Source organism: Stenotrophomonas sp. 01N47 (genome assembly GCF_056399165.1).
On the sequence record NZ_JBFTQU010000004.1, the window covers coordinates 114997 to 169747 of the forward strand.

Here is a 54751-nt window from a genome sequence, read left to right on the forward strand (position 1 = left end):
CGCGCGGCGGCTACGGGCTCGGCGCTGTTGGCGCTGGCAGCCGACGACGAACCCGACGCAGCCGATCTGGCCAGCTTGCGCCTGCCGATGCGGCGGGTGCTGGCCCATCACCTGGGCGCGCGCGGGTTGAAGTCGTGGGAGATGCTGGAGCAGCTGACACCCCGGCGGTGAGGGGTCTTCGGCAGGGCTTGCAGCCCTGCACCTGCCGAATCAACGTCAACGTCAACGTCAACGGCAAAAGCTGGCTATCCGTGGGTAGGCGGGGTGGGTCCGGTTTCGGGGGACGCCGTAAACCCATCCCTGGGGGCTTGGCCGCGGCATCCATGCCGCGGACACCCCCGCAACCGGACCCACCCCGCCTTCGACAGATCTCCGCAATCTGTCGGGATGGCATGGCCTGCTCTTGGTAGGTGTCGACCTTGGTCGACACGTAGATCCACGCCATGCGTGGATGCTCTTCGTTCAAGTGTCGAAATATTCGATTTCGATGGAGATTCATCCACGCATGGCGTGGATCTACCAGGTCGCGGAAATCTGTCAGAGGCGGGGCGGTGTCGGAGTGCGGGGTGTCAGCCGCATGGATGCGGCTGCCAAGCCCCCATGGACGGGTTCACGGCGTCCCCGCACTCCGACACCGCCCCGCCATCCCACGGGATGCCCGCTTTTGACGTTGAATTTGACGTTAGCTTCGGCGGGTGCAGGGCGCAGCCCTGCCGACCAACCCTCAGTGCAGCAGCGCAGCCACCGCCGCGCGGAACCCCGCCTGTGCCTGCCCCGATTCGGGCGTGTGATGCAGCTGCCGTACCGCACGTGCCAGTCGCGCTGCACCCACGAACCCGCAGCTGGCCTGCAACCGGTGCAGCTGGCTGCGCAGCTGGCGCTCGTCATGCTGGTCCACCGCCTGTTCGACCGCATCGCGCACGCCCGGCAGTTCGGCCAGGAACAGCTCGCGCAGGGCGATCAGGTGGTTGCGCTGGCCATTGAGCGCGGCCAGGGCGGCGGTTTCGTCCCAGTCCTCCAGGGCCAGCTCGACCGCCGCCGGCGGCACCGTGGAACCGGCGGGGCTGTTGACCAGCGCGCGACGGACCGCCTTCAGCAGTTGGTCACGGCCCAGCGGTTTGACCAGGGTGTCGCTGAAACCGGCCTCTCGCAGGCGTGCGTGAATGGCAGCATCGCCGTCGGCGGTATGCGCCAGCGCCGGGGTGTCCGGGTGCGAGCGGCGCAGCTGGTGCAACAGCTGGGCACCGTTGCCATCAGGCAGGTTGACGTCGATCAGCCACAGATCGTGGGCACCGGGCTCGGCGCGCGCCAGGGCGCTGGCCAGTGAGTCGGCGGTGTCCACATCCGCTGGTAACGTTTCCAACGCCGCTTTGAAAAAACCACGGCTGATGATGTCGTCCTCGACAAGCAGGAAGCGGGGTCGACTGGCCCGCGGGGTCATCTGCATCAGGGCTGCCTCCATGTCAGCTGGGGTCAATCATCAAGCACGGCGGCGGCGGGCGCAAGCGGCCAGCGGCCCCGCTGGTCAGGATCTGCGACAATACGCCCCCACTTTTGCCCGCAGCCTGTTGCCACGTGGCCCGATCCCGCTCCCGTATCGACCGTACTCCCTTCCAGACCGAGATCCTCGACCTCAGCCATGATGGTCGCGGAGTTGCCCGCCGTGAAGGCGAGGGCGGCAAGGTCACCTTCATCAGCGGCGCCCTGCCGGGCGAAGTGGTGATGGCCGAACAGACCGCCCGCAGCCGCCACTTCGATGAGGCGCGCACGGTGGAAGTGCTGCAGGCCTCGCCGCAGCGGGTGACCCCCAAGTGCCCGCACTTTGGCACCTGCGCCGGCTGCGTGCTGCAGCACCTGGACGAAGACCAGCAGATCGTCGCCAAGCAGCGCGTGCTGATGGACAACCTGGAGCGCATCGGCCATGTGAAGCCGGGCACCGTGCTGCCGCCGCTGGTGGGTGACAGCTGGGGCTACCGCCGCAAGGGCCGGTTCTCGGTGCGCCGGGTCGAGAAGAAGGACAAGACCCTGGTCGGCTTCCGCGAGCAGGACCCGCGCTTCGTCGCGGACCTGCAGCAGTGCCTGACCGTGATCCCGGAAATCGGCACCAAGGTGGAGGTGCTGTCGACCTTCATCGAATCCCTGGATGGCAAGCGCGACATCCCGCAGATCGAGTTCATCGCCGGTGACCAGGCCGTGGTGCTGACCGTGCGCCACCTGCAGCCGCTGAGTGATGCCGATCGGGCCGCCTGGGCGGCCTTTGGCCAACAGCACGGCTTTGTCATCTACCTGCAGTCGGGCGGCGTGGATACCGTGCAGCCGCTGGACGGGCAGGGCGTGGCGCTTTCGTTCCGGCTGGCGCCGTGGGATGTCGAACTGGCGTTCCGTCCGCTGGATTTCATCCAGGTCAATGCCAAGCTCAACGAGAAGATGATCGCCCACGCGCTGGACCTGCTTGAACCGGGTGCTGACGAGCGGGTGCTGGACCTGTTCTGTGGCCTGGGCAACTTCACCCTGCCGCTGGCGCGCAAGGTGCGCGAAGTGGTGGGCGTGGAAGGTGATGCCGGGCTGGTGGCGCGTGCGCGTGAGAACGCCGAGCGCAACGGGCTGGCCAACGCGCAGTTCTACAGCGCCGACCTCACCCAGGACCAGCGCAGCACGGCGTGGATGCGCCAAGGCTTTGACAAGCTGCTGCTGGATCCGCCGCGTTCGGGCGCCATCGAAGTGCTGCAGCAGCTGCCGTTGAAGCAGTTCAAGCGCATCGTCTATGTCAGCTGCCATCCGGGCTCGCTGGCCCGCGATGCCGGCTACCTGGTCAACGAACAGGGCTTCACCCTGGTCAGCGCCGGTGCGATGGACATGTTCCCGCATACCGCGCACGTGGAAAGCATCGCGGTGTTCGAAAAGCGCTGATGCCTGCAGCGCCGGGGGCTGCCCGGCGTGTGCCTTGCCGCTTGCAGGCAGGCAATGCGGTCAGTCGGCCGGGGCGTTCTGCCACTGGCCGTCCACGCGCAAGAAGGCCATGGACTGCTCGCCGTGCTCGCTGCTGTCGCCCGCGCGCACGGTGCATTCGATGGCGGCCCTGTCGCTGGCGACCTCGCAGTTCCTCACTTCCTGCACCTGCAGGGTGCTGGCGGCCTGTTCGAAGCGTGCGCGCAGGGCGGGGTCGGCCTGCTGCTGCGCTTGCCCGGCGATCCGTTCGCGCAACAGCGCCTGCACCCTTTCCCGGGGCGGCGCCGGTACGGGCACATTGCGCTGGTCAGGCAGGGTCCACACGCCGTCCACCAGCGCCAGCCGCAGCAGCTGCGGTCGCGATTTGATGCCTGCGCTGGCGGTGGCGATGCAATCGACGGCGTCGCCGGCCTCGGCGGGTGCACAGCTGTCCAGGGTTTGCAGACGGGGCCGGAAGGTCTCGGCAACCAGGCGGCTGCTGTCGCTGGCGGGGCGATCGGCAATGGCCTGATCAAACATCCCGTCCATTGCGGCCTGTGCCTGCTGCAGCGAAGGTACGACCGCCGATCCGGCGCTGGCAACGGCGCACGGCAGCAGCGCCGACAGGGCAAGACAGCGACGAAGGCGATGGGAAAGCATCATGAGCGACCATTCCGTGGTTGGGGGCCGCGCAGTGTAGTCGTGCCCGTCGCCGCGCCGATAGGCAGCGTCTGGCGTGAGCCGCATACTGTGCCCATGGGCATCGAAATCGAACGCAAATTCCTCGTCACCCATGATGGGTGGCGCACCGCCGCGCACCGGGTCATCCCGATGGCGCAGGGCTACATCAACGATCTGGGCGCGCTCGACCGCGGCACCCAGAACGCCTCGGTGCGGGTCCGCATCGAAGGCGACAAGGCCGCGCTGAACCTGAAGTCGCGCACCTTGGGCCATACCCGGCAGGAGTTCGACTACCCGATTCCGGTGCAGGATGCGCGCGACCTGCTGGCGCTGTGCGTCGGCGGCCTGATCGACAAGCGCCGGCATCTGGTCGAGTACGCCGGCCTGACCTGGGAAGTGGATGAGTTCCTCGGCGACAACGCCGGCCTGGTGGTCGCTGAAGTCGAGCTGGACAGCGCCGACCAGGCCATCGACCTGCCGGACTGGATCGGCGCCGAAGTGACCGACGACGCCCGCTACTACAACGTCGCTCTGGCCAGCCGCCCCTATTCACAGTGGTGAAACCATCCGTCCCCTTTTTTCGAGGGTGTCGGCCCCCATGTCGGGGGGATGAGAATCGACATCTACTCCGACGTGGTCTGCCCCTGGTGCTGGATCGGCAAGCATCGCTTCCAGCAGGGTGTGCAGTTGCTGGGCGCCGATGCGCCCGAACTTGAGATCCACTGGCAGCCGTTCCAGCTTGACCCGGATGCGGACGCCACCCCGGTGCCGCTGCGCGAGGCCTATGTGCGCAAGTTCGGCGGTGCCGAGCGCACCGAGCAGATTCTGGGCCAGACCCAGACCACTGCGCGGGCCGAGGGCCTGCCGATGGACTTCAGCCAGGGCCAGGTGCGGGTAACCACGCTGCCGGCGCATCGCCTGTTGTGGCTGGCTGGCCAGCACGGCGTGCAGGAGGCGGTCGGCGAGGCGCTGTTCCGCGCCCATTTCGAGCATGGACAGAATCTGGCCGACCCGGCGGTGCTGGTCGAGGCCGGCGCTGCGGGCGGTCTGGGCGCAGACGAGATCCAGCAGATGCTGGCCGGCGATCGTGGCCTGGCCGAGGTGGAAGCGGGCCTGGCACAGGCCCACGCACTGGGTATCTCCTCGGTGCCCACCTTCGTCATCGACGGCCGCTGGGCGGTTTCCGGAGCCCAGCCCCCGGAAGCCTTCGCCAACGCGCTGCGCCAGATCGCCGCCGAGCAGGCGGCGGGGCAGGGCGCGGAGGGTGCCCCGGAAGGCGGCGACGACGCCTGCGGCGCGGACGGCTGCAAGGTCTGACCGACCCGCGACAGGGGACGGATGGGATCAAGTCGCATCCGGCACTGAGGGGTCGATTGCGCCTTGATCCCTTCCGTCCCCTTTTTTGACCACTGCGCCTGTTGGCCGGTTCTGCGACAATGCGGCACTGCGCCATGCGGGCGCCCGTTGTGGAGATCGACCATGCTGCTGATCGGCGTTGCCGGTACTGAACTGACCGCCCAGGAACGCGAGTGGCTGCAGCACGATGCTGTGGCCGGGGTGGTGCTGTTCAAGCGCAACTTCGCTTCACGGCAGCAGGTGACCGAACTGTCCGCGGCGATCCGCGCCGCCGCACCGCGTCCGCAGTTGATCTGCGTGGACCAGGAAGGCGGTCGCGTGCAGCGCTTCCGCGAGGGCTTCAGCGAACTGCCGCCGCTGCAGGACATCGGTGCCCAGTTCGCCAGGGATCCGGACGCTGCGCTGGCATTGGCCGAGCAGCACGCCTGGCTGATGGCCAGTGAAGTCCGTGCCAGCGGCGTGGACCTGAGTTTCGCCCCGGTGGTCGATCTTGGTCGTGGCAATCGCGCCATCGGCAACCGTGCCTTCAGTGATGACCCGCAGGTCGTGGCCGCGTTCACCGCCGCCTACGTGCGCGGCATGCACGCGGTCGGCATGGCCGCCACCCTCAAGCATTTCCCCGGCCATGGCACCGTGCTGGAAGACACCCATGTGGATACCGCGATCGATCCGCGTGCGCTGGATGAACTGCGCGCACAGGATCTGGTCCCGTTCGCGGCCGGTATCGCCGCCGGCGCCGATGCGGTGATGATGGCGCACGTGATCTACCCGCAGGTCGCACCGGAACCCGCTGGTTACTCGCCGCGCTGGATCCAGCAGATCCTGCGTGGTGAGCTCGGCTTCCGCGGTGTGGTGTTCTCCGATGACATCGGCATGGCCGCCTCGCACAGCGCCGGTGGCGTGCCGGCTCGCGTGCACGCACACCTGGATGCCGGCTGCGATGTGGTGCTGGTCTGCCACCCGGAGCTGGTCGATGAAGCCCTGCACGCGGTGCAGGGACGCTCCCTCAATACCGCTGCGCTGCTGGGCCTGCTCGGCCGCGGCGCGCTTGGCTGGGATGGCCTGCTGGCCGATGCCCGCCATGGCGACACCCAATCCCGTCTGCTGCAAACCCTTGGAAGAACCGTCTGATGCCGAACCTCACCATTTCCCAGGCCCTGGCCCAAGCCGACCTGCTGGTCGACCGTCCCACCATCGACAAGGCCATTGCCGGCATCGCCGACGCCATTGCGCGCGACTACCAGGGCGAGGTGCCGCTGTTCCTGTCGATCATGCACGGTGCGCTGCCGTTCGCAGGCCAGCTGGCACTGGAGCTGGGCGCGCGTGGCCAGGACGTGCAGTTCGATTACCTGCACGCCACCCGCTACCGCGGTGAGACCACCGGCGGTGACCTGGTGTGGAAGCACAAGCCGGCCACGGCGCTGTTCGGCCGCCGCGTGCTGCTGGTCGATGACATCCTCGACGAGGGTTACACCCTGCAGGGTGTGCGCACCTGGTGCCTGGAGCAGGGCGCGACCGACGTGCGCATTGCTGCGATGACCGTGAAGAAGCACGATCGCGCGCTGCCGGACGTCACCGCCGACTACGCAGGCATCGAGCTGCCGGATCGCTACGTGTTCGGTTTCGGCATGGACGTCAACGAAACCCTGCGCTGCGTGCCGGCCATCTACGCGATGAAGGAATAACAACGCGGCCGCTTGCGGCCTGCGTTTCCTGCCGCCGGCATCCTCGGGTGCCGGCGTTCTTTTTTCTCTGGAGTGCTTTCCATGCAACAGATCGCCCTGGCCGTGATTGGCGGCACCGGTGTCTACAACCTGGCCAAGCTTGACGACGTGCAGACCCACGAAGTCTCGACCCGTTTCGGACAGCCGTCCGGCCCGGTGCGGGTCGGGACATTGCTCGGTCATCGCGTGGCCTTCCTTGCACGCCATGGTGAAGGCCATTCGCTGCCGCCGCACAAGATCAACTACCGGGCCAACCTGGCCGCGCTGCAGCAGATCGGCGCGCAGCGGGTGCTGGCGCTGAACACGGTGGGTGGCATCGGTGACGATTTCGGTCCGCGCGTGCTGGCCTGCCCGGATCAGGTAATCGATTACACCTGGGGCCGCATCAGCACGATCTGCGAAGAAGAGGGCACCGACGTGGTGCACGTCGACTTTGGCCATCCGTATACGCCGATGCTGCGCAGCAAGATCCTGGCGGCGGCGAAGGTGACCGGTGTGAAGGTCCACGATGGCGGCTGCTATGGCGCGACCCAGGGACCGCGGCTGGAAACCATCGCCGAGATCGCGCGCATGCGCCGCGATGGCTGCGATCTGGTCGGCATGACCGGCATGCCCGAAGCGGCGCTGGCGCGTGAGCTGGGGCTGGATTACGCCTGCCTGGCGATCGTTGCCAACTGGGCCGCTGGGTGCGGTGATGGTGAGGAGATCACCATGGCCGAAGTGCTCGCCAATGTGCAGGCCGCCAGCAACGGACTTCCGGAACTGGTCGGCGAATTGGCGCGGGGGTGATTGTCTTCGCGTAACAAGCTTTGCATACTCAGCTTGTGCGCGGGTTCAGCGTACACCACCCATTCATTGCATAAGGTCACGCATCACCATGCCGAACGGTACCGTCAAGTGGTTCAACGACGCCAAGGGATTTGGCTTCATCTCGCCGGAGGACGGCAGCGCCGACGTCTTCGCGCACTTCTCCGCGATCAACTCCAAGGGCTTCCGCAGTCTGCAGGAAGGCCAGAAGGTCACCTACGACGTGACCCAGGGCCCGAAGGGCGCCCAGGCCTCGAACATCGTTCCGGCCGAGTGATCCACTCGATAGTGCGTTGAAAACCCCGCTTCGGCGGGGTTTTTTTTTGCTGGCCGTGAAGATGCTCTTGCGGCGGGAGCGCCTGTCCTTGCGTGCGAATGTCCCCCGGCGCCGGCCTGCGGCCATCGCCTCCTCCTTTACTTCGCACGCAAGGACAGGCGCTCCCGTTGCGGAATCGCGCGCGCCGGCAGATGCCATGAAAGCTGAGCGCCGCCACCACTGTCGGCTCTCCTGCGAAGTAAAGGAGGAGGCAGCCGCGCAGAGGCTGCCGGGGGACATTCGCAGGAGAGCCGACAGTGGTGGCGGAGCCCGGCACATCTGCTCGGAAGAGGGGGCAGCTGATGTACCGCCCCTGCGCCGATGGCACAATGCGGGCATGACGGAACGACTGCGCATCGCCGTGATTGGATACGGCACCGCTGGCCAGGCATTGGCCATCCTGCTCACCCGTGATGGCCACGAGGTGGAGATCTTCGAACGCGTGCCGACCCCCGGGCCGGTGGGTGCGGGATTCCTGCTGCAGCCCAGCGGACTGCAGGTGCTGTGGCAGATGGGCCTGCTCGATGCGGTGCGTGGCTACGCCATGCCGGTGCGCCGGCTGTATGGCGATACGCCGTGCGAGCGCGCGGTGATGGACATGGGCTATGACGGCCTGGATGCGCGCCTGCACGGCATGGGCATGCAGCGCGGGGCGTTGTTCTCGGTGCTGGACCAGGCGCGTGAAGGCGCCGGCGAGCTGCACGTGGGCACGACCATCGTCGAGGTCGATCACCAGCAGGGGCGGCTGCACGACAGCGACGGTCGCACGCACGGACCGTTCGATCTGGTGGTTGCCGCCGACGGCGCCGCCTCCACGCTGCGCAACGCCGTCGACGGTGGTGCGGCGCTGGACCGGGTGTACCCGTGGGGCGCGCTGTGGTGCCTGTTGCCGGCCGAAGACTGGCCGCACATGCAGCAGCTGCGGCAGCGCTACGTCGCCGCGCGGAAGATGATCGGCCTGCTGCCGGTGGGCACCCGACCCGGTGACGACACGCCTCGCCTGAGCTTCTTCTGGAGCCTGCCGCGTGCGGATTTCGACCGCTGGCAGGGCGACGGCATGGCGCCCTGGCTGGAAGAACTGCATGCGCTGTGGCCACAGGCGGGCGCGCGCTTCGCCCATCTGCGTGACGCCGGTCAACTGGCGCGCGCGGTGTACCGCGATGCCGTGATGAAGCGTTGGCATCAGGGGCGGCTGGTGCTGGCAGGCGATGCCGCACATGCGATGAGCCCGCAGCTGGGGCAGGGCGTGAACATGGCGCTGCTGGACGCACTGGCACTGCGCGACGCCTTGCGCACCCACGGCGGTGGCGAACCGGCATTGCAGGCCTACCAGGCGCAACGACGTGCGCATGTGGCGGTCTATCAGCGCTGGAGCCGCTGGCTGACGCCGCTGTTCCAGTCCGATCGTGATGCGTGGGCAAAGGCGCGCGATGTACTGCTGGGACCGATGGGACGACTGCCTGGCGGGCGCGGGCACATGCTGCGCGTGCTCAGCGGCACCCAGCACGGGTGGCTGGGCGCGTTGCCGCTCGATCCGGCATTCATCCAGGCGCTTGCCGCTGCGCCCCTGCCGCTACAGGGCGTGGAAATGCCAGCCACCGCGTGAAGCCTATCGTTACGGCATTTAACGATTGCCTCACCCCGTTTATGCGACAAGAGATGAGCACGCGGCAGCCGCGTCGCCCGCTTTCCTTTTCGTGATCGATCATCGCGTGGCCCGGGTGGCGCCGCCGTCGCTGCCTGCTGCGGCCCGGATGCGCCGCACGATGCACGAGGAGGATGCCATGTTGTTCGCGGTCGAGAAGCTGGAATCGGAAATCTGCAAGCTGCGCGGTCTGCTGCGGATGCTGCACGAGGACCAGCCCGACGTACTGGAAGATGTGTTCGAGTTTCATGTCGGCAGTCTGATCAGCCACGCATCACCGGAAAGCCATGGCCATATCCGCGCCTGCGCACAGGAAATGCTGATGGCGATACAGGCACTGCCGCGCCACGCCAACGAGGCGCCGCAGGATTTCAGCCTGATGCGCGGAATCGCCGCCCGCCCGTCGTAATTCCGCGCAGGTCTCGACGCGTCAGCGAACCGGCAGCGGCACCACGCTGTCTTCCACACAGGCGAGCAGCTGTTCGCCCGGCGCCAGTACAGGCACCACACCGGCGGTGAATGCCGAGAATGCCGGCAGGATGGTGACGCCCTGGCGCAGCCAGAACGCGGGGAAGCGCCGACGCAGTGCCGGCAACGCAACCTGCGGATGCACATGGCCCGCCAGCACGTGCGCGGAGGCATCGGCCAGCGGCTCGTGCCGCAGCAGGAACGGTCCCAATTGAGCGTCGTCATGCATCTGCACCTGCAGCGCCGCCTTCGGCAGATCACGGTCGTGATTGCCGCGCACCACGTGGATCTCCAGCGCCGCGTGCTGCTCTCGCCAACCGAGCCATTGCTGATACCAGGCCGCGCGATGCGCCGGGCCATGCAGGACGTCGCCCAGGATCCATAGTTGCTGGCACTGGTGCATGGTCACCATGTCCTGCAGGCGCTGCAGGTCATCGCCGGTACCGCCGGCCGGCAGGGCGATTCCCGCGCGCCGGAACACGTCCGCCTTGCCAAGGTGCAGGTCGGCGATCAACAACGTGCGACGCGCCGGCCACAGCAGCGCCCGGCCGCCCAGCAGCAGCATCGACTCGCCACCCAGCTGCAGCGGCAGATCAGCGGCCATGGCGGCGTTCCAGTTGCTGCGCGGCACGCTGCACGCGCGTGCGCCAGTCTTCATTGCTGAACTGCCCACGCAGGCGTTCGGCCCACAAGGGAAATGCCAGCGGGGTCAGTGATGAGGGCCGCTGCAGGGACAACGAACGTGTGGCGATGCGTGCCAGCACCTGCTGCAACCCGGGCAGGTCGAGGCTGTCGTGCAGTACTTCCTGCTCGGCCAATGCCAGCAGCAGATGCTCCGGGTCGTGCTCGCGCAGCACGTCATGCAGCAGTCCGGCGGAGGCCTGCAGCTGGCGCAGCGAGCGTGGCATGCCACCCGGCAGGCTGGGTACCAGCAGGCCCGCCACGCGCGCGATGCCGCGGAACTGGCGGCGCGCCAGCTCGCCCAGGTTCACCGCTTCGCGCAGGTCCTGCAGCAGATCGCCAGCATCCAGCATTGCCCGCCAGTCCTGTTCCTGCAGATCCACCGGCGTGGCCGGAGCGAGCACCAGGCCATGGTCATTCACTGCATAGCCGATGCTGTTGCGTTGCCGACGGGTGCAGCGAAGGGCCAGCAGCGCGGCCAGTGCTTCGTGCACATGGCGGCCCGCAAAGGGATAGACGAACAGGAACTGGCCTTCGCGTCGGCGCACGTCTTCCACCAGCAGGTGGTCGGGCGATGGCGCCGCAGACAGCTGCGACTGCAATGCCAGCAGCGGCGCAAGCCACCGCGACTCCGCGCTCTGGTCGGCGCCTGACAGCACCTTTTCCAGTTCGCGGCCCAGCGGCATCGACAGTGGCAGTTGACCGCCCTGCCAGCGCGGTACCACGCCATCACCACCACCGCGCGCCACGCGCACGAATGCGGTCATGTCGCGCAGCTGCACCAGCTCCAGCAGCCGCCCCGCAAACTGGAAACGGTCGCCGCGGCGCAGGCGGCTGGCGAACTGCTCTTCCACCGCGCCCAGGCTGCCGCCACGCAGGAACTGTACGCGCACGCTGCCGTCGCTGCTGATGGTGCCGATCGACAGCCGATGGCGCAGCGCCTGGCGGCGATCGGGCATGCGGTACACGCCGTCGGCATCGCGTACCACCTTGTGGAACTCCGGGTACCGGGACAATGCACGTCCGCCCTGCACGATGAAATCAATCACCGCATTCCACTGTGCGTCCTCCAGCGCGGCGAAGGCATGCGTGCCACGGACCTGTTCCAGCAGTGCATCGGCGTTGAAGCCGCCCGCCAGCGCGCGGCTGACGGCGTGCTGGGCCAATACGTCCAGCGACAACGTGGGAGGACGTCGCGCTTCGATCACCCCGTCATGCAACGCGTGCCGGGCCGCCGCGTACTCGGCCAGTTCCAGCGCATGGCTGGGAATGCACAGTATCTGGCCGCTGGCACCGGGCCGATGGCGTGCACGCCCGGCGCGCTGGCGCAGGCGCGCCACGCCTTTCGGGCTGCCCAGCTGCAGCACCTGGTCCACTTCCGGAAAGTCCACGCCCAGATCAAGGCTGGAGGTGGCCACCACGCACCGCAACGTGCCCGCACGTAGTCCGTCTTCAACCTGCTGTCGCAGCGCAGGATCCAACGAGCCGTGGTGCAGGGCGAGCGTGCCGGCATCTTCCGGCCACACGGCTGCGAGGGCCTGGTGCCACAGTTCCGCTTGCGCACGGGTATTGGTGAAGAGCAGGCTGCTGCGTGCACGGAACAGCGCGTCGAGCACGCGCGGAAGCTGGGAAAGGCCAAGATGGCCGGCCCATGGAAAGCGTTCGCCGGGTTCGGGCAGCAGGCTGCGGATCGTCACCGGCCGCTGCCGTGCACCTTCCACGATCGTTGCCTGTGGACGATGTGGCAGCAGTACGTCGCGCGCCTGTGGCAGGTTGCCCAATGTGGCCGACAACCCCCACAGCTGCGCCGCGGGGGCCGCCTCACGCAGCAGCGCCAGGTTCAACTGCAGCAGCACGCCGCGCTTGTTGCCCAGCAGTTCGTGCCATTCGTCCACCACCACGCAGCGCAGTTGGCGCATGCGCTCAAGGGTGTCGGGATAGCTGAGCAGCAGCGCCAGCGACTCCGGCGTGGTGACCAGCACGTCGATGCGACCTTCGCGGGCCAGGCGCCTGTCGCGGTTGCTGGCATCGCCGCTGCGCAGCCCCACGCGCCAGCCCAGGCCAAGGCCGTCGATCGGCGCCTGCAGCGCGCGTGCGGTATCGCTGGCCAGCGCACGCAGCGGCGTTACCCACAGCACCTGCAGCGGGCGTACCGCGCTGGCGCGACGCGGTGCGGGGGGCGGGTCGAGCATCGCCTGCAGCAGGGGGCCGCCGAACATGGCAAGGGTCTTGCCGCTACCGGTGGGCGTGTGCAGCAGGCCCGATTCGCCCGCCAGATAGTGACGCCACATCGCGCGCTGGAAGGGCAGGGGGCGCCAGCCGCGACTGCCGAACCACTCGTGCAGGCGCTGCAGCGCATCGCTGCGCTTCATCGCGCCAGCGCCTGCAACTGGGCCAGGTGGTCGGCTTCGGCAGCCGGCTTGTCGTGGCGCCAGCGCAGGATGCGTGGAAAGCGTACGGCGATGCCGGACTTGTGGCGCGCGCTGCGGTTGACCGCTTCGAAACCAAGTTCGAACACCTGTTCGGCACTTACGCTGCGCACCGGGCCGAAGCGTTCACGCGTGTGTGCACGTATCCAGCGGTCGAGGGCGAGGATTTCCTTGTCGTCCAGACCGGAATAGGCCTTGGCTACTGGAACCAGTGTCTCGCCGTCCCAGACGCCGAAGGTGTAGTCGGTATACAGCGTGCTGCGCCGACCATGGCCTGCCTGCGCGTACAGCAACACCGCATCGATCGTGAGCGGTTCGACCTTCCACTTCCACCAGTCGCCACGGCGACGCCCGGACTGGTAGACCGAATCACGACGCTTGAGCATCAGCCCTTCCACGCCACGCTCGCGCGATGCTTCGCGCAGCTGCGCGGCATGCTGCCAATCGTCGGCGTCTACCTCGGGCGACAGCTGAATTCGCGGATCGCCGAGCGCACCGACCACCTCGGCCAATTGCACGCGTCGCTGCTGCAGCGGCAGCGCACGCAGGTCCTCACCGTCGCGCTCAAGCAGATCGTAGGCCAGCACGCGTACCGGCGTGTTGCGCAGGGTCGCCGCTCCCGGTTTGCGGCGCTGGATGCGGGTCTGCAGGGCGGTGAATGCACGCGGCAGATTGTCGGCGTCGTCCCATGCCAGCAGCTCGCCATCGAGTACGCAGCCATCGGGCAGAGACGCTGCCGCCTGTTCGATCTCCGGGAAGCGACCGTCCAGCCGTTCTTCGCCGCGCGACCACAACGCCACCTCGCCCTGGCGCCGCAGCAACTGCAGGCGGATGCCATCCCACTTCCATTCCAGCAGCCAGTGGCTGATGTCGCCCAGCCGCTCGGTGGGCTCGCCTTCCAGCGGCGAAGCGAGGAAGAACGGGTAGGGCTGCTGACGATCGGTCGGCAGTTCTTCGGCAGACAGCAAGGTGGTAAGCAGGCCGGGGGAGGGCACCCAGTCGCCGAGCATGCGCTGGGCGATGCGGGCGATATCCAGCCCGGACCACTCGGCCAACGCCTGCTGCACCACGCGCTGCGACACACCAACGCGCAGCGCGCCGGTCAGCAGCTTGTTGAAGACCAGGCGTTCGGCCGATGCCAGCTGTCGCCAGCCGTCGACTACGGCGGCACGACGCACCGGCTCCGGCTGGTTGGCAACGGCAAGCAGGTGGTGTTCGATCCAGTCGGCCAGAGGCCGATCCTCGGCTTCGGTGGCTGGATCATCCAGCAGCAGGGTAAGCGTTTCAGCAAGGTCGCCGACCTGCGCGTAGCTGTCCTCGACCAGCCAGGGCGGCAGACCGGATTCTTCAGCGATCCACGTCCGCAATTCGCCGCTGCCCGCAATTTTCCGGCGCGCGCCGCCCACCTTGCCACCGCTGAGCAGGTACAGCGCCCACGCTGCGTCGTGCGGACGTGCGTGCTGGAAGTAGTCGATCAGCGCCGCGCGCTTGTCCAGCGTCGCCGTGCTGCGATCCAGTCGCTGGTACAGCGCGGCGAAGGCCTTCATTCCTCGCCTCCGAAATCGGTGCGGAACGCTTCGGCGGCGACGCCGCGTTCGCGCAGGTACGGAATCAACGCATCGGTGTTGCCGTGGGTGGCAATGACCCGCTGCGCGCCGGTCTGGGTGATGGTCTGCAGCAGCGCTGGCCAATCGGCATGGTCGGAGATCACGAAGCCACGGTCGACGTTGCGGCGGCGGCGGTTGCCGCGCAACTGCATCCAGCCCGAGGCGAAACCGAGCTGGTGACGGCCAAACCGGCGCAGCCACGGCGTACCGGCGGCTGAGGGCGGGGCCAGGATCAGCTGGCCAGCCGCATCGGACTGACGCCCCTGTTCGGCAACGGTGAGCGTGTCGAGCATCGATATACCGGCCTGGCGGTAGACGGCCACGCCGTTGGCGATGGCGCCATGCAGCCAGGCAGGTTGGTCATCCACCGCACGCAGCTCGGCAAGCACGCGTTGCGCCTTGCCCAGTGCATAGCAGAGCAGTACGGCCGCTTCCCCACGCTGCGCGCACTCACGACGCCAAGCGGCGATCTCGGCCGCCACGGCACGGGTATCGGGCCAGCGGTAGATCGGAAGCGCGAACGTCGCTTCGGTGATGAAGGTATCGCAGGGCACCACTTCGAACGGGGTGCAGGTGGGGTCTGGCTGGCGCTTGTAGTCGCCGGACGCCACCCAGACCTGCTCACCATCGTCGATGCGCACCTGCGACGAGCCGAGTACGTGGCCGGCGGGATGCAGCGATACCTGCACCCGGCCCAGCGCGAACGGCACGCCCTCGGCATGCGCGTGCAGCGGCACATCGCCCAGGCGCCAGCGCAGAATCGGCACGCTGCCGGTGCTGCAGTGGTACTCGCCCATGCCCGGACGCGCATGGTCGCCATGGCCATGGGTGATGACCGCGCGCGGTACCGGCCGCCAGGGATCGATATGGAAATCGCCTGCCGCGCAGTACAGCCCTTCCGGCCGCAGTACTACCAGATCGTCTTTGCCTGCCATGCCGTCACTGTGGCGGTCCGGTCGTGCACGTGGCGAGAATCGGCCTGAACGCGGGGTTGCCGGGCGATACGGCACAATCGGACCGCACACCTCTTGCCGGCGGGGAAAGAACCGATGAGTGGACCGAGCTTCAACAGCAGCGCCCCCTACGAAACCCATGTGGTGCTCAACCAGCCGCCGCCGTTCGCCGGCCGGCAGCTGTGGACCGACGACATCGCATTGATGGAGGCCGTGCAGCGCGAGGGCGCGGCGGCGTTCGCACCGCGGTTGGCGGCGTACGGAGGACTGGCCGGCGACGCGCTGTACCGGCTGGGCTTCGATGCCAACCGCGATCGCCCACGCCTGCGCACCCATGATGCGCAGGGACATCGCATCGACACCGTGGAGTTCCATCCGTCGTATCACCAGTTGATGCAGACGGCGAAGGAGCATGGCGTTGCCGGGCTGTCCTGGCACGAGCCGCAGCCCGGCGCGCATGTCGCGCGCGCTGCGCTGAGCTACCTGCACCACCAGGCCGAGGCCGGCACGAGCTGCCCGTTGACCATGACCCATGCCGCGGTAGCCGTGCTGCGCGGGCAGCCGCATCTGGCCGAGTGGTCGCGCAAGGCCGCCGCACCGGTATACGACCCGCGCGATGTGCCAGTGGCCGACAAGGCCGGCATCACCCTGGGCATGGGCATGACCGAGAAGCAGGGCGGTTCGGATGTGCGCGCCAACACCACCCGCGCCGAACCCATCGACGGCGAGCGCTATCGGCTGATCGGCCACAAATGGTTTTTCTCCGCACCGATGTGCGATGGCTTCCTGGTACTTGCGCAGGCGCCGGCCGGATTGACCTGCCTGTTGATGCCACGGCGCCTGGCTGATGGCGATCGCAATGCATTCCGCCTGATGCGCTTGAAGGACAAGCTGGGCGACTGGGCCAACGCCTCCAGCGAAGTGGAGTTCTGTGGCGCACAGGCCTGGCGTGTGGGCGAGGAAGGACGCGGCGTGGTCACCATCATCGGCATGGTGATGATGACCCGGCTGGACTGTATGCTGGGCGCTGCGGCGGAAATGCGCATGGCGCTGGCGCAGGCGCTGCATCACGCGCGGCATCGACGCACCTTCGGCAAGCCACTGATGGACCATCCGCTGATGGGCAACGTGCTGGCCGATCTGGCGCTGGAGTCGGAAGCGGCCACGGTGCTGGCGATGCGCATCGCGCGCGCGGTCGATCGCGCTGACAGCGATCCGGCCGAGGCCGCGCTCGCGCGGCTGGGTACGGCCTTGGGCAAATACTGGATATGCAAGCGTGCGCCTGCGTTCGTCAACGAAGCGCAGGAATGCCTGGGCGGTGCCGGCTACGTGGAGGAATCGATGCTGCCGCGGCTGTACCGGCAGGCGCCGTTGAATTCGATCTGGGAAGGCAGCGGCAACATCCAGTGCCTGGATGTGCTGCGCGCGCTGGCGCGCGAGCCGGAGGTGTTGGCGGCACTGCACGGTGAACTGGAGGCAGTGGCTGATCGTGATGCGCGTTATGCGTCGGCACTGCAGCAGTGGCGCGATGTGGCGGCGCCGCAGGAGGCACAGGCACGGGTGTTCTGCGAACGCACTGCCTTGCTGCTGCAGGCGGCGCTGTTGCTGCGCGCGCGCAGTCCGATGGCCGAAGCGTTCATCCGCAGCCGGCTGCAGGGCGAGCATGGGTTGGCGTTCGGCACGCTGCCGGCGGGGTTGGATGTGGCGGCGATGCTGGCGCGCGCGCTGCCGTAGGTGACGGCCAACGGCGAAGCCCCTCATGGTGGGCGGCGCAGGAGCGCGGCCTTGGACGGTTTCCGTGCGCGCCCAGCACGGAATCAACAGAAGAAGCGAAAAGCAGAAAAGCCGCGGCGATGCCGCGGCTTTTCCGGTAGCGCCGGGCGATGCCCGACGAACGCGAAGGCCTTAGTGCTTGGCTTCTTCCTTGGCGGCAGTGGCCTTGGCGTCGTCTGCGACATCGCGGGCCTTGTCGGCGACCTTCTGCGCGGCATCGGCGGTGGCGTCGCTGGCGTGGGCGGCGGCATCGGTGGCTGCAACCTTGGCCTTGTCGGCGGCGGTGGCGGTCGCGGCTGCGGCGCTGTCCAGCGCCTGCTGGGTATCGGCAGCAGCCTGTTCAGAGGCGGCAGCGGTCTTGTCCGCAGCGTCGCGGGTGGCGGCGGCGGCCTTGTCGACGGCATCGCGTGCGGCGACACCGGCGCTGTCGGCGGCCTGCGCGGCATCCTGCTTGGCCTGTTCGGCTTCCGGGCCCTTGCAGGCAGCCAGTGCGAGCAGCAGGGAGGCGGCCAGCAGGGTAGTGGTCAGCGGACGGATCTTCATGGCGGTCTCCGGTACTGCAATGGATGGGGACGCCAGCCTATTCATACCGTTGTGAAGACCTGGTGGTGACCTGCGCATGGAAATGCGCGCAAAGAAAAAGCCGCTGGCGAGCCAGCGGCTTCTTCAGAACAGCTTGAAGAAAGAAGTTATTACTTCTTGGCTTCTTCAGCAGCGTCCTTGGCCTGCTCAGCGGTAGCTTCGGCAGCCTTGGCGGCGTCCTTGGCTTCGCCAGCAGCGGCGTCGGTGGCAGCGCCAGCAGCCTGGGCAGCGGCGTCGACCGAAGCGTCAGCAGCGGTGGCGGCGGTGTCAGCGGCCTGCTGGGCAGCGTCGGCGGTCTGGGCGCCAGCAGCGGCGGCCTGGTCGGCAGCAGCCTGGGCTTCGGTGGCGGCCTGGTTGGCCGAAGCAGCGGCGTCCTGGGCAGCTTCCTGCTTCGAGCAGGCGGCCAGGGCCAGAGCCAGGGACATCGCGACCAGCAGCTTGTTGATGCTCATTGTGTAAATCCTCGTCGTTAGAATTAGGCAACGCGCATGCTGCGCGCCGACAACATGATGACAAGCCAAGATTGGGTGTCAAGCGATCCCGCATTCATTTTTGCGAAATAGACGTTAAACCCTTTCAGATCAACTCGATGGCGATAGCCGTCGCTTCGCCGCCGCCGATGCACAGGGTGGCAATGCCGCGCTTGCCGCCGCGCGTGCGCAATGCGTTGACCAGGGTGACCACCAGGCGTGCGCCGGAGGCACCGATCGGATGGCCCAGCGCGCAGGCACCGCCATTCACGTTGAGCTTGTCGTGCGGGATGCCCAGTTCGCGCATCGGTGCCATCGCCACCACGGCGAAGGCCTCGTTGATTTCGAACAGATCGACCTGGTCCAGCGACCAGCCGGTCTTCGCCAGCAGGGTGTGGATGGCACCGATCGGGGCGGTGGTGAACCACTCCGGCTCCTGCGAATGGGTGGCATGGCCGACGATGCGCGCCAGCGGCTGCAGGCCGCGTGCAGCAGCATCTTCTTCGGTCAGCAGGACCACGGCGGCGGCGCCATCGGAAATGCTGGAGGAACTGGCGGCGGTCACGCTGCCGTCCTTCTTGAAGGCCGGGCGCAGGGTCGGGATCTTGGCAATGTCCGAACGGCCGGGCTGTTCGTCGCTGGCGACCTCGACCTCACCCTTGCGGGTGGCGACCTTCACCGCAACGATCTCGTCGGCGAAGGCGCCGTTGGCCTGGGCTGCCTGTGCGCGCTTGACCGATTCGATGGAGTAGGCGTCCTGCTCTTCGCGGGTGAACTGGTACTTGTCCACGGCGCATTCGGCGAATTCACCCATGGCCTTGCCGTCATAGGCATTGACCAGGCCGTCATGGGCCATGTGGTCCACGGCCTGGAAGTTGCCGAAACGGTTGCCGGTGCGCGAGTTGGGCAGCAGGTGCGGGGCGTTGGACATCGATTCCATGCCGCCGGCGACCACGACCTTGGCCGAACCGGCCTTGATCAGGTCATGCCCGAGCATGATGGCCTTCATGCCCGAACCGCAGACCTTGTTGAGGGTGGTGGCGCCGACCGACAGCGGAATACCGGCGGCGATCGCTGCCTGGCGGGCAGGGGCCTGGCCGAGATTGGCCGGCAGCACGCAGCCCATCAGGACTTCGGAGACGTCGCTGGCAGGCACGCCCGACTGTTCCAGCGCGGCGGCGATGGCGGCCGCGCCGAGGGTCGGGGTCGGAACGCCGTTGAACTGGCCGAGGAAGGAGCCGATGGCGGTGCGCTTGGCGGCGGCGATGACGATGTTGGACATGGCAATCTCGTTGATGCGTGAGCAATGTTCGGAAAGGAGACGACGGGCGTTGGAAGCGCCGCCGTTTCCCGGCAGACTGCGTGGGGGTCGGCCCAGTATAGAGGGTCGGCGAAGACTGCCGTTGGGCAGTACTGGATGCCTGCCCGGATGGCGGCAGGCCAACGTTCATGGGAAGGAAACGATGGAACGTAAGACGATGGGAAGGTCGGTCCTGGCATCGGCGCTGGCGGTGGCGCTGTCGGCGTGTGGCGGTGGAGGGGGCGGCAGCAACGTGCGCATCGACCCGCCCCCGACCACGCCTCCGGTCACGCCCCCGGTCACCCCGCCTCCCGCGTCCAAGCCGCTGGAACCGGCTGTGGATGCGCATCTGGCACAGACCAACGCGCGTGCCGCACAGGTCACTGGCGCGACCGGCCGCGGCGTGCGCATCGGCATCGTCGATTCGGGCGTGCTGCGCAATGCCGAGGCGCTGAACGGGCGGGTGGTGGCCAACCTCAACTACATCGACCCGAGCCGCAACAATCTCAACGTCGATGACGTGCTTGGCCATGGCACGGCGGTAGCCAGCCTGGCCGCCGGCGCATCGGTGGGTGTCTGGCCCGGGGGCATCGCTCCGGGTGCGGAGATCGTCTCGGCGCGCATCATTTCCGACACCGCGCCCAAGGACGACGGCAGCGGCAAGGGCAATTCCTTCAGCGGCACGTTGGGCGTGGCCGGGGTCCACCAGGACCTGATCAACTACGGCGTGAAGGTGATGAACAATTCCTGGGGCGGCCTGTACTGGACCGACCTTGGCACCACCGCGCAGGTCGCGGGCGAATACCGCCCCTTCATCATCAATCACGGTGGCCTGGTGGTGTTCGCTGCAGGCAACGAAGGGCGCGACCAGCCTAGCAGCGTGGCCGCGCTGCCCAGCCAGCGTGGCTTCGGCGGATCGCTGCCGGCAGCGGATCTGGAAAAAGGCTGGCTGGTAGCTACTGCGATCGATCCGAACAAGCCCGGTGAACGTGCGCCGTGGGCCAATGCCTGTGGCGACGCCGCGCGCTATTGCCTGACCGCTCCCGGCAGCGCGGTGTTTCCGGAGCCGGGTACCGGCAAGTACCTGTGGAACTACGGTACGTCCTTCGCCGCGCCACTGATCTCCGGTGCTGCGGCGCTGGTCTGGCAGCGCTATCCATACTTCGACAACGACCTGGTGCGGCAGACCCTGCTCGGCACCGCCACCGACATCGGTGCGCCGGGCGTCGATCCCATCTACGGCTACGGTATGCTCAACGTCGGCAAGGCGGTGAACGGGCCCGGCCGCTTCGACTGGGGCGATGTCACGGTCAATGTCGACACGGCCTCTTCGGGCTCGATCTGGAGCAACGACATCGCCGGCACTGGCGGCCTGATCAAGCGCGGCGATGGCCGGCTGGAGCTGAGCGGCAACAACAGTTACAGCGGTGCGACCCGCATTGAGCGCGGCACCCTGGCCCTGCGCAGTGGCGCCGTGATCCGTTCCAACGTGAGCGTCTCCGGTTCCGGCGGGGCCTCGATGGCCGGCCTGCAGTTCATGCCCGGTACGCCGCGGGTGATCGGCAACGTCGACAACGGCGCCAGCGTGGTGCTGGTCAACGCCAACACCACCGCGACCATCGAAGGCAATTACAGCCAGCGGCCGGATGCGCAGCTGATCGTCGCACTGGGTGTCAACGCGCTGCAGGTGACCGGCACCGCACGCCTGGCCGGTGGCGTCGTGGTCGATGGCATCGTGTCCGGCTACGTGCCGCAGGTCGGCAGCCGCCAGGGCCTGGTCCATGCCAACGGCGGTATCAACGGCACGTTCACCACGCCGGTGGCCAACACCGGCGCCAACGGCCTGACCCTGCTGCAGGCGCAGTACGGCTATGGCAGCAACGACGCGTGGATGGACCTGACCCAGGTCAACGTTTCGGCAGCCGCATCGGGCCTGGGTGCCCATGCACAGGCATCGGCACTGCGGGTGCAGTCGGCATTCACCGCGCTGGACCGCAATGTGGATCTGCAGGGCTCGGCGTTCGGCGTGGCCGCAGGCGCGCTGCAGCGTACGTCTGGCGGAACCGATGGCCTGTCGGCGAGCCTGGAGAGCCTGTCCGGACAAGCGCATGCGCGCGCTGAAGCGTCGACCTTCGACAGCGTGGACATGTCGCGCCGCGCGGTTGCCGAGCGCTTCGACCGCGTGCAGGCTGCGCCGAAGCTGCGTGGCGCCTGGCAGAGCGCGCTGGGCGAAGCCGGGCAGGGCAGCTTTGCCGGCAACGCCGCCGACAGCCAGGGCTGGATGGCCGGCCAGGACCTGGCACTGGGCAGCAACGGCCTGCTGGGCATGGCCTTTGGCGAAACCCGCAGCAACGGCGGCAGCAACTTCAGTGGCGATCGTGGGCGTGACCGCCAGACGCAGGCGCAGTTGTATGCCGGCTGGAACCTTGGGCGTGGCTATGCGCTGGCCCAGTTCGGCACCGGCCAGTTCACCCGTGAGCTGGACCGACAGTTGCTGCTGGGCGCCGCTGCCTACGGTGTGTCCGCGCGCTACGGCGGGCGTTTCAGCAGTGCCAGCGTCGAAGGCGGCTACCGTTTCGGGCGCATCGGTGCGTCGTTGACCCCGTACCTGGGGGCCAGCAGCACCCGCCTGGATACCCATGGCTTCAGTGAGCAGGGCGGCTTCGGTTTCGGCCTTCGCGGTGAGGCATCACGTGCACAGCGCAGCCAGATGCTGGCGGGCCTGCGGGGTGAACGGCAGTGGGGGCGCTGGATGCTGCGCGGCCATGCCGAATGGCAGCAACGGCTGGACGGCGGTGAGCAGGCCTGGCAGGCAAGTTTCGTCGGCGTTGATGCCTGGGCGCCGTTGGCCGGTGTTGACGCACCGCGTGGCAGTGCCTTGTTCGGCCTGGCGCTGGAATCGTGGTGGGGCCGCAATGGCCGCCTGAGCCTGGGTATCGACCAGCGCGTGGGTGGCGATGATGCACGTCAGGCGGCGCTGCGCTACAGCACCGGCTTCTGATCATGGCGCCGGGCTTGCCCGGCGCGTTCATCCGGCGGTGCCGACCCACGGTCGGCACGCGTCCGGTTGCCGGGGGTGGCGCTCAGCCGCCGCGCAGATTGCCCAGGCGCGGTGTGCTGCGGCCCAGCGGCATCTTCAGCTTGCCGATCGACAGGATGCGCGCTTCTGCGATCCGGTCAGCCGCGCGCTGCGGGGCGATGTTCTCGCGCTGCGACAGCTCGAAGATGCGCGTCAGGTTGTGGTAGATGCTGCGGATCAGCCGCATCGCGCGCTCGCGGTTGTAACCGTCGATTTCCAGCGACACGTTCATCACGCCACCGGCGTTGACCGCGTAGTCCGGCGCATACAGGATGCCGCGCGCATGCAGCTCGTCGCCGATCTCCAGGCTGGACAGCTGGTTGTTGGCGGTGCCACAGATGATCTTCGCCTTGATCCGCGGCAGCGTGTCGGCGTTGATCGCGCCTTCCAGCGCGCACGGCGCGAACACGTCGGCGTTCACTTCGTGGATCTCGTCCGGCTTGACTGCCTCGGCGCCGAAATCGTTGACCGCACGGTCCACCAGCGCGCTGTCCAGATCGGTCACGTACAGCTTGGCGCCACGGTCGCGCAGCAGCTTCACCAGTTCCATGCCGATATGGCCCAGGCCCTGCACCGCGATACTGGTCTTGCCCACTTCCTCATGGCCGAACTTGAAGCGCATCGAGGCCATCAGCGCCTGCAGCGCGCCATAGGCGGTGAACGGGGCCGGATCTCCCGAGCCGCCATGGACCTGGTGCACGCCGGTGACGAACTGGCTCTCCAGGTAGATGTTCTCCATGTCGTTGACGTCGGTGCCGACGTCCTCGGCCGTGATGTAGCGACCGCCCAGCGAATCGACATAGCGGCCGAACGCGCGGAACAGCACTTCGGTCTTGTCGGCCTTGGGGTCGCCGATGATCACCGCCTTGCCGCCACCGACATTGAGACCGGCCAGCGCATTCTTGTAGGTCATCGTGCGGCTCAGCCGCAGCACATCGGCCAGCGCATCGTCGGTGCTGGCGTAGGGGCGCATGCGCACCCCGCCCAGGGCGGGGCCCAGGGTGGTGTTGTGGATGGCGATGATCGCCCGCAGGCCGGCATCCTGGTTGTGGCAGAACACCACCTGTTCGTGGCCGGTGGTTGCGAGGGTTTCGAATAGCATGGGGTCTCCGATGGCGCGATCTGCGGTGAACTGCGGCGAACTGCCAATGAACGGTAGGGTCCGAAAACAAAAAAAGCGACGTCGTCGGTACAGGGGGACGGGTCGCGCGGCGCCATTCTAGTCCATTCGCCCGGGATATGCCGTCGACGCCGGAGGGGTCCGGGTTAAAGAAGATGAAAGTGCGGCCGATGCTGCGACGACGGCAGGTGGCCGGATGTGATGAAGGTGCAGGGGCAGGCCGTGGCAGCAGCAGGACAACGACAGGGTGGGCGGCGATGACCGCAGCGTGGTGGCGATCCGTGCTCCGTTGGCTGTCGCAGCTGACCGGGCAGGCCCCGGCACGTCTGGCCGCAGCCCCCCGCCAGGCCGTGGCCGCTGCGGCGGCCAGTCTGCAAGGTGACGCCTTGCCGGCGGCCGAGGTCGCCGCTCACCTGCAGCGCGGACTGCACGCGCTGGCCCTGTATCCGCGCTTGGCAGGCGAACCGGCGGCGGTCAGCGCATCGGGTCTGGCCGAAGCGGTGGACCGTGCACTGCGGGACCGCGACTGGGCCACCCGGCAGCTGCCGCGACGGCCGCAACTGCTGCCGCAGCTGATCCAGACGGTCAATGACGACGTTGCGTCTGCGCGGGTGATGGCCTCCATCATCGGCCAGGATCCGGTGCTGACCGGCAATCTGCTGCGGATTGCCAACAGCCCGGTCTACAAGGTGCACGAGCGGCCTGTGGAAAGCCTGCAGCGGGCGGTGACCCTGGTCGGTACCGAAGGTGTGCGGCAGATCATCAGCGCAGTGCTGGTGCAGCCGGTGATGCAGGTGCAGTGCGAGGTGTTCCCGCAGTTCAGTTCGATCATCTGGGAGCACGCGCTGCTGGCGTCGCGCGCGGCCGCCGACCACGCCCGCACGGTCACCTTCGGCGATGCCTTCGCTGCGCAATGGCTGGGCCTGGTGCAGGGCCTGGGTGCGGCGCTGGTCATGCGTCAACTGCTGCAGGAAGCACAGGCGCGTGGCGAAGAGGTGGAGCCGGCGCTGGCCCTGCAGTTGCTGCAGCAGTGGTCACTACCGCTGGCACAGCGGGTGGCTGCCGCCTGGGAACTGCCCGAACCGGTGCATCAGGCGCTGGCACCTGACGCTGATGGTCCGCTGGCCGACAGCCTGCGCCTGGCCAGCGCCGCCGCGGCGGCCAGTCTGCTGTGCCGGCACGGGCATGCCAGCCAGGGCCGCATGCTGGCCTTGCTGGAACAGTTGCCGGCAGCGCCGCCGCACGCGCTGCGCTGGATCTGGCGGCGCCTGCATGGGCGCAATGTGGAAACCCTGGACGAAAGCCTGCACGGCGATGGCGAGGGGGCCGCCCCCTGATCGTTACAGCTGGGATTCCAGCGGCAACCAGCTGATCACCCGTGCCGTCCAGCGTTTGCCGAGACTGCTGCCGGGCTCGGCATCGACCCAGTGCGGCGGCGGCTCGCGCTGCAACCAGCGCAGTTCGTCATCAGCGCCCAGTGCCAGCCACCAGCTGTGTTCCGGGCTGGCCAGGCGCAGGTATTCCGAGCGCAGCTGTGCGCCCAGCACCGGGTCGTCGAACAGCACGCCCATCTCGGTGTTGAGATAGGCCGAACGCGGATCGAGGTTGAACGATCCGACGAACCCGCGCCGGTCGTCGACCAGCAATGCCTTGGTGTGCAGGCTGGCGCCGCTGCTGCCGAACAGGCTGCCGTCACCGGCCTGACCGTTCGCCTTCAGTTCGTACAGCTGCACGCCGGCCTTCAGCAGCGGCACCCGGTAGCCCATGTAGCCACCGTGCACGGCAGCCACATCGTTGGCCGCCAGCGAGTTGGTCACCACGCCGACCTGGGCGCCGCGTCCGGCCATCGCCGAAAGTCCGTCCAGCCCTTCGCTGCCGGGCACGAAGTATGGCGAGATCAACAGTGCCTTGTAGCGCGTCGACTGCAGCTGTTGGACCAGCTCGGTGACCAGCCAGTCGTCGTGTGCATCGCCGTGGTGCTTCATCGGTGGATCGGACATCCGTACCTGCCTGCTCCAGTGCAGCGGCTCCGGGCTGGCACGCTGGCGCTGGCGCGACTCGGCCACGCGCTGCAGGTACGGTTGGGCCTGCGCATGCAGCGCGTCCAGATCGGACTGGCGCACCAGCTGGCGCAGTTGCGCATCGGTGTAGGTCGCCAGCGCCGAGATCGGAATCGCCGCGTCGCTGTTCCAGTAGTCGTCGAAGATCTGGTTGGCCTGCTGCACGGCCGGGCCGGCCACCACCAGGTCCAGGTCCTGGAAATTCACATCGCTGCGCGCGCTGAAGTATTCCTCGCCGATGTTGCGGCCACCCACGATCGCGATGCGTCCGTCGGCGATCCAGCTCTTGTTGTGCATGCGGTGGTTCACGCTGAAGGCGCGTTGCACCAGCTCCAGCGTGCGGGCGATGCCGCTGCGGTTGCGGAACGGGTTGTACAGGCGAAGCTCGATGTTGGGATGCGCATCGAGCGCCATCATCAGCGCATCCTTGTCCTTGGCATTCATGTCATCAAGCAGGATGCGCACGCGCACGCCACGTTCGGCAGCGTCGTACAGCGCCTTGGCCATCAAGTGGCCGATCAGGTCGTCGTGCCAGATGTAGTACTGCAGGTCCAGGCTGCGGCCGGCGTGCTCGGTGATCATCGCGCGGGCAGCGAACGCATCCATGCCATCGCTGAGGAAGGCCACGCCCGACTGCCCGGGATGGGCGGCCTGCAGGGGCATCATCTGCCGATCAATGGGCGTCTGCGAAGGTTGCAGTGGCAGTACCTGCGATGCTTCGCCGCGCGCCTGCGGGGCCAGGTGGTCGGCCAGCAGCAGGCCGGACAGGACCAGCAGAAGCAGTGCGGCGATGATGATCGCGGCGACGCGCAGCAGGCGTCGCCATAGGGGTTTGCGCAGACTCATGACGCCGATGGTAGATCCACGTCACGCCTGGAGGTAGATCCACGCCATTCGTGGATGACCTGTCACCGGTAGATCCACGCCATGCGTGGATGAAGCGCCGTGGCTCAGAACCGCTCGTCGCTGCCCAGATAGCGCCACTGGCCCACGGCCAGCGGGCCCAGCGCCACCCGGCCGATGCGCAGGCGGCGTACGGCCACGACCTGCAGGCCGGCAGCCGTCACCGCAGTCCTCAGGCCCTTCGCGGTCAGTCCCTTGCCTGCAAAACGCAGGCGCTGCTCGCTCTGCCAGCTGACCTTCGGGCCGCCTGCTTCATGCTGCAGCCGGGCCATCAGCCACGGGCCACGTTCCGGGCCGCCTTCAGCCACTTCGACCAGGTACTCCTGTTCGGTGCGGCCCAGGTTGCGCTGCAGGTGCGCGAGCACCGCCGGATCCTGGCTGACCACCACCAGCCCGTTGTCGTCGGCCGGCAGCGAGGATGCCAGCTGCAGGCCGTGGAAATGCCGTTGCAGCGGACGGATGTCACTGGCATCCAGTTCGCTGCGGGTCTCGGTACGGATCAGCGCGCACAGGGCATCGGCCGGCACGCCAGCCGGTTTGTGCAGCAGCATGCTGGCGCGCTCTGCCTTGCTGTCGCTGGCCTGCTCGGCCACCACGATGCTGGCGCTCTCGTCCACCGGGCGCTGCGGCTGTTCCACCACTTCGCCATCGACGCTGACCCAGCCGCCCTCGATATAGCGCCGCGCTTCACCACGCGGGATGCCGAGCAGGGCGGACAGGCGTTTGTCGAGTCGGGTCGGTTCCATGGCGAAAGGTCGGGCAGGGGGCGCGCAGTGTAGCCGCTACGCAGGCTCAGCGCTGGCCGCGGTTGGCCAGCTCCGTCAGGTACAGGCGGGTATCGAACTCCAGCTGCAGGTAATCCGGCTCCATGTGCTGGCACAGCTGGTAGAAGGCCTTGTTGTGGTCGGCCTCCTTCAGATGGGCCAGCTCGTGCACCACGATCATGCGCAGGAAGGCGGCTGGCGCCTGCCGGAACACGGTGGCGATGCGGATCTCGCGGCTGGCCTTGAGCCGGCCGCCGTGTACACGGGAAATGGCGGTGTGGGTGCCCAGGGCATGCTTGATGACCTCCAGCGTGTTGTCGTAGCAGACCTTGTTGAGCGGCACCGACTTGCGCAGGTAGCGATCCTTCATGTCCTGGGTGTAGTCGTACAGCTGGCGGTCGCTGCGCACCTCATGCGGGTCGGGGTAGCGCTGCTGCAGCCAGGGGCCGAGCTTGCCCTGTGCCAGCAGATCGCTGACCTGGGCGACCAGGGGTTCGGGGTAGCCGGTGAGGTACTTCAGGACAGCCATGCAGGGGCGTCGGCGCGTCGGTAGAATGGGGCATCCAGATTACACGCGGTACGTATCGACCATGGCAAAGCCCAACGCGCTGCAGGAACAATTGCTCAAGGCCGGCCTGGCCAAGAAGTCGCAGGCCAGTGCCGCCGCGCGTGAACAGGCCAAGGCCCGCCAGGGCAAGGCCGAGTCGACGTCGGCGGAGGTCCAGCGTGAAGCTGAACGTGCCCGGGCCGAGAAGATCGAGCGTGACCGTGCGCTGGCTGCCGAGCGCAACGCGCAGGCCCGGCAGGCTGAGCGCAAGGCGCAGGCGAGGCAGATCATCAGCGCCCACGCCGTGCCGCACAAAGGCGAGGACGAGTACCGCTTCAGCGATGGCGCAGTGATCCGCACCCTGTTGATCGATACCAAGCTGCGCAAGGCGTTGTCGGTGGGCGTGCTGGTCATTGTGGCCCATGGCGATGGCTACGCGGTGCTGCCACGCGCGGCAGCGGAGAAGGTGCGTGAACGCGCCCCGGAAGCCATCATCGTCGACCATGGCACGCCCGGCTCCAGCGCCGAGATCTCCACCGGCAACGCCGAGGACGACGCCTACTACGCACAGTTCCAGGTCCCCGACGACCTGGTCTGGTAAGAAAAAGGGGGACGGAGGGGGTTACGTCGTTTCTGCCACAAACGACGTAATCCCCTCCGTCCCCTTCTCTGCTCAGGTTGCTGAAGCGCTGCGGACGCAGATGCCTTTTCCGTGGGTGTATTGTCCCCATATCAGGCGACACACCTGCGGAGGATGGCCATGGCTACCGGTTGGGCCGGAGATGGCGCGGTCCAGGACCAGATCGACGCCACCGTCGACGATGCGATTGCCCGCGCGCGGCGCCAGCTGCGCCAAGGTCCGGGTCTGGAACACTGTGAAGAATGCGACGCGCCGATTCCCTTGGCGCGGCGTCAGGCGGTGCCCGGCGTACGGCTGTGCGTGAACTGTCAGCAGGCGCACGACGAAGAGGAACAGGCGCAGAGTGGCTACAACCGCCGGGGCAGCAAGGACAGCCAACTGCGGTGAAGGGTGTTCGGCAAGGCTGCGCCCTGCACCCGCCGAAGCAACATCAACTTCAACGTCAAAAGCGAGCCTTCCGTGGGTAGGCGGGACGGTGTGGGTAGGCAGGACACGCCGTAAACCCTTCCATGGGGGCTCGATGGCGCCATCCATGGCGCCAACGGTCCTGCCTACCCACACCGCCCCACCTCTGACAGATTTCCGCGATCGGGTAGATCCCACCGTGCGTGGATGAATTTCGATGGAAATCGAATATTTCGATATTTGATCGAAGAGCATCCACGCATGGCGTGGATCTACGTGTCGACCAAGGTCGACACCTACCAACAGCAGAGGGAATCTGTCGAAGGCGGGGCACTGTGGGTTTGCGGGGTGTCAGCCGCATGGATGCGGCTGCCAAGCCCCCATGGACGGATTCACGGCGTCCCCGCACACCCACAGTGCCCCGCCATCCCACGGAATGCCGGCTTTTGACGTTGACGTTGACGTTGCCTTGGTTTGAAGGCCTCTGCGGGTGCAGGGCGCAGCCCTGCCGAACAATCCCCTCAGCCGTCGCCCTGGATGCCGCCGGGCGCCTGCATCGGGTCGCGCCAGCGCCGCACCGTGCGCTGGAAGAACAGGTTGTTCGGCAGCTGCAGCACCGTGCCCTCGTGGCCGTTGCCGGTTTCCTGCAGCGTGGTGTAGATCAGGTTCACGTCGATTACCCGGCCCTTCAGCCCTGGCTTTTCGCCGTTCTCCAGCACTTCGATGTAGTCATGCAGGCGGAACGGTCGCGTGGTGAAAATCAGCAGCGTGCAGAAGATGTTGGACAGCACGCTCCAGGCCGCGAAGAAGGCCACCGCACCCACCGCAGCGAAACCGGTGAAGGCCGTCCACAGCACCGAGGGCGATGCGCCGAGCAGGCTGAGGATGTACAGCACCGCGCTGAAATAGACCACGAAGCTGGTGATCCGGCGCGCGCCCATCACCATTTCCGGCGGCAGCGTGTAGTGGTCGGCGAAGCGGCGGATCAGGCGCCGCGCCAGCACCCGCAGCAGCCAGGCGGCGAGCAGGGTGATCAGGATCTGCAGGGCGATCCCGATGTCATGCAGCCAGGGGTGGGTCCAGGCGGGCAGGTGGTCCTTCAGCGACAACATCATGGGGCGACAACGTGTGACGAAACGGGGCTTGATGTTACCCGGCGCGTGTCGACGTTTCGACCGCCTGTGCCCAGGCAAGGCAGACGAGGTCCCGTTTGTGCTGCTGCAGGCAGGCGCGGCCGCTCTCGGCACGCCAGTGCAGGGAAACGCCGAACGCCTGCAGCAGCATGCAGGCCACGATCGCCAGCAGGGCGGCGCAGGAAGGACTGGACATGGGAGGCTCCTGGCCGGGCAGGCCTGCGGGGGACCTGTGATGGATGCAGCCAGGCGCGAAAAGGTTGCAAGCGGAAAGCGTGTCGGCAGATCTAAACCTTTTTCCGGCTGGCCGCATCCAACGGATATGCTCGACACCACCATGCCCGCGCCGCCTGCCGCCACCGACGCCGTCGACGAAACCGCCTTGGTGCGTGCGGCGGCGGCCGGCGATACCGCTGCCTACGAACTGCTGTATCGGCGGCATTCGCCGCGGGTGTTTGCCTCGTTGTGGCGCCTGTGTGGCGGGCAGCAGGCACGCGCCGAGGATGCACTGCAGGAGGCCTTCCTGCAGGCATGGAAGGCACTGCCGGGCTTCCGTTTCGAGAGCAGCCTGTCGACCTGGCTGCATCGGTTGGGAGTGAACGCCGCGCTGATGGAACTGCGCGGTCGTGCCGCCGGGCATGACCACGACAGCCTGGACGACGTTGACGGTGGCATACCGGAGATGGCGGTGCATGATGGCTGCGCCGGCACCGAACGCGACCTGGAGCGCGCGTTGGCGACCCTGCCGCCGCGCGCGCGTGCGGTACTGGTGCTGCACGATATCGAAGGCTGGAAACACCATGAAATCGCCGGCCAGCTGCAGATGGCGGTCGGCAGTTCCAAAGCACAGCTGCACCGCGCGCGTGGCCTGCTGCGCGCGCGCCTGGGAGACATGACATGAGTACGCACGACCCCGATCACGACCTGCTGGCGCGCCTGCGCGCCCTTCCCGCGGAACGCAGCGCACCGGCTGATGGCTGGGAACGCCTGTCGGTGCAGTTGCCACCCCGCGAACCGGTTGCCGTGCAGGCGCCGGTGGACAACGTGGTGGCCTTGCCACTGCGCACCCGTCGACGCTGGTGGCTGCCGGTTGGCGCGGCGTTGGCGGCCAGCCTCGCGCTCTACGCGGTGGCGCCGCGGCGGCATGCACCCGAGGCGCTGCCTGCACCCAATGGCCTGCAGCTGCAGGCCGATGCGATGACCGAACAGTACCGGCAGGCCGTGGCGTCGCTGCCTGATGGCACTGCGCCGGAGTGGCAGCCCGCGCTGCATGAACTGGATCGCAGCGCGGAACAGATCCGCGCCGCGATGGTGCAGGACCCGCGTGCGCCGCACCTGCTTGGACAGCTCAAGCGGACCTATGCGCTGCGGCTCGAACTGACCCGGCAGGCGGCCCAGGCCGCTTCCGGTCTGACAACCTGAGGAGACCCCCGATGCGAACCCTTCCCCTTCTCTGCGCGGCCCTGCTGCTGGTGCCCGCCATGGCGCTGGCCGATACACGCGTCGATGAACGCCACAATGTTGCTGCAGGCGGCCGCATCGAACTGAGCAACGTCGCTGGCAAGGTGACTGTACGCGGCTGGGACCGCAATGACGTGCAGCTCACCGGCACGCTCAGCGACGGCCTGCAGCTGCGCCAGGAAAAGAGTGCCAACCGGGTGCGCTGGGAAATCGAGTATCCGCGACGCGGCAACAATGGCGGCGCCACCTTGACCCTCAACGTGCCGCGCTCGGTCGAGCTGCTGCTGAGCACGGTCAGTGCCGATCAGGACATCAGTGGCGTTGATGTGCGACGCCTGCAGGCCGACACCGTCAGTGGCAACCTTGCCGCCGCCGGTCGTAGCGGCGACAGCGTGCTCAACACGGTCAGCGGCAATGTCACTGCACGGTTGCAGACCCCGCGGCTGGACGTGAACACGGTCAGCGGCCGGATCGAGGCCGGTGGCGGAGTTTCCGGCGAGATCGGGGCGCAGACGGTGTCCGGCCGGGTCGGCGTCGATGCCGGTCGCATCCAGCGCCTGGTGGTGGAGACGGTATCCGGCGGCATTGACCTGTCGGCGACCGCATTGGCGCCGGGCGGACGCATCAACGTGGAGTCGGTCAGTGCATCGGTCAGCCTGCGCCTGCCGCGCACGGTGTCGGCGCAGCTGTCGGTGAACAGCTTCAGCGGGTCGATAAACAGCGATGCCGGCAAGGTCGAGCGGCCGCGCTATGGGCCGGGCAGCAGCCTGGATGCCCGCCTGGGCAGCGGCGATGGAGATATCCGCGTGCAGTCGCACTCGGGCAGCGTGCAGGTGCGCCTGGACCGCTGAGCGCGGCCCGGCAGGCCGCGGCGGCAGCGCCGCCGCGGTCGGGGGAGGGTCAGCTGGCTTTCTTCAGCGCCCAGGTGGTACCGAGAACTTCAATCTTGCCACCGCTCTTGCGGAACGCGGCCAGGTCGGAGGCGATCGAGTCGCTGTTGACCACGGTGCTGGCGGATGCGCCCTTGCGTTCGCTGCGGATGCTGTTGCTGGCCTTCGCGGGGGTCTTTGCCTTGCGGGGCATGGTTGCTCCTGTCAGGTGGAAGGGGAGGAAAGCGCGCAGGATTCAGCCTGGCGCAGGTAGTCCTGCCGCTCGCGGCGGCAGTCATCGCCGCCCATCGAAAACTGGCGGCAGATCGCCGGGCGCTGCGAATAGATCGTGCAGCGCAGGTGATACGGATCGATCGCCGCGCACCAGCCTTCCTCGTTGCGCGCCATCACGGCACTGCCGTGTGCGTCGCGCGACAGGAACTGGCCGGGCACGTGGTCGCCGGGCTGCAGCAGGACCGGCAACCGGCAACAGACCGCGTCACAACGGCGGCAGTCGATGGGTGCTGGTTCAGCGTCAGGTTGTACGGCCACAGGGGCCTGGCGGGTGCCCAAAGCGGGTCTCGATGGCGGCTCGGGTAGTACGCGGACCATGATCGAGCCAGAAGGCATGGTCGCCAGACCCGCTGGGCGGGGCAGGCTGCACCATGGGTACACACACCGGCGAGGCCAGCGGAAGGTGCAGCGGTTTTCTAGACGGCCAAGGGTAGCGCAGACCGCGTAACGTTTTGTTAATCCCGGCTGGCTGCCGCCAGCGCGAGGCCCTGGACGACCCCCAGCGAGGGCTCGCCGTGCACCATCCGGGCGCCCGGGAACGCCTCGGCAGCGGCCTGCCGCAGGTAGCCGGCACGGGACATGCCGCCGGTCAGGAACACCGCGTCAGGGTCGCCGCCGATGTCGCTGCGGACCTGGGCCAGCAGTTCGCGGATCTGGGTCAGGTAGCCATGGGCGGCGGCGGCCAGGCCGTCGGCGCTGTTGTCCACGTGCAGGTCGCGGGCGATGTAATCCAGCGTGCTGCGGTGTTCGCTGGCACCGCTGAGGGCGATCTTGGCGCGCTCGACATCGCGGTACAGGCGGGCCGTGTTGCCGGTGTCCTGCAGTGCCTGCAGGCGCGCCCCCCACGGCGCGTCGACGTTGTCGTAGTTGTGCTGGCGGAACTCGCGCTGGCGGGTCATGTCCTGCACGGTGGCCGCTTCCACGTAGTGGTGGGTGGGCACGCGGGTGATGCCCCGGCCGAACAGCGGCATGTAGCCGGACAGGCTCAGGGCCAGGTCGATATCGGTGCCGCCGCGGGCAATACCCCAGGCACGGTGGATGCGCGGGGCCTGGCTGCCACCCACTTCGGCGTGAGCGATATCGGTGGTGCCGCCGCCGATATCGACGATCACCGCCTGATGGCGATCGCGGCTTTCAGCGTGGTAATGCATCGCTGCGGCGGCAGGCTCTTCAAGGAAATCGATGTGGTCGAAGCCGGCCTGGCCGGCCGCTTCGCGCAGGATGTCCAGGGCCTGGTCGTTGCCGGCCTCGCCGATTGAACTGCGGAACTGCACCGGGCGGCCGAGCAGGGCGCTGCGCAGCGGCTGGCCGAGCTGGGCGCTGGCGGTCAAGCGGATGTGTTCGAGGATGTGCGCGGCAATGCCGGTGATGGTCTGCCGCGCGCGTGGGTGCAGGTTGTAGCCGAGCATGGACTTCGGGCTCTGCACGAGGTTGCCTTCGTGCTCCTCGAAATACGCTTCCAGCGCGTCGTCGCCATAGACGGCGTTCTGCAGCAGGTCGCTGGCGCTGCGTTCCTTTCCGGCGCGAGCCTCCATCCATTCCCGGCGCAGGGCGCGCAGTGCCTCGCGGCGCAGGGCCTGTGGCGTGCGCTCCTGGCCGGCAGCACGGGCCGCGCGGGCGGCGCTGTCGATCAGCTGCTGCAGTTCGTGTTCCTGCCCGGCGTCGAGCTGGAAATCGTCCGGGTCGGGCACCACGCCGGGGAAGTACACGCTGGTGCGGAACTGTTCGGCCTCGCCGAAGCGGATCGGCAGCAGCGTCCCATCACGCACGATGGCGGCGGCGGAGTTGCTGGTACCGAAGTCGATGCCGAGGCGCATGGGGAGGTCCGGGGGACGATCAGGGGCCGCGCACTCTGCTGGAGTTTGCCGCGCGCTGCAAGTTCCGGCGCCTGCCTCGGGCGGGGCGCGGCGAAGCCGCGCCCGGACCGACGTCGGAAAATGAACGAAAAGGCCGGGCGGTTACAATGGCCGCTGTTGATTCATTTTGAGGTATTTGCAATGTCTTCTGTTCCCGCCTGCCCGCAGTGCACCCTGGAAAACACCTATGCCGATGGCGCGCTGTGGATCTGCGCCGACTGCGGCTTCGAGTGGACGGCCGAAGAAGGTACCGGTTCGACCCTGGTCGTGCGTGACAGCAACGGCAATACCCTGCAGACCGGCGATACCGTCACCGTGATCAAGGACCTGAAGGTCAAGGGTTCTTCGATCCCGCTCAAGCAGGGTACGGTGATCCGCAACATCCGCCTGGTCGAAGACGATGCCGAGCACATCGAGGGCAACTCGGACAAGATCAAGGGGCTGGTGCTGAAGACCTGCTTCCTCAAGAAGGCCTGATCGCGCCTCAGCGCTTGGCCTGCTGCGCTCGCCAGCGGGCCAGGCTGTCCAGCTTGGCCTGGTAGCGGGCCTGCTGCGTTGAACCGCCCAGTTCCTGCGCCCGCAGCAGCTCGCGGTCTGCACGTTGCAGCCGGCCCGTCAGGAAGTACACCCGGGCCAGGCCGAAGTGGAACTGGTGCGCCGTGTCGTACAGACGCACCGCCCGCCGGTAGTACGTGATCGCCCTGTCGAGGTCGCCAGCGCGTTCCGCCTGGGCGCCCTGCATGTACTGCGCGAACGGATCCTCGCGCTGCACCGACTGCAGCTTCTTCTGCATGGCCTGCGCCTGCGCGGTCATGCCCAGCTTGCGATAGAGCGCACTGGCGTTGTTCAGCGCTGCACTCTGGCGTCCGTCCAGTCGCAGTGCCGTGTCCAGCGCAGTGCGGGCCGCCTGGTCATCGCCCAGGCGGTTGTCGAGCACACCGATGTTGTTCCACGTCGGGGCGAACCCGGCGTCCTGCGCCAGCGCGGCATCGAAGAAGGCACGTGCTCCGCTCAGGTCGCCATCGGCCAGCTGCTCCGCGCCCCGGTTGTTGTAGTAGTGCGCCAGCGCCCGTTCGCGGCCAATCGGTTGCGGCCCGTGGCGGTCGTACAGCACGTTGCGGTCCAGGTCGACCGTACCGTAGCGGCCACCTACATCCACGCCAGCGTTGACGTGCCCGACGTTGTAGACAACGCCCTGGTCCTGGTCCTGGTACCACGACACCACCTGGCCGACTTCCTGCACCCGCGCCTGGATGCCGGCCTCACGGGCCAGGGTGACGAACAGCAGGGTGAAGGCGAGGCAGTTGGCACGCTGGTGCTGCCAGATCTCGCTGATGGTGTAGGTCGCATCGGCGTCGTACTGCAGGTCCATGCCGTGCTGGCTGAAGATCATTTCCACCAGCGCCTGCAGGCGCTGGTCACGCGAGTAGCTGCGGCTGATCACCTGCTTCTGCAGCATCTCGCGCATCGCCGGCGGGATCGCGAGCACCTGTTCGGGTGTCGGCACGCTGGCGGCGGTGACCTTTACGGTGGAGATGGTCGGAATGGCCGGCGCGGCAGCGGGCGCATCCTGTGCGCACAGGGCGGGGGTGCCGAGCGCGAGCAGTGGCAGGAGAAAGCATCGGGCGGCAAGACGGCGCATGACGGTTTCCGGCAGCGGCGGGCGCTCCCGCCTGCGGCCAGTGTAGACCTGCACGTGGCGGTCCGCATCCACCGGCGATCAGCGCTGCGCTTCGTCCACAGCCGGTGTGGACCAGCACGCAACAAACCTGTGGACAACTGCCCTGCGCCCTTGCCCGGCACGGGATGTGAGTGGCTGGTGAAAAAACAGCCAGCTTGCCCGGCGGTGCCAAGGGCGGGATCATCCCTGCATGGACTTCGCCCCGCTGACTCTCGCTCCCGCGCACTGGCAGGCTCTGCAGGATGCCTATGCGACGCCACCGCGCGCCTATCACCACTTCGGCCACGTGCGCGCGGTCCTGCAGCATTGCCAGGAGGTGGCTGCAGGTCCGGGCTGGCAGCAGCCGGCCGAAGTCTATCTGGCAGTGCTGTACCACGATGCGATCTACCAGGCCGGCCGCAAGGACAACGAGGCCAGGTCGGCCGCGCTGGCCCTGCAGGCGATCGCGGACTGGCCCGAGCTGGCATCGGTCGATGCCGGCCGGGTCGAGCAGTTGATCCTGCTCACCGCCCGCCATGGCGAGCTGGGCCCGGCCGATGTCGACGCCGAAGCGGCGCTGTTCCTCGACTGCGACATGGCGATCCTGGCGGCACCCGAGGAGGTATTTGCCGCGTATGACCGCGGCGTGGCCGAAGAGTACAAAGGCGTGGTGCCGGGCTTCCTGTATCGCGCCGGACGCCGCCGCTTCCTGCAGGGGCTGCTGCGCGCGCCGCGGATCTTCCTCAGCGACTTTTTCGACCAGCAGCTTGATGCCGCCGCGCGAGCCAACCTGCGCCGCCAACTGGGCGCCTGAGCGCGCCGCTACACTACCCACCTGCCATTGTGTGGTGTTGTTTGCAGCCGTGACCGTCTCCGATACTCCTGCCGATCCCCGTCCGCTGCCGCCGGAAGAACCCGGCCCCAACGAGTGCTGCGGCAGTGGCTGCCCGTTGTGCGTGCTCGACCTGTACACCGAGGAGCTGCAGCGTTACCGCAAGGCGCTGGCTGAGTGGCAGGCACGGCATCCGGACGCTGGCCCATGACGCGGGCCCGTCCGGCCGCGACGCTGGCGCTGGTGGCACTGCTGTTGTTCGTGGCTACCGCGTTGTGGACGCAGTTCGCGCGGGCCGATCTGGATTGGGTGAAGGCCACCCTGAGCCTGTACCTGCATGGACCGTGGGGCCTGGCGCTACGCAGCGCCTACTGCCTGCTGGCACTGGCCATCGCCGTGCTCGGCATCGCGTTGTATCGGCACAGCGTGGGGCCGCGGCGCAGCGCAGCGGCACCGCTGTTGTTCTGCGTGGCCGCCGTTGGCCTGGCCACCGTCGCCATCGGTGACAGCTGGCTGCCTGCGGCAACGCCGTTGCTGGCGCCGTTGATCCACGGTCTGGCCGCCAATACCGCCTTCCTGTGCGCCAGCGTCGGCATGCTGCTGCAGGCCTGGTACCTGCGCCGCGAGCCGGGCTGGCGAGGCAGTGCGGCGCTGTTGTGGGCCTGGGCATGGCTGGCCTTCGTGCTGCTGTGGATGCACGTGCTGTGGCGCGGTGGCCCACCGCGTGGGCTGGGGCAGAAACTGGTGATCGCGGTGATCGTCGGCTGGCTGCTGTGGCTGGCGCTGGCGCTGTATCGCCGCGGGCGTCCTGCCGGCACCCGCTGAATCAACCACCTGCCTGATTGCAGGCGGCCTGTACCGGTACGTGCCGTGCACGCAGCGGCGGCGTATCGTGTGCGCATTCCAACGGGATGCAGAACGATGCGTGCAGGGCTGGGCAGGGCGATGGGACTGGTGTTGGCGCTGGCGGCGGTGCCAGCGGTGGCGTCAGTGCAGCAGGTCAGCCATGGACGTTTCGATCAGGTGCCGGTGCATGTGCCGGCCGGGGCCCCCCAACGGGTGGTGATCTGGTTCCATGACGGCGCCGGTGCCGATGACAGCCGCATGCCGATCGAAGCGCTGCGTGCCGATGGTGCGCTGGTCGCATCGGTGGACGTGGCCCACCTGCGCGGCGTGCTCAAGCGCGAAGGCAACAGCAGCTGCGCGTTCGGGGCGGGCGATGTCGAGAATTTCTCGCGTTGGGTACAGGCGTTCCTGCATCTGCCGGGGTATCACCTGCCGTTGGTTGGCGGTAGCGGTGAAGGCGCCGAACTGGCCTATGCGCTGGCAGCGCAGGCCGACACCCAGGTCTTTGCCGGCCTGTTGACCTCGGGATTCTGCCCGGCCCATGTACACGAGCGCATGGTCTGCGGTGACGGCGTGAAGCACGACCGCCTGCAGCCCAGTGAACTGAATTTCCCGTGGTTGAACGCGGCCGGCGCGCCGGGGTGTTCGACCAAGAGCGCTGGCGCGTTCGTGCAGCAGGTGGCAATGGCCCGTGAATTCAAGCGCACCGTTGCTGGCGATGCGACACCTGGGCTGGTGGCAGCCGCGCGGGTGATCGGCGCGCAGGCCGGGGTCGCGCTGGCTCCGCCGCCGGATGCCCTGAAGGGGCTGCCGGTAGTGGAAGTGCCGGCGCAGGGCAGCGGTGACACGCTGGCGGTATTCGTTTCCGGCGATGGTGGCTGGGCCGGCCTGGACAAGGACGTGGCCGGCGCCCTGGCCGAACACGGCGTGGCGGTGGTCGGCCTCGATTCGCTGCGCTACTTCTGGAGCGAACGCACGCCGCAGGGATTCGCTGTCGATCTGCAGAAGATCATCGGCCACTACCGCCAGCAATGGCAGCGCGACAAGGTGATGTTGATCGGTTTCTCGCAGGGCGCCGACGTGCTGCCGGCCACCATCAACCAGCTTGATGCGGGCACCCGCGCCGGTCTCGAGCGCATCGTGCTGCTGTCGGTGGGCAGGAACGCCGACTTTGAATTCCATGTCAGCAACTGGCTGGGCGGCGGTGGCGGCGGCCTGCCGATCGCGCCGGAAGTGGCGAAGCTGCCGGCGGCCAGGACCCTGTGCGTGTACGGTGACAAGGACGAGGATGCGCTGTGCCCCGATCTGCCGGGCAACGACGGCGTGCACAAGGTCAAATTGCCGGGTGACCATCACTTCGGCGGTGACTACGATCGCTTGGCCGAGGTGATCCTCAAAGGCGGCGCGTAAGCTGGAGTCGAACCCTGTTCGACGGCGTTTGCTAGACGCCGACCTTGGTCGGCGCTGGGGCTTGCAACACCACGGGCGGGAGTGTGTCGACCAAGGTCGACACCTACCGGCAAAGGTCCGGCAGAGGCCGGGCACATGGACTAGCCACGCCGCGGGTCCAGCGAGATCAGCCGCGTGGCATCCAGCAGCGCGGCTGGCAGGTGCATGCCGCCGGGCGCGGCCAGGTAGCGCGGTCGCCACTGTGGATCGAACTTCGACTTGAACCTGCGCAGGCCGCTGAAGCCATAGAAACGCTCGCCATGCCGTGCGAGCAGGCCGGCCAGCCGGTTCCAGCGACCGGCCAGGCGATGCTGGGCCAGGCCGGACAGCGGTGCCATGCCCAGCGAGAACCGTGCATACCCCTGCGCGCGGCCCCACAGGAACAACTCGATGAACAGGAAATCCATCGTGCCCTTCGGCGCGTCGCTGACGTGGCGCATCAGATCCACTGACAGTTCGGCGCCTGCCGGTGCCTGCCACAGGTTGGCAAAGGCCACGATCCGGCCTTCGGCTTCGACCAGCGCGATCGGGAAACGCACGAGGTAGTCCGGGTCGTAGCTGCCCAGCGAGAAGCCCTTTTCGTCTCCGGACTTGTCGTCGAGCCAAGCGTTGGAAATGGCATGCAGGCGTGGCAGCAGGGCAGGGATCTCTTCCGCCGGTGCTACGCGGAACGACAGCCCACCGCGCTTGCCGCGGTTCCAGGCTTGTCGCAGGTCGGCACGCTCGCGGCCTTCCAGACCGAAGTCGTGCAGCGGCACCATCGCCTCTTCGCCCAGCTTGACCAGGCCCAGGCCGAGATCGAGATAGGTCTGCCAATACGCTTCACCCACCTGGTAGAACACCGGGCGCAGTCCGAGCCGGTCGGCTTCTTCGCGGAAGCGCCAGATCAATGCGCGCGCCACCTCGGGTGGCCCGACCGGATCGCCCATCGCGATCAGCGAGCCGCCGTAGCGCTGCATCATCACAAAGCCTTTGTGCTGCTCATCGCGCAGCACTGCCTTGTCGGCGGTCAGCACCAGGCAGGCTTGGGTGTCGGTGGCGCCGGCCAGCACCGGTGTCAGCGCCTGCAGGGTTGCGTCGTCGGCAGGCGGCAGCGGGCTGCGCGTGCTGTGCAGCAACCGCGCCAGCCCGAACATCACCAGTGCCATCGCCACCAGCAGCAGCGCACGCAGCGCGCGCGGTGCATTGCCGGACACCGCGAACTGCCACCACAGCTCGTTCTGGTATTCGACATGGCTGTAGGTGAAGAACAGCAGCCAGGTCACTGCCACCAGCACCAGGCCGAGGTTGCGCAGCCATGGCCACGACCAGGCTTCGTCCAGCAGTGCGCCTTGGCGATAGAACTCGCGACGTGCTGCCCACAGCGCCATCGCCACCAACAACGCCGACAAGGCGATCAGCGGTTGGCCACCGCGCAGCCAGATCGGCAGCGGCGCGATTACGCAGATCGCCATCGCCAGCATCCAGGCTGCGTGGCTGCGGCGGGCCAGGCCCTGGCCGATCAGCAGCAGGGCGACGCCGCCCAGGCTGCCGATCAGGTGCGAGGTTTCCAGGATCGGCAGTGAGGCATTGATCAGGTGTCGGCGTGGCGTGGGCAAGGTGCCGTCGATGACCAGCGCTGCGCCGACACTGAAGGCGGCCAGCGCGATGATCTGCGGCAACCACGGACGCAGCGCGTACCAGCCGGCGCGGGTGGCACCTGCGCTGGCCTGCAGCGGTTGCCGCAGCGCAGGTGCCAGTGCCAGCACGGTCGCCAGCAGCAGCGGCAGCACGTAGTAACTGACGCGGTAGATCAATGCCGCCGCAAGTACCGCAGCGGGAGCCACCTGCGGCAGCAGCTTCAGCAGGCTCCACTCGAACACGCCCAGGCCGGCCGGCACGGTGGAGACCAGACCGGCCAGCACGGCCACCAGATACAGGCCGACGAAACCGGGCAGGCCAGTCGGCGTTGAATCTGGCAGCAGCACGTAGAACGCGGCACTGGCCAATACCAGTTCGACCACGCTCAACACGGTGACCCCGAGCATGGTGCGCCGGTCGGGCAGCCACAGGCCATGGCCGAATATGCGGAACTGGCGACCGTCCCGGCCGACCAGGATGAAGGTGGCGGCAAAGGCGATCAGCGCGATGATGCCGACCACGCGCACCGCCGCGGGATCCAGCGGCAGCGCAAGCGCGGCAGCGGCCGGCTCCATGCACAGCGCCACGCCGATCAGCAGCCACGCGCCGAAGATGAAGCCCAGCGTGCTCATCAGCACCACCTGGCCAATCTGCGCCAGATCCAGGCCGGCACTGCGGTAGCCGCGCAGCCGCACTGCACCGCCGGTGAGGGCGGCAAAGCCCACGGTCTGGCCCAGGGTGTGGGCGAGGAAGGCGGTGATGCCGATCCGTGCCGGGTGCACGCGGATGCCACTGCGGCGGAGGCCGATCGCATCGAAGCCGATCAGGCAGGCGTAGCTGGCCAGGCCGAGCAGCACGGTCAGCGCGATCTGCGCGCCGCTGAGCTGGCGGAAGGCCTGGCGGATGGCACGATAGCCGTGCTCGTCGAATTCACCGGCCAGCCCATGCAGGGCCAGCGCGAGGATCAGCAGCGGGACGACGATGGTGACGACCCGCTTCCAGGTCGGGGCAGAGGCGGCAGGGACGGAATCGGTAGAGGCAGTCATCGGCGCAAGGGTGCGTCAGTAAGGGCGAGGGCGGTGTCAACGCAGGGCGTCGCGCATCGTGCGCCTGCCAGCGCGGTTTGACCAGCGGTGCGGCTGTGCCGCCGGTGGCGGTATTCAGTGGCCGCACCGGGCACACACTTCCGACGCCGGCTGGGTGAGAATGCAGTCCAGACCACCCGCAGGAGCCACGCCCATGATGGAGCGTTACGACGTCGGACCGCGCATGTCCGAGATGACCGTGTACAACAAGGTCGCCTACCTTTCCGGCCAGATTCCGGAAGACACCAGCCAGGACATCACCGGGCAGACCCGGCAGGTACTGGCCGAGATCGACAAGCTGCTGGCGCTGGTGGCCAGTGACCGCCAGCACGTGCTGCGTGCGGAGATCTTCCTGGCCGACATGGCCGATTTCGAGGGCATGAACAAGGCGTGGGACGAGTGGGTGGTGGACGGCGCGACACCGGCCCGTGCCACCGTCGAAGCCAAGCTTGCGCACGCCGAATGGAAGGTCGAGATCATCGTTACGGCGGCCGTGCCGTAATGACAGGACAGGGATCAGATCCCTTTTCCTCCGGAAAAGGGATCTGACCTCGCTACAGTTTCACCAGCTCGATGCAATCCACCGGACAAGGTGGAATACACAACTCGCACCCCGTGCACAGATCCGCAATCACCGTGTGCATGTACTTCGCCCCGCCGACGATCGCATCCACAGGGCACGCCTGTATGCACTTCGTGCAGCCGATGCAGTCAGCCTCCACGATCAACGCTACCTGCGGCGCCTTGTGCTCGCCCCGCGATCGATCAAACGGCAGCGCCGACACACCCAGCACCTGCGCCAACGCCCGCGCACCGGCATCGCCGCCCGGCGGACAACGATCCACGCCAGCCTCGCCACGTGCCATCGCCTGCGCATACGGGCGGCAGCCGTCGTAGCCGCATTGCCCGCATTGGGTCTGCGGCAGCAAGCGGTCCAGGCGTTCGGTCAGGGGCGGAATCAGGCTCATGCGTGGCGAAGGCTGCGCGTTGGGTTACTTCAGGGGTTTGCCGCGGTACCAGCGCTCGTGCGCCAGGGCCAGCATCGGACGATCCTCGGCGCTGTCACCGTAGGCATGGATGCGTGTGTAGCGTGACAGATCGAACTGGCGACGGATGTGCTCGACCTTGCGTGGGCCACAATCGCCACCGGCGTAGCGGCCGGTCAGGCGTCCGCTTTCGCTTTCCAGCCGATTGCAGATCAGCTGCAGGCCCAGTTGTTCGCACCATGGCCGCAGGTACAGGTCCAGTGAACCGGATACCACCACCACGGTGTGCTGCTGCTCCTTGTGCCAGCGGATCTGCTCCAGCATTTCCGGACGCACGACATCGGGCAGGAACTCACGGGAAAAACCCGCGGCCAGCGTCTCGATGTCATCGGCGTGGCGTTCGCTGAAGGTCAACCGGGTCACCCGTGCGCGGATGCGCTCGGCGGAGATCAGCTTCAGCTTGTAGGCCAGCAGCCATGGGCCGACTTTCCACCAGGCCTGTGCCAGCTGTTCGGCGGTGGCGACCCGGCGCAGGAAGCGGCCGTAGGTGTCGCAGGTGGTAACGGTGTGGTCGAAGTCGAACAGCGCCAGTTCCAACGCAGCATCTCCCATCACGGTACCTCCCTTCGCAGTGCTCATGACCGGGCGCGGCCGGGGCCGCGCCCGTGTTGCATCAACGAACCGGCATGCCCGGCTGCGCGCCGCTGTCGGCGTCCAGCAGCGCCAGCGCGCCACCGTCGAAGCCGGCCGACAGGATCATGCCTTCGCTCAGGCCGAAGCGCATCTTGCGCGGGGCCAGGTTGGCGATGAACACCACGCTGCGGCCGACCAGCGCTTCCGGCTCGCCATAGCTGGCGCGGATGCCGGAGAAGATCTGGCGCTTGCCGAGGTCGCCGGCATCCAGTTCGAAACGCAGCAGCTTGTCCGAGCCTTCCACGAACTCGCACACCAGCACCTTGCCGATGCGCAGGTCGAGCTTGGCGAAGTCGTCGATGCCGATGTAGGCCGGGGCGTCAGCGCTGTTTGCTTCGTCCTTGGCCAGCACCGGTGCGGCAGGCTTTGCGGCTTCCACCTTGGCAGCGGGGGCTGCAGCGGCAGCGGTCAGGGTGTCCTTGGAGGCGTCGATCATGGCGTCAATCTTCTTCGGGTCGATACGGGTGAACAGCGGGGTGTAGTCGGTGATGCGATGGCCGAGCAACGGCTGCGCCAGCTCGGTCCAGTCATTCACCGGCGCGGCCAGGAAGGCCTCGGCCTGCGCAGCGGTGGCCGGCAGCACCGGCTTCAGGGCGGTGACCAGTACGCGGAACAGGTTCAGGCCCTGGCTGCAGACCGCCTGCAGCTGCGCGTCGGCGCCTTCCTGCTTGGCGATCACCCACGGCTTGACGTCGTCGATGTAGCGGTTGGCTTCATCGGCCAGGGTCATGGTCAGGCGGATTGCCGCGGCCGGGTCGTTGCGCTCGTACGCCTCACGGATCGGCGCCAGGCCATCGACGAAGCGCTGGTACTGCGCCGCGTCGGGCAGCTGCGCAGCCAACTGGCCATCGAAGCGCTTGCTGATGAAACCGGCGCAGCGGCTGGCGAGGTTGACGAACTTGCCGACCAGATCGGCGTTGACGCGCGCGATGAAGTCGCCCAGGTTCAGGTCGAGGTCGTCGACGCCGCCACCGGACTTGGCGGCGAAGTAGTAACGCAGTGCCTCCGGCTCCAGGCCGGCATCGAGGAACGTACGCGCCATCACGAAGGTGCCGCGCGACTTGCTCATCTTCGCGCCATCGACGGTCAGGTAGCCGTTGACGTGCAGGCGGGTCGGCGCGCGGTGGCCGGTGCCGTGCAGCACCGCCGGCCAGAACAGGCCATGGAAATTGACGATGTCCTTGCCGAGGAAATGATGCAGCTCGGTGCTGGTGCCGGCGCGCAGATGCGCTTCGAAATCCTCGCCGATCTTGCCGCACAACGTCTGGAAGCTGGACAGGTAGCCGATCGGCGCGTCCAGCCAGACGTAGAAGTACTTGCCCGGCTGGCCGGGAATCTCGAAACCGAAGTACGGCGCATCGCGCGAGATGTCCCACGCACGCAGGCCACCTTCGGCGTTGAGCCATTCACCGAGCTTGGCCTTCACACCGGGCAGGGCTACATCGCCGGCCAGCCAGTCGCGCAGGAAGCCGTCGAAGTGGCCCACCTCGAAGAAGAAGTGCTCGGAATCGCGCATTTCCGGGGTGGCACCGGAGATCACCGAGCGCGGTTCCTTCAGGTCGGTCGGCGCATAGGTGGCGCCGCAGACTTCGCAGTTGTCGCCGTACTGGTCGGCGCTGCCACAGTTCGGGCAGATGCCCTTGACGTAGCGGTCGGGCAGGAACATGCCCTTGGCCGGGTCGTAGAACTGCGCCACCGAACGGCGGCTGATGTGGCCAGCCGCTTCCAGCTTCAGGTAGAACGCCTCGGTCAGCGCCTTGTTGGCCGCCGAATTGGTCGAGTCGTAATGGTCGAAGGCGACGCCGAAGGCGGCGAAATCGCGTTCGTGACTGGCCTGGATGTTGGCGATGAAGGCTTCCGGGGTGACCCCGGCCTTCTCCGCAGCCAGCATGATCGGCGTGCCGTGGGTGTCGTCGGCGCACACGAACCAGGCCTTGCCGCCGCTCATTCGACGCGCACGCACCCAGATGTCAGCCTGGATGTAGCCGACCAGGTGGCCCAGGTGCAGCGGGCCGTTGGCGTAGGGCAGGGCGGTGGTGACGAGCGCGGTACGGGTCATGGTCACGGGGTGCAGCCAGGGGGAACCGAAGATTATCGCATGCCCGCAACGCAGTGACCCGGCCGGAGCCGGGTCACCAGGGCATTGCCGGGGCCGTGACGCTTACTCGCGGACCCAGGTCTGCGCGCGGCAGATGAAGGCGATGCAGCCGGACACGTCCAGCTTGCCGCCGCCCGGCTGCAGCTCGATCTTCGAGCGGTAGGTCTTGCCGTTGGCCGGGTCGAGGATGGTGCCACCGGACCACTTGCTGGTGGTGCCCTTGTCCTGGCTCAGGTTCCAGAGAATGGTCATGCCCTTCACCGGCTTGTTCTTGTTGGCGCCCTCGCAACCATCGCAGACCGGGTTCGGGCCCTTGTCCGAGTGCAGGATCTCGACCACCTTGCCGGACAGCGTGCCGTTGGCGGCCTGGCTGATCTCGACGATCGACTTCACCTTGCCGGTCTTGTCGTCGATGGTCTTCCAGCGGCCGGCGGCACTGTCGGCGGCCTGCGCGGAGAGCGCGGCCAGGCACAGCGGCAGCGCCAGCAGCAGGGTCTTGAAGGTCTTGCGCATGGTCCCCTCCCAGGGTTCATTCCGGCACGATGCCGGTACGGGTCGACTGTATACCCATTCGGCGGGGTATGGGGAAGGGGGGCGTTGGCCGGGTTGCACCCGGCACCCGCAACGGCAACAGCAACGGCAACAGCGTGCATTCCGTGCGGTGGCGGGGTGGGTCCGGTGGCGGGGGACGCCGTAAACCCATCCATGGGGGCTTGGCCGCGGCATCCATGCCGCGGACACCCCCGCAACCGGACCCACCCCGCCTTCGACAGGTTCCGCGATCGGTTGGAATGGCATTGCCTGCTCTTGGTGGGTGTCGACCTTGGTCGACACGCAGATCTACGTCATGCGTGGATGAATTTCCGCGATTGAAATCGCTCAGCCGGTCTCGTACAGCTCCAGCGGCAGGTCGTCGGGGTCGGCGAAGAAGGTGAAGCGGCGGCCGGTGTATTCATCCACGCGGATCGGTTCGCAGGTTACGCCGTGGCGGGCCAGGCGTTCGATGAAGGGTTCCAGCGCGGCTACCCGGAACGCGAGGTGGCGCAGGCCCTGGGCTTCGGGGCGGCTCGGCCGTGCGGGCGGCGAGGGGAAAGAGAACAGCTCCAGTTGGCTGCCATCGGGCAGGGCCAGGTCCAGCTTCCACGAGTCGCGTACGGCGCGGTGGTTCTCGGCCAGTATGCGCAGGCCCAGCACGCGCACGTAGAAGTCTTTCGAGCGGGCGTAGTCGCTGCAGATCAGTGCGGCATGGTGGATGCCCAGCAGGCCGGTGGTTTCGGTGGTCATTGCAGGGTGTCCAGCCAGCGCTGGGCGATCTTCAACGCCAGCGGATAGGGTTCGGGGGCGTTGCGGTTGCTCAGCACGATCACGGTCAGGTGCTTGTCCGGGTAGCGCAGGATCACATTGCGGAAGCCGATGCTCTCGCCGCTGTGCCAGTGCATGCGGCCGTTCAGGCGCCAGCCGAAGCCGTAATGCGGCACGTCGGGTTCGGTGGTGGCGGTGGCCGGGCTGAACATGGCCTTGCGTGATGCGGCCGAGAGCAGGCGGTCGTCGTACAGGGCCGCGTCCCAGCGGGCGAGGTCGTCCAGTGAGGAGTAGATGCCACCGTCGCCGAGCACGGCGCTGGTGGTGCTCTGGTCGGTACGTTGCCAGCGGCCGTCGACCTCGCTGTAGCCATAGGCACGCTGCGCCACCACGTCGACACCATCCTGGTGGGCGACGGTGTGCGCCATGCCCAGCGGCTGGAAAATGCGCTGCTGCAGGAAGCTGGCAAAGTCGCTGCCGGCGGCGCGGCCGACGATCAGCGCCAGCAGTGCGTAGCCGCTGTTGCTGTAGCGGTACTGGCTGCCGGGTGCGAAGGCGAGTCGATCTTCGCGGGCCAACAGCGCCAGCACCTCGGTGTCGTGCACCTGCCGGGTGTCGGCAGGGTCCATCAGGTCTTCGTAGTCCAGCAGGCCGCTGGTGTGCGACAGCAACTGGCGCAGGGTGATGCCGGCAGCAGCGGGCGGCAGTTCCGGCAGCCAGCGCCGCGCGGGCTGGTCCAGCGCCAGGCGGCCGTCCTCGACCAGCAACAGCACGGCGGCAGCGGTGAACTGCTTGCTGACCGAGGCCAGGCGGAAGTTGCTGGCCGGCGTGACTGCGCTGCCATCTTCAACCACGGCGAGGCCGTAGCCGCGGCGGAACACCGGCTGCCCGTCGTGCAGCACCAGCACCGCTGCGCCCGGCACCTGGCCGTCGTAGGCCTGCATCAGGCCATCGATGCCTGCATCCGGCGGTGCCAGCGGTGCCGCTGCCAACGCTATCGACGGCAGCAGGGCGAGGACGGTGGCGCACAGCAGGGCGGCAGGGCGCATGGCAGCTCCGTGACGGTCAGGGTGCGGGTGCTGGTGTAGTGGCCGGCTGGGCCAGCCAGCGTTCGATCTTGTGGTCCAGTACATCCAGCGGCATCGAACCGTCTTTCAGCACTTCGGCATGGAAGCGGCGCAGGTCGAACGCTGCGCCCTGGCGTGCCTTGGCCTTGTCACGCAGGGCGATGATCGTGGTCAGGCCTGCCACGTTGGACAGCGCCTGGCCAGGCTGGGCCATGATCCGTTCCACTTCCGCATTGGCATCGTCAGCGCTCATGTCGACGGTCTTCTGCAGATAGGTCACGGCTTGCTGCTTGCTCCAGCCCTGCGCATGCACGCCGGTGTCGGCGACCACGCGTGCGGCACGCAGCAGGCGCGAATACAGATAGCCGATGCGGTCGTACGGATCGGTGTACGCGCCGAGGTCTTCGCCGAGGGTTTCCGCATACAGGCCCCAGCCTTCGACGAAGGCAAGGTCACCGCCGAGGCGGCGGAAGCGCGGCAGCTTGGTCAATTCCTGCTGCAGGCCCAGCTGCACATGGTGCCCGGGAATGGCTTCATGCAGGTACTGCACCGGCACGTTCCAGCGCTTGCGGCTGGGCAGGTCGCGGGTGTTGACGAACAGCACGCCGGGTTGTCCTGGGGGCGACGGCTGGTAGGAGGCTGCGGCGGCGGTCATGGCACGCTCCGGCTCCACTGCATGGATCTGCAGCGGCGCCTTCGGCAGGGTGTCCAGTACCTGCGGCAGGCGTGCATCGACCTGCTGTTGCACCTGCCGGTAGCGGTTGAGCAGCGCGTTGGCATCGCTGTACTGGAACTGGCGGTCGTTGCGCATGCTGCGCAGCAGCTTGGCCTGCGAACTGCGCAGCTTGCCGTCGCGCATCACCGTGGTGATCTGCGCCTGCAGCTCCTGCACGCGCTGCTCGCCCAGCGCATGCAGCTGCGCGGCGGTCTGCTGGCTGGCGGTGGTCTGCACGATCAGGTTGGCATACCAGGCCTGGCCGTCGGGCAGTGCGCCCAGACCGCTGCTGCTGCGCGTGGCAGGCAGGTATTCGGTGGCGATGAAGCCACGCAGTGCGCGGTAGGCCGGCATGATGCGCAGTTCGATCATGCGCTTGTACTCGCCGCTGATTCGCGCCTTGTCTTCGGCGGAGATGGACTCGGGCATGGTCCGGATCGGCGACCAGAAGATGCTCTCTTCGGCAGTCGGCTTGATCACCGCATCCAGCTGCGGCAGGACCTTTTCCATCAGGTCGCGCGGTTGCACCACACCAGCCTTCATGCCTTGGCGCATGTTGGCGATGGCCTGGTCGAACAGATCGGGGATGCCCAGCGAGCGTCGCGACCAGGTGTCGTAGTCCTTGGCCGTGTTGAACGGCTGTGCGCCAGCACCGGCGCCGAGGATGGCCATGATGCTGCCGACGTTGTAGTACTGGCTGATCGGCATCATCCAGCTCGGATAACGTTCGGCGGCCAGCGAAGCGCGGGCATCACGCACGAAGATCTCGTAGCTGAGCAGGTCCTGCCCCTGCAGGCCGTCGCTGCCGATCTTCTCGACCTTGCCCAGCCACTCGGTGGTGAAGTCGTGCGATTGCTGGCGCCAGGCGGCGGAGAGGATATTGGGCAACTGGTCGTTGTAGCGCGGTTCGCCCTGGAAGGTAGCCTGCAGCGGGTTCAACCGCATGGAGGCATCCCAGTACTCGTCGTACAAGCGCTCCAGCTGCACCTGCTTGGGCACTGCGCGGGTCGGGGCGACCGGACGCGGCGCGGCGCGGCGCGCCGAGCTGCCGCGGGCCGGCGTGGTGGCACGTGTGCCGGCGCGGGCCTTCGGCTTGGCAGCCTGGCGGGTCTGCGCGGCGGCGGGGCGGCTGCCCTTCTTCTTCGCTGCTTCGGCCGGCGGTACGGCGCTGAACAGGAACAACGCGGCGATGGCAGCGGCCAGGACGCGGGGGGAATACGGCATCAAGAAGCTTCCGTGGAACACAGACCGTGGAGCTTGCACGATCCGCGCGCGTACGGCCAGAGTGAGGGCGCAGTCAGCTTGCGCGCCGCTGGGGCTTCAGTCAGCCGCGGCCGCAGCGCGCAGGTCGACGGCACGCTGCTCGCCCAGATAGCGGGTGATTGCGCGGCGCATCAGGTACAGCAACGGAATCAGGGCGATCGCGAAGCCCATCTTGTAGACATAATTGACACTGCTGACCGCCAGGAACAGCGATGTCGGCCAGTGCTGCGGGCCGAGCACGAAGGCGATCCAGATCACCACAAAGCTGTCCACCAGCTGCGAGACCGCAGTGGAACCGGTGGCACGCAGCCATACATGGCGCTCGCCGGTTGCCTGGCGGATGCGATGGAACACCGCCACGTCGATCAACTGGCCGAACAGGAACGCCACCAGCGAGCCGGCGATGGTCCACATGCCCTGTCCGAACACCGCCGCGAACGCGGCCTGGTAATCGGGCACGCCGTGGGCATCCATCGAGGTCACCCACCAGCTGGCCGGTGCCAGCGAGATCGCAGCGAAGGCGAACAGGAAACCGTAGGCGATCAGCACCACCGCCAGCCACGAGATGAAACGCACCCCGCGCTTGCCGAAGAATTCGTTGATGGTGTCGGTCATGATGAACACCACCGGCCACAGCAGCGTGCCGGCGGTGAAGCTCAACGAACCGGTCTGGCCGAACAGGTTCCAGTTCAGCGGATCGATGCCGAGGGTGTCTTCCAGGGCGAAGATCTTCACCCCGATCAGTTCGGCCAGTACTGCGTTGCCACAGAAGAACGCGGCCAACACGATGAACAGCAGGACCGCGCGGTCCTGCAGCGGGCGCGCGTGCGACGCCTCGCTCATTCGGAACGATCGCCAGCGCGGGTGAACGGAACGCTGGAGGGCGCCACTGCACCGCCGGAAATGATGAAGCTCATCGCCTGGTCCACCGTCCAGTCGGTCGGGGTGAGCAGTTCGACGGGCACGATTTCCAGATAGCCCGAGGTCGGGTTCGGCGTGGTCGGCACATAGACGGCCGCCAGTTCGCGGTCGGTGCCCTGTTCCTTGATGACCCGGGTGACCAGGCCGACCGATTTCATGTCGCGGTGCGGGAAATCGATCAGCACCACGCGCTGTGTGCTGCCCGGCTCGGTCTGCAGCATGTCCAGCAGCTTCTTGGCGCTGTCATAGATGATGCTGGCCAGCGGAATGCGCTTGATGACCGCGCCGACCCAGCGCAGCAGGCGCTGGCCGACCACGCGGCGGCTGGCCACGCCCACCGCCAGGATCACCAGCAGGGTGGCCAGCAGGGCGATGGTGTTCTGGATCCATTCGGCGCGGACCCAGCCGAGATAATGCGGAAAGTTGGTCGCGATCTGTTCGGACAGCGGCACGACCAGCGGGCTGGAGATGCCCGACAGCAGCACGAACACGAATTTGACCACCACCCAGGTCAGCCAGATCGGCAACAGGGTCAGCAGGCCGGTCAGGAACAGGCGCTGCAGGGAGGGGCGGGGAACCAGGGCGGGGGCATCGAGCGACATGCGCGCATTGTAGCTGTCGCGGCCGCTCGTTTACGCTGTCCGTTGGCGGCGTTGGCCATGCAGGGAAGGGATGCTGTGTTGAGGATGCTGCGGTGGTTGGGCTGGGCAATGCTGGGTCTTCTGGTGATCGCCATCGCGGCATGGCTGCTGTCGAGGTTCTGGCCGTTGTCGGCCGCCCAGCGGGAGGATGTCCGCCTTCTTGAAGCTGCGCATCGCAGCGAGGGCAGGAACGGCTTCGCCCTGCTGTGGACGCTGCCCTTCGATGGGCTGGACCTGGCCCAGCGTGAGGCGGCATTGGCTGAAGATCTGCAGCAATGGCAGACGGCGCCCGCGCAGGCGTCGCAAGCGTCGGTGCTGGCCGCCAGGCACGCACCGTTGAATCTGGATGGGGCAGGTCGTTGTGCAGTCGGGTCGGTCGGCTGCCTGGCACAGGTACGCAATGATCCGCAGCGCTTCGCTGAGGCCCACGCCGGGCATGCCGGCCTGCACGAGCGACTGGCCCGGATGGCGGACTATGATCGCTTCGACTCCCCGTTCCGGCCCAGCGGAAACGAGCTCCTGCCTCTGCCGGCGTACACGCCGCTGTTGGATGGTGCCAGTGCGCAGGCATTGGCCTATCTGCAGGGCGATGTTGCCGGTGCCGTCGAGGGAGGCTGCAGATCGGTTCGATTCGGGCGGCGGATGATGCGCACCGGCAGCACGCTGATGGACAGCATGATGGGCGCTGCCGTGGTGAGGACCCATGTCGCGTTGCTGGGCGACATGCTGGTTGAACAATCACCGGACTTTGTACTGCCCGCCTCCTGCGAGGCGGCGCTGCAGCCGCTGAAAGCCGACGAGCAGAGCCTGTGCCAGGCGATGCAGGGCGAATTCGCGATGAACAAGGCGGCCATCGAGGCGTCCACGCAGACAGCAGGCAGCCGCCTGCTGCTGGATCGCGACCACACCCTGGCCCGGATCGCCGGCAACTTCGGCTGGGCGTGCCGGCCTGCCGCAGCCCAGGCGCTGGCGGCCGACGTCCCGCTCACTGCGTCGCAACCACTCGGATGGGATGTGCGCTGCATGGCCAATCCGCTGGGATGCACATTGAGCGCCATCGCCGGGCCGCACTATGCGCCGTACGCGGCGCGCAGCCAGGATACGGCGGCGATGATCCGCCTGCTCGGCGCGCAGCGGTGGCTGCGGCAGCAGCCCGGGCCACCCGCAGATGCACTGGCACGGTTGCCGGCGCAATGGCGTTCGGACGCCCGTACGCCAACACTGTCTGCCGATGGCCGCTATGTGCAGGTACTGCGGCGCGGACCCGCGCGCGAAAGCGAAGGCCCGTATCAGTCGATGCCGTTGCGGGTTGATTGACCCGCGCTCAGCCGCCGTCGCCGAGTGGATTGAACGCCCAGCCATCACCGACGCTGTCCAGCGTCCAGCGCCTGCGGTCACGCAGGGTCTGCCAACGCACCTGTTCCTTGTCGTCCTGCATGCTGCCTTCGGTCAGCTTCACCTTGCCGGTGGAGAAGTTCACGCTGAGGCCCTCGGTCTGCCCGGAATTGCGCATCATCGAGTCGCGGTCGTAGCCGATCAGCGCGAAGTCGCCTTCCTGCCAGCGGAACGTGAAAGTGGTGGTGCCCATCGACCAGCTGCCCGCGCTGGAGAACGAGTACAACCCTACCCGCAGTGCGCCGCGCTGGATGGACACGCCGGTGCCTTCGGCCAGTGCATCGCTGAGCACGGGCGAGTCCGGCCGCGGAATGAGCGTGTGGTTCTGCGCGGCCAGCACGTAACCGGACGGTCGCGCGAAGGCGATGGCGAGGATGCGCGGGTTGCTGTCATACGGCGAGGGGCCAAACCCATCGTGTTCGATGATGTTGCGCGGGTCCTGCTGGCGCAGCACCAGCGCGAGGTCTGCGCGCCCGTCCTGGTCGAGGTCGCCTTCGATCCTGTATTCCAGCGTCCAGCCGGCAGGTACGAAACCCTCGGCCGTGGCGGCGTGCGCGGGCACGGCGGGGTAGCGCACCGGCGGCACGTCCAGTGCAGTGGCGGCGAAGGGCAGGGCGGTCAGTGCCGCCGCAAAGGAGAAAAGGCGCATTGCAGCCTCCATGGCAGGGCTGCAGAGGATAGCCGGGCGTCAGCCGGCCCGCTTTACCGTGCGTGTGGCTTCAAGCGCACATAGACCTGCTTGCGTACCTGCGCGACCACCTCGCCAGCTTCGTCGACCACGTCGTTGCTGAACCAGCGCAGCACTTTTTCGCCACCGGCCGCCGCCGTGCGCAGTTCATCCAGCAGTGCATCGTCGATGCGGAAAGACGTGCGTACTGTGCCTCGACCGGGCTTGAGGAAATCGATCGCACCGGCGCGATCCCAGACGTAATAGTCGCGGCCCAGGGTGTGCATCAGGCCCAGCATCCAGAACGGATCGGTCATTGCGAACAGGCTACCGCCGAAGTGGGTGCCGACATAGTTGCGGTTCCAGGGGCGCAGGCGCAGTTCCACGTCGATCTGCCGGTAGTCCGGGGTGATCCGGGTGACATGGATGCCGGTGAACAGGAACGGTGGCCACAGGTTGATGCCGAAGCGGAACGTGCTGGCTTTCATGCGGGAACCGGGCAGGGGACGGGGCACCCAGTCTAACCATTCGCATGCGTATGTTGTAGCCCGCAGCAACTCCGACAGGCCTGCCGGGCGCTACGGCGCGGGCGGGCCGCCGTCGATCACATAGCCGTCGCGGCCATTGTCCTTGGCCCGGTAAAGCGCGTTGTCGGCGCCT

The 54751-nt window shown here is 67.5% G+C and carries 57 protein-coding genes (2 of these 57 running past the window's edge); 25 read left to right on the plus strand and 32 right to left on the minus strand.

Annotated features, from left to right (window positions below):
• Positions 1-171, plus strand: partial view of a DNA repair protein RecO gene (gene recO, locus AC1DKR_RS08645; protein WP_315828674.1) — the 3' end only. The gene continues 549 nt to the left of window position 1, outside the view; only the last 171 of its 720 coding nucleotides appear in the window; its start codon lies off the left edge, out of view; the stop codon is at positions 169-171.
• A 553-nt stretch (positions 172-724) separates the two neighbouring features.
• Here recO and AC1DKR_RS08650 read toward each other — a convergent pair.
• A complete protein-coding gene (locus tag AC1DKR_RS08650) occupies positions 725-1447 on the minus strand; it encodes an Hpt domain-containing response regulator (protein ID WP_025879186.1) in 723 nt (240 codons plus the stop codon).
• Between the two features lie 128 nt (positions 1448-1575).
• Between AC1DKR_RS08650 and rlmD the strand changes: the two genes are divergently transcribed.
• Complete coding sequence (rlmD, locus tag AC1DKR_RS08655; protein ID WP_025879185.1) at positions 1576-2910, plus strand: 23S rRNA (uracil(1939)-C(5))-methyltransferase RlmD; 1335 nt, start codon at positions 1576-1578, stop codon at positions 2908-2910.
• Between the two features lie 60 nt (positions 2911-2970).
• Here rlmD and AC1DKR_RS08660 read toward each other — a convergent pair whose 3' ends face one another.
• On the minus strand, positions 2971-3723 hold the full coding sequence (locus AC1DKR_RS08660) for a hypothetical protein (protein ID WP_478032302.1): 753 nt from the start codon (positions 3721-3723) through the stop codon (positions 2971-2973).
• Here AC1DKR_RS08660 and AC1DKR_RS08665 point away from each other — a divergent pair.
• The 8 genes from AC1DKR_RS08665 to AC1DKR_RS08700 all read left to right on the plus strand — a co-directional run bounded on the left by AC1DKR_RS08665 (position 3685) and on the right by AC1DKR_RS08700 (position 9866).
• The gene (locus tag AC1DKR_RS08665; protein WP_088101523.1) at positions 3685-4170 is read left to right on the plus strand and encodes a CYTH domain-containing protein; all 486 of its coding nucleotides are present in this window, start codon (positions 3685-3687) and stop codon (positions 4168-4170) included. The genes AC1DKR_RS08660 and AC1DKR_RS08665 overlap by 39 nt on opposite strands.
• Before the next feature lie 48 nt (positions 4171-4218).
• Complete coding sequence (locus tag AC1DKR_RS08670; protein ID WP_223496118.1) at positions 4219-4926, plus strand: DsbA family oxidoreductase; 708 nt, start codon at positions 4219-4221, stop codon at positions 4924-4926.
• Positions 4927-5088: 162 nt separating this feature from the next.
• Positions 5089-6096, plus strand: a complete 1008-nt coding sequence (gene nagZ / locus AC1DKR_RS08675; RefSeq protein ID WP_312787015.1) for a beta-N-acetylhexosaminidase — start codon at positions 5089-5091, stop codon at positions 6094-6096.
• Positions 6096-6650 (plus strand): hypoxanthine-guanine phosphoribosyltransferase, encoded by a 555-nt coding sequence (locus tag AC1DKR_RS08680; RefSeq protein ID WP_025879180.1) that lies wholly within the window; start codon positions 6096-6098, stop codon positions 6648-6650. The genes nagZ and AC1DKR_RS08680 overlap by 1 nt, the downstream gene beginning before the upstream one ends.
• A gap of 81 nt (positions 6651-6731) precedes the next feature.
• A complete protein-coding gene (locus tag AC1DKR_RS08685; RefSeq protein WP_099818943.1) occupies positions 6732-7478 on the plus strand; it encodes an S-methyl-5'-thioinosine phosphorylase in 747 nt (248 codons plus the stop codon).
• 88 nt (positions 7479-7566) lie between these two features.
• Entirely contained in the window at positions 7567-7773 is a 207-nt protein-coding gene (gene cspE / locus AC1DKR_RS08690; protein ID WP_019183439.1) for a transcription antiterminator/RNA stability regulator CspE, read from the plus strand.
• A gap of 376 nt (positions 7774-8149) precedes the next feature.
• Complete coding sequence (locus AC1DKR_RS08695; protein ID WP_478032311.1) at positions 8150-9418, plus strand: FAD-dependent oxidoreductase; 1269 nt, start codon at positions 8150-8152, stop codon at positions 9416-9418.
• Between the two features lie 178 nt (positions 9419-9596).
• Positions 9597-9866 (plus strand): hypothetical protein, encoded by a 270-nt coding sequence (locus AC1DKR_RS08700; RefSeq protein WP_478032315.1) that lies wholly within the window; start codon positions 9597-9599, stop codon positions 9864-9866.
• A gap of 21 nt (positions 9867-9887) precedes the next feature.
• Here AC1DKR_RS08700 and pdeM read toward each other — a convergent pair whose 3' ends face one another.
• The 4 genes from pdeM to AC1DKR_RS08720 are packed head-to-tail and all read right to left on the minus strand — an operon-like array spanning position 9888 to position 15577.
• Positions 9888-10529, minus strand: coding sequence for a ligase-associated DNA damage response endonuclease PdeM (gene pdeM / locus AC1DKR_RS08705; RefSeq protein ID WP_478032319.1), 642 nt, complete (start codon positions 10527-10529; stop codon positions 9888-9890).
• Positions 10519-12978: a ligase-associated DNA damage response DEXH box helicase gene (locus tag AC1DKR_RS08710; RefSeq protein WP_478032321.1), complete on the minus strand. Its 2460-nt coding sequence runs from the start codon at positions 12976-12978 to the stop codon at positions 10519-10521. Before AC1DKR_RS08710 ends, pdeM begins: the two co-directional genes overlap by 11 nt.
• On the minus strand, positions 12975-14582 hold the full coding sequence (locus AC1DKR_RS08715) for an ATP-dependent DNA ligase (RefSeq protein WP_428705174.1): 1608 nt from the start codon (positions 14580-14582) through the stop codon (positions 12975-12977). Before AC1DKR_RS08715 ends, AC1DKR_RS08710 begins: the two co-directional genes overlap by 4 nt.
• Complete coding sequence (locus AC1DKR_RS08720) at positions 14579-15577, minus strand: ligase-associated DNA damage response exonuclease (RefSeq protein ID WP_478032324.1); 999 nt, start codon at positions 15575-15577, stop codon at positions 14579-14581. Before AC1DKR_RS08720 ends, AC1DKR_RS08715 begins: the two co-directional genes overlap by 4 nt.
• Positions 15578-15691: 114 nt before the next feature.
• On the opposite strand from AC1DKR_RS08720, the gene AC1DKR_RS08725 reads away from it, so the two are divergent.
• Positions 15692-17329: an acyl-CoA dehydrogenase family protein gene (locus tag AC1DKR_RS08725; RefSeq protein WP_478032326.1), complete on the plus strand. Its 1638-nt coding sequence runs from the start codon at positions 15692-15694 to the stop codon at positions 17327-17329.
• A gap of 171 nt (positions 17330-17500) precedes the next feature.
• Here AC1DKR_RS08725 and AC1DKR_RS08730 read toward each other — a convergent pair whose 3' ends face one another.
• From AC1DKR_RS08730 to AC1DKR_RS08740, 3 genes are all read right to left on the minus strand, one after another.
• Positions 17501-17911, minus strand: coding sequence for a hypothetical protein (locus AC1DKR_RS08730; RefSeq protein WP_025879171.1), 411 nt, complete (start codon positions 17909-17911; stop codon positions 17501-17503).
• A 149-nt stretch (positions 17912-18060) separates the two neighbouring features.
• A complete protein-coding gene (locus tag AC1DKR_RS08735; RefSeq protein WP_025879170.1) occupies positions 18061-18402 on the minus strand; it encodes a hypothetical protein in 342 nt (113 codons plus the stop codon).
• A gap of 124 nt (positions 18403-18526) precedes the next feature.
• A complete protein-coding gene (locus AC1DKR_RS08740) occupies positions 18527-19702 on the minus strand; it encodes a thiolase family protein (RefSeq protein ID WP_223496101.1) in 1176 nt (391 codons plus the stop codon).
• A gap of 181 nt (positions 19703-19883) precedes the next feature.
• Between AC1DKR_RS08740 and AC1DKR_RS08745 the strand changes: the two genes are divergently transcribed.
• Positions 19884-22721, plus strand: coding sequence for a S8 family serine peptidase (locus AC1DKR_RS08745; protein ID WP_478032330.1), 2838 nt, complete (start codon positions 19884-19886; stop codon positions 22719-22721).
• An 82-nt stretch (positions 22722-22803) separates the two neighbouring features.
• Here AC1DKR_RS08745 and AC1DKR_RS08750 read toward each other — a convergent pair whose 3' ends face one another.
• Entirely contained in the window at positions 22804-23901 is a 1098-nt protein-coding gene (locus tag AC1DKR_RS08750; protein WP_312110677.1) for a Glu/Leu/Phe/Val dehydrogenase dimerization domain-containing protein, read from the minus strand.
• Between the two features lie 275 nt (positions 23902-24176).
• On the opposite strand from AC1DKR_RS08750, the gene AC1DKR_RS08755 reads away from it, so the two are divergent.
• Complete coding sequence (locus AC1DKR_RS08755; protein ID WP_442244121.1) at positions 24177-25256, plus strand: HDOD domain-containing protein; 1080 nt, start codon at positions 24177-24179, stop codon at positions 25254-25256.
• A gap of 3 nt (positions 25257-25259) precedes the next feature.
• On the opposite strand, the gene AC1DKR_RS08760 is transcribed toward AC1DKR_RS08755, so the two are convergent.
• The 3 genes from AC1DKR_RS08760 to AC1DKR_RS08770 all read right to left on the minus strand — a co-directional run bounded on the left by AC1DKR_RS08760 (position 25260) and on the right by AC1DKR_RS08770 (position 28175).
• Entirely contained in the window at positions 25260-26825 is a 1566-nt protein-coding gene (locus tag AC1DKR_RS08760) for a phospholipase D family protein (protein ID WP_478032333.1), read from the minus strand.
• Between the two features lie 104 nt (positions 26826-26929).
• Entirely contained in the window at positions 26930-27628 is a 699-nt protein-coding gene (locus AC1DKR_RS08765; RefSeq protein WP_025879164.1) for an RNA pseudouridine synthase, read from the minus strand.
• Between the two features lie 46 nt (positions 27629-27674).
• The gene (locus tag AC1DKR_RS08770) at positions 27675-28175 is read right to left on the minus strand and encodes a M48 family metallopeptidase (RefSeq protein WP_059064772.1); all 501 of its coding nucleotides are present in this window, start codon (positions 28173-28175) and stop codon (positions 27675-27677) included.
• A 61-nt stretch (positions 28176-28236) separates the two neighbouring features.
• On the opposite strand from AC1DKR_RS08770, the gene AC1DKR_RS08775 reads away from it, so the two are divergent.
• Complete coding sequence (locus AC1DKR_RS08775; RefSeq protein ID WP_132824490.1) at positions 28237-28794, plus strand: DUF2058 domain-containing protein; 558 nt, start codon at positions 28237-28239, stop codon at positions 28792-28794.
• A gap of 159 nt (positions 28795-28953) precedes the next feature.
• Entirely contained in the window at positions 28954-29220 is a 267-nt protein-coding gene (locus tag AC1DKR_RS08780) for a DksA/TraR family C4-type zinc finger protein (protein WP_025879161.1), read from the plus strand.
• 539 nt (positions 29221-29759) lie between these two features.
• On the opposite strand, the gene AC1DKR_RS08785 is transcribed toward AC1DKR_RS08780, so the two are convergent.
• Together AC1DKR_RS08785 and AC1DKR_RS08790 are read right to left on the minus strand one after the other, a co-directional pair.
• A complete protein-coding gene (locus AC1DKR_RS08785; RefSeq protein WP_478032338.1) occupies positions 29760-30353 on the minus strand; it encodes a mechanosensitive ion channel family protein in 594 nt (197 codons plus the stop codon).
• A 34-nt stretch (positions 30354-30387) separates the two neighbouring features.
• Positions 30388-30567: a hypothetical protein gene (locus tag AC1DKR_RS08790; protein ID WP_312788176.1), complete on the minus strand. Its 180-nt coding sequence runs from the start codon at positions 30565-30567 to the stop codon at positions 30388-30390.
• Positions 30568-30693: 126 nt separating this feature from the next.
• Between AC1DKR_RS08790 and AC1DKR_RS08795 the strand changes: the two genes are divergently transcribed.
• The 3 genes from AC1DKR_RS08795 to AC1DKR_RS08805 are packed head-to-tail and all read left to right on the plus strand — an operon-like array spanning position 30694 to position 32683.
• Complete coding sequence (locus tag AC1DKR_RS08795; RefSeq protein WP_191078812.1) at positions 30694-31272, plus strand: RNA polymerase sigma factor; 579 nt, start codon at positions 30694-30696, stop codon at positions 31270-31272.
• Positions 31269-31793: a hypothetical protein gene (locus tag AC1DKR_RS08800; protein ID WP_478032346.1), complete on the plus strand. Its 525-nt coding sequence runs from the start codon at positions 31269-31271 to the stop codon at positions 31791-31793. Before AC1DKR_RS08795 ends, AC1DKR_RS08800 begins: the two co-directional genes overlap by 4 nt.
• Positions 31794-31804: 11 nt before the next feature.
• The gene (locus AC1DKR_RS08805; protein WP_313252102.1) at positions 31805-32683 is read left to right on the plus strand and encodes a DUF4097 family beta strand repeat-containing protein; all 879 of its coding nucleotides are present in this window, start codon (positions 31805-31807) and stop codon (positions 32681-32683) included.
• Between the two features lie 49 nt (positions 32684-32732).
• On the opposite strand, the gene AC1DKR_RS08810 is transcribed toward AC1DKR_RS08805, so the two are convergent.
• The 3 genes from AC1DKR_RS08810 to AC1DKR_RS08820 form a co-directional block, all read right to left on the minus strand.
• Positions 32733-32915, minus strand: coding sequence for a hypothetical protein (locus tag AC1DKR_RS08810; protein ID WP_025879072.1), 183 nt, complete (start codon positions 32913-32915; stop codon positions 32733-32735).
• Positions 32916-32926: 11 nt separating this feature from the next.
• Positions 32927-33220 (minus strand): YkgJ family cysteine cluster protein, encoded by a 294-nt coding sequence (locus AC1DKR_RS08815; protein WP_478032576.1) that lies wholly within the window; start codon positions 33218-33220, stop codon positions 32927-32929.
• Positions 33221-33450: 230 nt separating this feature from the next.
• Positions 33451-34812, minus strand: coding sequence for an Hsp70 family protein (locus tag AC1DKR_RS08820; RefSeq protein ID WP_313251688.1), 1362 nt, complete (start codon positions 34810-34812; stop codon positions 33451-33453).
• 180 nt (positions 34813-34992) lie between these two features.
• Between AC1DKR_RS08820 and AC1DKR_RS08825 the strand changes: the two genes are divergently transcribed.
• The gene (locus AC1DKR_RS08825; RefSeq protein WP_025879075.1) at positions 34993-35328 is read left to right on the plus strand and encodes a zinc ribbon domain-containing protein YjdM; all 336 of its coding nucleotides are present in this window, start codon (positions 34993-34995) and stop codon (positions 35326-35328) included.
• 7 nt (positions 35329-35335) lie between these two features.
• Here AC1DKR_RS08825 and AC1DKR_RS08830 read toward each other — a convergent pair whose 3' ends face one another.
• Complete coding sequence (locus tag AC1DKR_RS08830; RefSeq protein ID WP_478032353.1) at positions 35336-36493, minus strand: transglutaminase domain-containing protein; 1158 nt, start codon at positions 36491-36493, stop codon at positions 35336-35338.
• 229 nt (positions 36494-36722) lie between these two features.
• Between AC1DKR_RS08830 and AC1DKR_RS08835 the strand changes: the two genes are divergently transcribed.
• The 4 genes from AC1DKR_RS08835 (at position 36723) to AC1DKR_RS08850 (ending at position 39599) form a co-directional block, all read left to right on the plus strand.
• The gene (locus AC1DKR_RS08835; protein ID WP_025879077.1) at positions 36723-37325 is read left to right on the plus strand and encodes an HD domain-containing protein; all 603 of its coding nucleotides are present in this window, start codon (positions 36723-36725) and stop codon (positions 37323-37325) included.
• A 49-nt stretch (positions 37326-37374) separates the two neighbouring features.
• On the plus strand, positions 37375-37554 hold the full coding sequence (locus AC1DKR_RS08840) for an oxidoreductase-like domain-containing protein (protein WP_099844378.1): 180 nt from the start codon (positions 37375-37377) through the stop codon (positions 37552-37554).
• Positions 37551-38168 carry a DUF998 domain-containing protein gene (locus tag AC1DKR_RS08845; RefSeq protein WP_312786376.1) on the plus strand — a complete coding sequence of 206 codons (618 nt, stop codon included), beginning with the start codon at positions 37551-37553 and terminating at the stop codon, positions 38166-38168. Before AC1DKR_RS08840 ends, AC1DKR_RS08845 begins: the two co-directional genes overlap by 4 nt.
• Before the next feature lie 96 nt (positions 38169-38264).
• Positions 38265-39599, plus strand: coding sequence for a virulence factor family protein (locus tag AC1DKR_RS08850; RefSeq protein ID WP_478032358.1), 1335 nt, complete (start codon positions 38265-38267; stop codon positions 39597-39599).
• A gap of 140 nt (positions 39600-39739) precedes the next feature.
• Here the strand turns inward: AC1DKR_RS08850 and mprF are convergent, their stop codons facing one another.
• The gene (gene mprF / locus AC1DKR_RS08855; RefSeq protein WP_312108631.1) at positions 39740-42304 is read right to left on the minus strand and encodes a bifunctional lysylphosphatidylglycerol flippase/synthetase MprF; all 2565 of its coding nucleotides are present in this window, start codon (positions 42302-42304) and stop codon (positions 39740-39742) included.
• 193 nt (positions 42305-42497) lie between these two features.
• On the opposite strand from mprF, the gene AC1DKR_RS08860 reads away from it, so the two are divergent.
• Positions 42498-42845 carry a RidA family protein gene (locus AC1DKR_RS08860; RefSeq protein WP_223496073.1) on the plus strand — a complete coding sequence of 116 codons (348 nt, stop codon included), beginning with the start codon at positions 42498-42500 and terminating at the stop codon, positions 42843-42845.
• Between the two features lie 52 nt (positions 42846-42897).
• Here AC1DKR_RS08860 and rnfB read toward each other — a convergent pair whose 3' ends face one another.
• The 9 genes from rnfB to AC1DKR_RS08905 all read right to left on the minus strand — a co-directional run bounded on the left by rnfB (position 42898) and on the right by AC1DKR_RS08905 (position 51990).
• On the minus strand, positions 42898-43311 hold the full coding sequence (gene rnfB / locus AC1DKR_RS08865) for an Rnf electron transport complex subunit RnfB (RefSeq protein WP_223496071.1): 414 nt from the start codon (positions 43309-43311) through the stop codon (positions 42898-42900).
• 24 nt (positions 43312-43335) lie between these two features.
• Complete coding sequence (locus tag AC1DKR_RS08870; protein ID WP_025879084.1) at positions 43336-43926, minus strand: HAD family hydrolase; 591 nt, start codon at positions 43924-43926, stop codon at positions 43336-43338.
• Between the two features lie 76 nt (positions 43927-44002).
• A complete protein-coding gene (gene metG / locus AC1DKR_RS08875) occupies positions 44003-46081 on the minus strand; it encodes a methionine--tRNA ligase (RefSeq protein WP_478032362.1) in 2079 nt (692 codons plus the stop codon).
• Between the two features lie 102 nt (positions 46082-46183).
• On the minus strand, positions 46184-46633 hold the full coding sequence (locus tag AC1DKR_RS08880) for a DUF2147 domain-containing protein (protein WP_025879086.1): 450 nt from the start codon (positions 46631-46633) through the stop codon (positions 46184-46186).
• Positions 46634-46999: 366 nt separating this feature from the next.
• Positions 47000-47404: an SMU1112c/YaeR family gloxylase I-like metalloprotein gene (gene gloA2, locus AC1DKR_RS08885; RefSeq protein ID WP_312786381.1), complete on the minus strand. Its 405-nt coding sequence runs from the start codon at positions 47402-47404 to the stop codon at positions 47000-47002.
• Entirely contained in the window at positions 47401-48471 is a 1071-nt protein-coding gene (locus AC1DKR_RS08890) for a serine hydrolase domain-containing protein (protein WP_478032365.1), read from the minus strand. The genes gloA2 and AC1DKR_RS08890 overlap by 4 nt, the downstream gene beginning before the upstream one ends.
• Positions 48472-48487: 16 nt before the next feature.
• On the minus strand, positions 48488-50428 hold the full coding sequence (locus AC1DKR_RS08895) for a DUF885 domain-containing protein (protein ID WP_478032368.1): 1941 nt from the start codon (positions 50426-50428) through the stop codon (positions 48488-48490).
• A 96-nt stretch (positions 50429-50524) separates the two neighbouring features.
• Complete coding sequence (locus AC1DKR_RS08900) at positions 50525-51310, minus strand: queuosine precursor transporter (RefSeq protein ID WP_223496057.1); 786 nt, start codon at positions 51308-51310, stop codon at positions 50525-50527.
• Positions 51307-51990, minus strand: coding sequence for a DUF502 domain-containing protein (locus AC1DKR_RS08905; protein WP_223496055.1), 684 nt, complete (start codon positions 51988-51990; stop codon positions 51307-51309). The genes AC1DKR_RS08900 and AC1DKR_RS08905 overlap by 4 nt, the downstream gene beginning before the upstream one ends.
• Before the next feature lie 108 nt (positions 51991-52098).
• Here AC1DKR_RS08905 and AC1DKR_RS08910 point away from each other — a divergent pair, with 108 nt between their 5' ends.
• Positions 52099-53346 carry a hypothetical protein gene (locus tag AC1DKR_RS08910; protein ID WP_312110847.1) on the plus strand — a complete coding sequence of 416 codons (1248 nt, stop codon included), beginning with the start codon at positions 52099-52101 and terminating at the stop codon, positions 53344-53346.
• A gap of 7 nt (positions 53347-53353) precedes the next feature.
• Here AC1DKR_RS08910 and AC1DKR_RS08915 read toward each other — a convergent pair whose 3' ends face one another.
• From AC1DKR_RS08915 to AC1DKR_RS08925, 3 genes are all read right to left on the minus strand, one after another.
• Positions 53354-54073: a hypothetical protein gene (locus AC1DKR_RS08915; RefSeq protein WP_312110850.1), complete on the minus strand. Its 720-nt coding sequence runs from the start codon at positions 54071-54073 to the stop codon at positions 53354-53356.
• A 53-nt stretch (positions 54074-54126) separates the two neighbouring features.
• Positions 54127-54579 (minus strand): DUF4442 domain-containing protein, encoded by a 453-nt coding sequence (locus AC1DKR_RS08920; RefSeq protein ID WP_032975063.1) that lies wholly within the window; start codon positions 54577-54579, stop codon positions 54127-54129.
• Positions 54580-54669: 90 nt separating this feature from the next.
• Positions 54670-54751, minus strand: partial view of a CHASE2 domain-containing protein gene (locus AC1DKR_RS08925; protein WP_394198056.1) — the 3' end only. It continues 1553 nt past the right edge of the window; only the last 82 of its 1635 coding nucleotides appear in the window; its start codon lies off the right edge, out of view — the gene reads right to left on this strand; the stop codon is at positions 54670-54672.

Excerpts from the sequence above, each read along its gene's own strand:
- AC1DKR_RS08905 (WP_223496055.1), bottom strand. The coding sequence starts at position 51,990 with ATGTCGCTCGATGCCCCCGCCCTGGTTCCCCGCCCCTCCCTGCAGCGC.
- AC1DKR_RS08830 (WP_478032353.1), bottom strand. The coding sequence starts at position 36,493 with ATGCGCCGTCTTGCCGCCCGATGCTTTCTCCTGCCACTGCTCGCGCTC.
- AC1DKR_RS08810 (WP_025879072.1), bottom strand. The coding sequence starts at position 32,915 with ATGCCCCGCAAGGCAAAGACCCCCGCGAAGGCCAGCAACAGCATCCGC.
- AC1DKR_RS08720 (WP_478032324.1), bottom strand. The coding sequence starts at position 15,577 with ATGGCAGGCAAAGACGATCTGGTAGTACTGCGGCCGGAAGGGCTGTAC.
- mprF (WP_312108631.1), bottom strand. The coding sequence starts at position 42,304 with ATGACTGCCTCTACCGATTCCGTCCCTGCCGCCTCTGCCCCGACCTGG.
- gloA2 (WP_312786381.1), bottom strand. The coding sequence starts at position 47,404 with ATGACCACCGAAACCACCGGCCTGCTGGGCATCCACCATGCCGCACTG.
- AC1DKR_RS08915 (WP_312110850.1), bottom strand. The coding sequence starts at position 54,073 with ATGCGCCTTTTCTCCTTTGCGGCGGCACTGACCGCCCTGCCCTTCGCC.
- AC1DKR_RS08890 (WP_478032365.1), bottom strand. The coding sequence starts at position 48,471 with ATGCGCCCTGCCGCCCTGCTGTGCGCCACCGTCCTCGCCCTGCTGCCG.
- AC1DKR_RS08770 (WP_059064772.1), bottom strand. The coding sequence starts at position 28,175 with ATGGCTGTCCTGAAGTACCTCACCGGCTACCCCGAACCCCTGGTCGCC.
- AC1DKR_RS08650 (WP_025879186.1), bottom strand. The coding sequence starts at position 1,447 with ATGCAGATGACCCCGCGGGCCAGTCGACCCCGCTTCCTGCTTGTCGAG.
- AC1DKR_RS08700 (WP_478032315.1), top strand. The coding sequence starts at position 9,597 with ATGTTGTTCGCGGTCGAGAAGCTGGAATCGGAAATCTGCAAGCTGCGC.
- AC1DKR_RS08755 (WP_442244121.1), top strand. The coding sequence starts at position 24,177 with ATGACCGCAGCGTGGTGGCGATCCGTGCTCCGTTGGCTGTCGCAGCTG.
- AC1DKR_RS08715 (WP_428705174.1), bottom strand. The coding sequence starts at position 14,582 with ATGAAGGCCTTCGCCGCGCTGTACCAGCGACTGGATCGCAGCACGGCG.
- AC1DKR_RS08660 (WP_478032302.1), bottom strand. The coding sequence starts at position 3,723 with ATGGGTGACGAGGAATTTGCGTTCGATTTCGATGCCCATGGGCACAGT.
- nagZ (WP_312787015.1), top strand. The coding sequence starts at position 5,089 with ATGCTGCTGATCGGCGTTGCCGGTACTGAACTGACCGCCCAGGAACGC.
- AC1DKR_RS08895 (WP_478032368.1), bottom strand. The coding sequence starts at position 50,428 with ATGCCGTATTCCCCCCGCGTCCTGGCCGCTGCCATCGCCGCGTTGTTC.
- cspE (WP_019183439.1), top strand. The coding sequence starts at position 7,567 with ATGCCGAACGGTACCGTCAAGTGGTTCAACGACGCCAAGGGATTTGGC.
- AC1DKR_RS08785 (WP_478032338.1), bottom strand. The coding sequence starts at position 30,353 with ATGATGTTGTCGCTGAAGGACCACCTGCCCGCCTGGACCCACCCCTGG.
- AC1DKR_RS08820 (WP_313251688.1), bottom strand. The coding sequence starts at position 34,812 with ATGCGCCTCGGCATCGACTTCGGTACCAGCAACTCCGCCGCCGCCATC.
- AC1DKR_RS08750 (WP_312110677.1), bottom strand. The coding sequence starts at position 23,901 with ATGCTATTCGAAACCCTCGCAACCACCGGCCACGAACAGGTGGTGTTC.
- AC1DKR_RS08790 (WP_312788176.1), bottom strand. The coding sequence starts at position 30,567 with ATGTCCAGTCCTTCCTGCGCCGCCCTGCTGGCGATCGTGGCCTGCATG.
- AC1DKR_RS08740 (WP_223496101.1), bottom strand. The coding sequence starts at position 19,702 with ATGTCCAACATCGTCATCGCCGCCGCCAAGCGCACCGCCATCGGCTCC.
- AC1DKR_RS08710 (WP_478032321.1), bottom strand. The coding sequence starts at position 12,978 with ATGAAGCGCAGCGATGCGCTGCAGCGCCTGCACGAGTGGTTCGGCAGT.
- AC1DKR_RS08805 (WP_313252102.1), top strand. The coding sequence starts at position 31,805 with ATGCGAACCCTTCCCCTTCTCTGCGCGGCCCTGCTGCTGGTGCCCGCC.
- AC1DKR_RS08725 (WP_478032326.1), top strand. The coding sequence starts at position 15,692 with ATGAGTGGACCGAGCTTCAACAGCAGCGCCCCCTACGAAACCCATGTG.
- AC1DKR_RS08780 (WP_025879161.1), top strand. The coding sequence starts at position 28,954 with ATGGCTACCGGTTGGGCCGGAGATGGCGCGGTCCAGGACCAGATCGAC.
- AC1DKR_RS08795 (WP_191078812.1), top strand. The coding sequence starts at position 30,694 with ATGCTCGACACCACCATGCCCGCGCCGCCTGCCGCCACCGACGCCGTC.
- AC1DKR_RS08765 (WP_025879164.1), bottom strand. The coding sequence starts at position 27,628 with ATGGAACCGACCCGACTCGACAAACGCCTGTCCGCCCTGCTCGGCATC.
- AC1DKR_RS08845 (WP_312786376.1), top strand. The coding sequence starts at position 37,551 with ATGACGCGGGCCCGTCCGGCCGCGACGCTGGCGCTGGTGGCACTGCTG.
- AC1DKR_RS08835 (WP_025879077.1), top strand. The coding sequence starts at position 36,723 with ATGGACTTCGCCCCGCTGACTCTCGCTCCCGCGCACTGGCAGGCTCTG.
- AC1DKR_RS08685 (WP_099818943.1), top strand. The coding sequence starts at position 6,732 with ATGCAACAGATCGCCCTGGCCGTGATTGGCGGCACCGGTGTCTACAAC.
- AC1DKR_RS08825 (WP_025879075.1), top strand. The coding sequence starts at position 34,993 with ATGTCTTCTGTTCCCGCCTGCCCGCAGTGCACCCTGGAAAACACCTAT.
- AC1DKR_RS08920 (WP_032975063.1), bottom strand. The coding sequence starts at position 54,579 with ATGAAAGCCAGCACGTTCCGCTTCGGCATCAACCTGTGGCCACCGTTC.
- AC1DKR_RS08910 (WP_312110847.1), top strand. The coding sequence starts at position 52,099 with ATGCTGGGTCTTCTGGTGATCGCCATCGCGGCATGGCTGCTGTCGAGG.
- AC1DKR_RS08760 (WP_478032333.1), bottom strand. The coding sequence starts at position 26,825 with ATGAGTCTGCGCAAACCCCTATGGCGACGCCTGCTGCGCGTCGCCGCG.
- AC1DKR_RS08775 (WP_132824490.1), top strand. The coding sequence starts at position 28,237 with ATGGCAAAGCCCAACGCGCTGCAGGAACAATTGCTCAAGGCCGGCCTG.
- AC1DKR_RS08670 (WP_223496118.1), top strand. The coding sequence starts at position 4,219 with ATGAGAATCGACATCTACTCCGACGTGGTCTGCCCCTGGTGCTGGATC.
- AC1DKR_RS08695 (WP_478032311.1), top strand. The coding sequence starts at position 8,150 with ATGACGGAACGACTGCGCATCGCCGTGATTGGATACGGCACCGCTGGC.
- AC1DKR_RS08900 (WP_223496057.1), bottom strand. The coding sequence starts at position 51,310 with ATGAGCGAGGCGTCGCACGCGCGCCCGCTGCAGGACCGCGCGGTCCTG.
- AC1DKR_RS08860 (WP_223496073.1), top strand. The coding sequence starts at position 42,498 with ATGATGGAGCGTTACGACGTCGGACCGCGCATGTCCGAGATGACCGTG.
- metG (WP_478032362.1), bottom strand. The coding sequence starts at position 46,081 with ATGACCCGTACCGCGCTCGTCACCACCGCCCTGCCCTACGCCAACGGC.
- AC1DKR_RS08730 (WP_025879171.1), bottom strand. The coding sequence starts at position 17,911 with ATGAAGATCCGTCCGCTGACCACTACCCTGCTGGCCGCCTCCCTGCTG.
- rnfB (WP_223496071.1), bottom strand. The coding sequence starts at position 43,311 with ATGAGCCTGATTCCGCCCCTGACCGAACGCCTGGACCGCTTGCTGCCG.
- AC1DKR_RS08880 (WP_025879086.1), bottom strand. The coding sequence starts at position 46,633 with ATGCGCAAGACCTTCAAGACCCTGCTGCTGGCGCTGCCGCTGTGCCTG.
- AC1DKR_RS08800 (WP_478032346.1), top strand. The coding sequence starts at position 31,269 with ATGAGTACGCACGACCCCGATCACGACCTGCTGGCGCGCCTGCGCGCC.
- AC1DKR_RS08850 (WP_478032358.1), top strand. The coding sequence starts at position 38,265 with ATGCGTGCAGGGCTGGGCAGGGCGATGGGACTGGTGTTGGCGCTGGCG.
- AC1DKR_RS08745 (WP_478032330.1), top strand. The coding sequence starts at position 19,884 with ATGGAACGTAAGACGATGGGAAGGTCGGTCCTGGCATCGGCGCTGGCG.
- AC1DKR_RS08735 (WP_025879170.1), bottom strand. The coding sequence starts at position 18,402 with ATGAGCATCAACAAGCTGCTGGTCGCGATGTCCCTGGCTCTGGCCCTG.
- pdeM (WP_478032319.1), bottom strand. The coding sequence starts at position 10,529 with ATGGCCGCTGATCTGCCGCTGCAGCTGGGTGGCGAGTCGATGCTGCTG.
- AC1DKR_RS08680 (WP_025879180.1), top strand. The coding sequence starts at position 6,096 with ATGCCGAACCTCACCATTTCCCAGGCCCTGGCCCAAGCCGACCTGCTG.
- AC1DKR_RS08665 (WP_088101523.1), top strand. The coding sequence starts at position 3,685 with ATGGGCATCGAAATCGAACGCAAATTCCTCGTCACCCATGATGGGTGG.